Here is a 57,671-nt window from a genome sequence, read left to right on the forward strand (position 1 = left end):
TTAGGAATAACGAAAAATGCCAATAAATCAGTAGCTAAACCTAAGGCAGCCGCTCCAAAACCCGGTGAAAAAATAGTAAATACAAATGCGCAACAAATTGTAAAAAACAATGAATTTGTTGATGGTTTAATTGGGGTTTTGACCAGTGTTAAAAACATTCAAATGAATTACACGGAGAATAGCGGTACGATATTGCCAGGATATACGCCAAGTGTTGGATTCTTGGGTTCGTCCAGACCATCGTTAGGATTTATTTTTGGAAGTCAAGATGACGTGCGCTATGAAGCAGCTAAAAACGGTTGGCTTACTAACTATCCTAATTTTAATCAAAATTATTCTCAAGTAACTAATAAGTTATTTAAAGCTACTGCAAATGTTGATTTGTTTCCAGATTTAAAAATTGATTTGTCATTGGATAGATCTTATTCTAAGAATTTTTCAGAGCAATATGATATAACTGATGGGCAGTACAATGCACGATCTCCATATAGCTATGGTCTTTTCTCTATTTCTACAGTTCTTATAAAAACATCTTTCTCAACAAGTGATGAAAATTCATCTGCGGCCTTTGATGATTTTAGAAGTAATAGACTTACTGTTGCAAATCGATTAGCAACACAACGTGGAATAGATATTAGTAATCCAGTTAATCTTGATGCAGAAGGATATCCTTTAGGTTATGGTAAAAATAATCAAGCGGTTTTGCTGCCAGCTTTCTTAGCTGCCTATTCTGGATCTAATGCTTCGGGAGTTTCATTGGGAATTTTTAGAAGTTTTCCAATACCTAATTGGGCTGTTAAGTACAATGGTTTGATGCGTTATAATTTTTTCAAAAAGAATTTCAAACGCTTTTCGATGCAACATAGTTATAGAGCTTCTTACACAATTAGTGCATTTAGATCTAATTTCGAATATGATAAAACACCAAACGGTGTAGATGCAAGCGGTAATTTTTTCAATAGCACAATCATGTCGAATGTCAATTTAGTAGAGCAATTTAATCCGCTTATTAGAATGGATTTTGAATTGAAAAGCTCTTTAAAAGTACTTACCGAAATAAAGAAGGATAGAGCTTTGTCAATGAGTTTTGATAATAATTTATTGACAGAAGTAAAAGGAATAGAGTATGTTGTAGGACTTGGTTACCGATTTAAAGATGTTATTTTCTCCTCCAGATTAGCGGATAATCCAACAGGAATTATAAAAAGTGATATCAACTTGAAAGCAGATCTTTCTTATCGAAATAATCAAACTATTGTTCGGTATTTAGATTATGACAATAATCAATTGGCCGGAGGGCAAAATATATGGTCTCTAAAAATAACTGCGGATTATGCATTCAGTAAAAATTTGACCGCGATTTTCTATTATGATCATTCATTTTCGAAAGCAGTAATATCAACTTCTTTCCCATTGACAAATATCCGATCAGGTTTTACGATGCGCTATAATTTTGGGAATTAATTTTTTTAAAATCTAAACAAGATTTGAATTGAGATTGTTACATTTGTCGCATAAAATTCAATTATCAATTAATAATTATCAATTAGTATTTATATGAACATACCAGCAAATTTAAAGTACACTAAAGATCACGAATGGATTAGTATTGAAGGCGATATCGCAACAGTAGGAATTACTGATTTTGCACAAAAAGAATTAGGTGATATCGTATATGTTGAGGTAGAAACTTTAGACCAGACTTTAGAAAAAGATGAAGTTTTTGGAACTGTTGAAGCGGTTAAAACGGTTTCTGATTTGTTTCTTCCATTATCAGGTGAAATTGTCGAGTTTAATGACGCTTTGGAAAACACACCGGAAAGTGTAAATTCGGATCCTTATGGAGCTGGATGGATGATAAAAATAAAAATTGCAAACGAAGCTGAAATTGATTCATTGCTTTCAAGCGAATCTTACAAAGAACTTATTGGTGCCTAAACAATTCTATTTTTGGGCAGCTTTAACTTGGACAGGGTTAATTGTCTTTTTTTGTTTAATTAAATCAAGCGATATTCCTGCTATTCAAATTACGAATTTAGATAAAGTTGTTCATTCCTTTTTTCATTTGGTCTTTACATCGCTTTGGTTTTTCTTTTTTAAGAAGCAAATAAAAAGTTTGGATGTTTTTAAGCCTTTGGGACTATCATTTATATTTTCTATTCTTTTTGGAATAGCAATTGAAATAGCACAAGCATTATTTACTACAACCAGAAAAGGAGATTTGTTTGATGTTTTAGCAAATTTATCTGGAGCAACTCTTGCTGTTTGTATAATTTTGTTTTTCAACAAGTACACTAACTTAAATAAAGTTTGATACGAATTACAATCCCACTTCGGTGGGATTTTTTTATATTACAAATGTTTTTTATTTTTTAACGATCAGGAATTTATAAAATAAGATTACATCCTTACGAAGTAGATATTAATATTAAATAAATGTGAATTTAAAATGTATTTTTGCTAATTGGATAGTAATAGGTGTCATCAAGCTATAAGAAAAATGAATATTAAACAATATTTAGATTCTACTTATTTAAAAACGGCAACACAGGCAGGACTTAGTGAAGCTGATAATGTCGTTATTGTTAAAAAAAATATTCAGGAAGCCATTGATGAGTATTTTAAGCTTATTATGATTCGCCCAAATATGGTTGCTATCGCCCAAGAAATGATTGTTGATGCCAATTCAAATTTACAAATAGGTACGGTGATTGATTTTCCTGAAGGAAAATCGAGTGTGGAGGATAAACTTTCTGAAGCGATTCAGGCGATTGAAGATGGAGCTGATGATTTGGATTTCGTTTGTAATTACGAAGCGTTTAAAAATGGCAGTATTGATTTGGTTAAAGATGAAGTTCTAAAATGCACGTTATTGGGACTGGAAAATAATAAGGTTGTGAAATGGATTATAGAAGTGGCTGCACTAAATGATAAACAGATTATACAATTGTCTGCTTTGATTAAAAATGTAGTTATTTCAAATTTTAAAGAGGGATTGTACCAGTCGGTTTTTGTTAAATCATCAACAGGATTTTATAAAACGGAAGGTAATTTGCCAAATGGAGCTACAATTCCATCCATTATTATGATGTTGGAAAATGCTTCGCCACTTCCAGTAAAAGCAGCAGGCGGTGTAAGAACTTATGAAGAGGCTGTTGAAATGATACAACTGGGTGTAAAACGAATAGGAACGTCTGGGGCAAAAGCAATTGCCAATGGGCAAGATTTACAAATTGATTACTAAATTCACAAAGAAAACCAATATGAAAAAGGGGTTGTCAACGTTACTTTTATCATTTTATTCATTTTTTATTTATTCGCAAGACATAAATAATAATGCAACTCAATCGGGACTTTCACCTGAACGATTTCCTGTTTTTTTGAATTGTGAGAACTTGCAATCTAAGGAATTGGAAAAATGTTTTTACTATCAGGTGCAAAATTTTGTGTTTCAAAATTTTCAAGTCTCTGAGAATCTTAAGCAAAATAATTTCAAAGGTAACTTAGAAGTGCTTTTTGAAGTTGATGCTAATGGCGTTTTCAAAGTAATTTATGTAAATGCTACTGATGAGGATTTGATAAAAGAAACTAAAAGAGTTTTTGGGATATTCCCAAAGATTAAACCATCAACCTATAATGGAAAACTAACATATTCGAGATACACAATTACAATTGCGATTCCATTAAAAAGTCCTGAGCAGTTAGCTTCAGAAGTGCTCGCTCGCGCAGAAATTTTACCAAATGAAACAAAACAACTTACCGAATTAGACAGTATTGTTTATAAAAAATTCAATAATCCACAGTTCGAAAGTCATTTGAATATTCCTTTTTCCCATAGTTATTATTCTCAGTTTGATGCTTCTTTAAATCAAGTTGGTAGCAATAATCATACTGCATCTAAACCGTATACTTATGTGGAGGTATCAAAATATTATGATTTTAAAGCGGTAAATGATAAACTAAAGAAAAATGTTTCCGGTTGGTGGGCCAGAAAATTATGGAATGAAAGTATGGTTGAAATTCAAGGAGAGGGCTACTGGTTTACTTTGAATCCTATTTTAGATTTACAAGTTGGTAAGGCGTCTCAAACTAAAGCGAATTACACTTATGTAAATACTCGTGGAATCAATTTCCGAGGAGGATTAGGGAAGCAAATTAATTTCACTGCTACAGTTTTTGAAAGTCAGGGGCGTTTTGCGGATTACTACAATCGTTATGCAGAATCTATAAAACCAGCAGGTGGGAATCCTGCAATTATTCCAGGTATGGGAATTGCTAAAGATTTTAAAACGGATGCGTATGATTTTCCTTTGGCGGAAGCCAATATAACTTTTGCGCCTAGTAAATATTTTGACTTGCAATTGGGTTATGGAAGGAACTTTATAGGAGATGGATATCGTTCTTTATTAGAAAGTGACGGTGCGAGCCCGTATCCGTATTTCAAAATAAATACTAATTTTTGGAAAATAAAATACACCAATACCTATATGTGGCTTAAAGATGTTCGTCCAGAGGTTACTCTCGAAAAAACGTACGCTACTAAATTTATGGCAAATCATTATTTGAGTTGGAATGTGTCGAATAAATTGAATCTTGGTTTCTTTGAATCAGTAATTTGGACTGATACGAATAACAGGGGATTTGATGTAAATTTTGTAAACCCAATTATATTTTACCGTTCAGTTGAATTTGCTTCTTCGGCCAGAAGTGGTAATGCGCTTTTAGGGTTGACTTATAAATACAAATTGAATAATCAAATCAATACATACGGACAGTTTCTTCTTGATGAATTTTCTCTTGGAGATGTTAAAAAAGGAGACAATAGCTGGAAAAATAAATTTGGATATCAATTAGGGGTTAAATATTATAATGCTTTTCACGTTGATAATTTAGTATTGCAGTTAGAATATAATCATGTGCGCCCTTATGTGTATTCCCATAGTAATCCCATTACAAATTATGGGCATAACAATCAAAGTATAGGGCATCAATGGGGCGGAAATTTTAAAGAATTTTTAGTTATCGCCCGTTATCATAAAGACAGGTATTTTGCTGATGCAAAAATAACGATGGGTACCCGAGGATTGGATTTTGATACAGCCGAAGATGGTTATAATTACGGAGGGAATATCTATAAAGATTATGACGAAAACAGAGCTTTAGATAGTGGTGTAAAAGTAGGACAGGGGAATAAAACGGCTGTTTTTATAACAGATGTTCAAGCTGGATATCTGATAAATCCAGCAACCAACTTGAAACTTTTTGGAAGCTATATTTATAGAAGTTTTGATCCGACAAAGAATACGGCAACGACTTTTAATGAAAGTACTAATTGGTTTACTTTAGGAATACGTTCGGATGTTTTTAACTGGTATTTTGATTATTAGCTTTAATAATATTTCTAAAAAAGCTTTTTTATGAATTGTTTTTTGTCAAATCCCTTTTGATAAACTACTTTTGCAAAAGTTTTTACAAAGCAAATAAATAGTAGCATTGAACGCAACACAAAATACCCTTTCCTTAAAGTCTGTCTATATTGATTTCCGCGAGATAACTAAAGCACGTCTCGCTGTTAGCGTAGTGTTTTCGTCTATTGCAGGATTTATGCTTGGGATTACTGATATCCATTCTTTCAGTTGGATCGTATTGTTAAAACTTGCCATTGGCGGGTATTGTATGGTAGGAGCTTCTAATGCTTTTAATCAGGTCATTGAAAAAGATTTGGATGCTTTGATGGATCGGACAAAAAATCGTCCCGTTCCGGCAGGTAGAATGTCTTCTAATACGGCTTTGATTATTGCAAGTCTTCTTACTGTTATTGGAATTGTATTGTTGTATACAATCAATTCTAAAACGGCCATGTTTGGTGCAATTTCTATATTTCTTTATACGAGTGTCTACACGCCTTTGAAAACTATGACATCATTGTCAGTTTTTGTAGGAGCGTTTCCTGGTGCAATTCCCTTTATGTTGGGATGGGTCGCGGCAACAGGAGAATTTGGGATAGAAGCAGGGACTTTGTTTTTAATTCAGTTTTTCTGGCAGTTCCCTCATTTTTGGGCTATTGGATGGTTTTTGTATGAAGATTATGAAAAAGCAGGTTTTTTTATGCTTCCTACAGGAAAAAAAGATAAATCAACTGCTTTACAGATTATTTTATACACAGTTTGGCTTATTATAGCTTCACTTTTGCCAGTTTTGGGTTATACTGGGCAGTTGTTTATTACGCCTGTCGCCGCTATTATTGTATTTTTACTAGGACTTTGGATGCTTTATTATGGAGTGCAATTATACAAATTAAGAACAGCAAAGGCAGCGAGAACATTGATGCTGGTAAGCGTTTCTTATATTACATTGTTACAATTAGTTTATATATTTGATAAATTTTTAAGATAGTTATGGAGATTACAATGACAACAGACGAACATAAATCGAGAACAGCCCGATCATATAAATTGATATTGCTGTTTGCTATGGTTAGCATGACCATGATGTTTGCAGGGCTTACAAGTGCTTTTGTGGTAAGTAAATCTAGGGCCGATTGGTTGAAAGATTTTCAATTGCCTACGGCATTTTATTTTAGTACAGTTGCAATTATCGGATGCAGTATTACTTTTCATTTGGCAAAAAAAGCGATTCAAAAAGACAAACAAAGTGCAACTACTGCATTTCTTTTGTCTACTTTAGCATTGGGAATATTATTTGTTATTTTACAATTTGTAGGTTTTGGTCAGATAGTAGCTAATGGATATTATTTTACCGGAAGTGAAAGTTCTATAACGACTACTTTTCTATATATTGTAACGGTTGTGCACCTGATTCACCTTGCTGGTGGGTTAATTTCACTTCTAATTATAATTTATAATCATTTTAAACAAAAATACAATTCAACTCAAACTCTTGGAATTGAACTAGGTGCGATGTACTGGCACTTTCTTGATTTCTTATGGGTTTATTTATTTTTATTTTTATATTTCTTTAAATAATAAAAAAACGTAAATTTGGGAACTTTTTAACGAATAACTTATATGGAAGCGACAGTTACTACTGCAAATAGTGAAGAAAAAACTTGGGGAGGCGGCACAGAGCCAATGGGAGCAAGTTATGGCAAATTAATGATGTGGTTTTTTATCGTATCAGATGCCTTAACATTCTCTGGATTTCTAGCGGCTTATGGTTTTTCTAGATTTAAATTTATTGAAACTTGGCCTTTAGCCGATGAAGTGTTTACTCACTTCCCATTCATGCACGGTGTTTCGGCTCCGATGTATTATGTGGCATTTATGACGTTTATTTTGATTTTTTCATCTGTAACGATGGTTTTAGCAGTTGATGCTGGACATCAGATGAAAAAAGACAAAGTGACAATATATTTGTTTTTAACAATCATCGGAGGTATTATTTTCGTTGGTTCACAAGCTTGGGAATGGAAAAACTTTATTAAAGGTGAGTATGGTGCTATTGAAACAAAAGGAGGTAGCTTACTTCAGTTTGTTGATAAAGAAGGTCACCGTGTAGCTCTTGCTGATTTTGCTGCAACTTTGCCGGAAGATAGAGAGCAATTGACAAGAAATAAAGGAAAATGGTTTATGGATGAAGCAGCTATTTCGACTTATTCTGTAGCTGAAGTTCAAGCTGGTTTCAAAGCGCATCCAGATCTTTTGATTAGAACAGAAACTATAACTGCTGAAAAGAAGAAAACTATTCTTTCAAGAAAAGATTCTGAATTGAGACTGACTCAGGCTAGTTTAGTTATTGAAGGAGCAAATTTAACTCACAACGAATACGGAAGTAAATTATTTGCTGATTTCTTTTTCTTTATAACAGGATTTCACGGTTTTCACGTATTTTCTGGGATAATCATTAACATCATTATCTTTTTCAATGTTCTAGTAGGAACTTATGAAAAAAGAGGAAGTTATGAAATGGTTGAAAAAGTGGGGTTATACTGGCACTTTGTTGATTTAGTTTGGGTATTTGTATTTACGTTTTTCTACTTAGTTTAATTTTAGATTTATCATTATGTCACACGAACATGTTTCTAATACAAAAAGAATTTGGACGGTTTTCGGTCTTTTGTCTGTAATAACTATTGTTGAAGTAATTTTTGGTATTATTAAGCCAGAAGCTCTTCACATGAATAGTTTCATGGCGATGAGTTTATTAAACTGGTTATTCATAATCTTAACACTTGTAAAAGCATATTTTATTGTATGGGCCTTCATGCACATGGAAGGAGAGAAAAGTACTCTAAGAAATGCAGTTGTTTTACCAGTAATTTTTTTAATATTATATTTGCTTTTCATTCTTTTGACTGAAGGGAATTATATTTATGAGGTTTTTAAGAATTCTACGATTAAATGGAATTTTTAACAAGATATTAATTCAAAAAAAGGGTACGCATTGCGTGCCTTTTTTTATTTTTGTACTTTAAATTTTATCATTGCAATGAAAAAAAATATTGTTCTTTTTGTTCTTTTTATTTTGCCTATTGTAGCTTATCTTTTTTTTGCATCAGGTATAAATAGTTTTACTAAGTTGCCTATTATTACTCCTAAGGTTGCTGATTTTGGAAACTGGGAATCATTAAAAGGGGAAAATGTTAGTTTGAATAATAAAATAACCATTTTAGGTTTTTCTGGTACAGAGATTCTAAAAAACAGAGGTAATTTTTTTAATCTAAATGAAAAAATATACCAGCAATACCATACTTTCAAAGATTTACAATTTGTTGTAATTTGTCCTTTAGGAACTGAAAAAGATGCAAAAAAAGTGGTGGATGCATTAGGCGCTTTTACAGATGTTAGTCAATGGCATTTTGTATTTACTTCACCTCAAGAAATCAATAGCTATTACGATCAACTTAAACTGGTTGGGAAACTAGATAAAAATTTAGGGACTCCAAATGTTTATATTATAGATAAAGTAAGGAATCTTAGGGGAAGAAAGAAAAATAAAGAATACAAAGAAGGGTATGATACATTTCATCCAGCTGATTTGAGCAACGAGATGCTTGATGACTTCAAAGTTATTTTATATGAATACCGTGCGGCTCTTAAGAAAAATCATAACGCTACAAAAGAACTTTAATTCTTAGAAATAATGCTTAAAAACAAATCTTACATTGGAATCTCCTTTATTATTTTACTTTTTGGGATTTATGCAGTACCAAAAATAATTGATAGAATACAAAATAATGATGTTGTAAAAGGAGATCGTTTGGACAAAGTTGGTTTAACTACTAAAAACGATGATAAATTAGTTAAAATCGGTCCTGCTCCAAAATTCGAATTAATCAATCAGGATAATATAAAAATTACTAATGAGACCTATAAAGGTAAAGTTTATGTCTTAGAATTTTTCTTTACAACTTGTCCTTCTATTTGTCCAAAGATGAATTTGAGTATGTTAGCCATAGAAAATAGTTTTTTTGGAAACCCTAATTTTGGAATTGTTTCCATTACTATCGATCCGGCCCATGATACTCCGGCTATTTTGAAAGCTCATGCTAAATTATTAGGAGTAAAATCGTCTAATTGGAATTTCCTGACGGGAGATAAAGATTATATTTTTGGTATTGCCAATAAAGGTTTTAATCTGTATGTTGGAGAAAACAGTAAAGTAAATGGTGGTTTTGAGCATTCAGGATTGTTTGCCTTAATTGATAAAAATGGTACTATCCGTTGTAGAAAAGATGATTTTGGAAATCCAATTTTATATTACGATGGATTAGATAAAAAAGGAGTTAGAGATATTCAACAAGATATTAATATTTTATTAAAAGATTAAAGATGGAAGATAATTCACTTGAACAAAAATTTAGCAAATTTATTATAATTGTTTCAATTGTAATTCCTGTAGTTGTAGCTATTCTCTTTGGGGTGAAACTAAAAGATTTTGGTTATAATGTAGAACCGCTTTCTTTTTTACCAGCTATTTATGCAACTACAAATGGATTAACGGCTATTATTTTAGTAGCTGCTGTAATAGCAATCAAAAATGGCAAAAGAAAACTTCACGAGCAGTTAATGACAAGTGCAATAGCGCTGTCAGTAGCCTTCTTAGTTATGTATGTAGCCTATCATATGACTGCTGATTCTACTAAATTTGGTGGAGAAGGAGCTATTAGATACGTATATTTCTTCCTTTTGATAACACACATTATCTTATCGATTGCGATTATTCCTCTTGTTATGATTACTTATGTGAGAGCTTTGGCTGCTAAATTTGATAAACATAAAAAAATTGCTAAAATTACATTTCCTATCTGGTTGTATGTTGCAGTTACTGGAGTAGTTGTTTATTTAATGATTTCCCCATATTATGTTCAATAGAGAAAACATGAAAAAGTTTGTAGCGATACGGTTTTCAAGATTTGTAAAGACGGGTTTTTTTCTTCTAGTGTCTTTCTTTTTATACTTACCTGCAAATGCTCAATGTGCGATGTGTCGTGCCGCATTATCTGGTGAAGGGAATAAAGTTAAAGCAGCAGCAGTAAATGATGGAATTGTTTATTTAATGGTCATTCCTTATCTTCTTGTTGGAGCTATTGGTTATGCCGTTTATCGTATGAGAAAGAATAAATCATAATAGGTTTTCAAGATTATTTTAAACCATCAACTGATACATTTACCGTTCCTTTTACTTTTATAAAAGCAATGATGGCCTGATTGGTTAGTTCGATTTTTTGGAATTCAATATCTTCCATTTTTCCATTTACAAAAACACCCGGCATTGGCGAATAATTTTTCAAATAATTCATCATGCTCTGTTTGCCTTCATCTAAATTTGGTTTTATGGAATAGCGACAGCTTTGTTGGATTTTTCTTAAAACTAATCCCTGAGCAAGCCAGTTAGCTGTGCGCATTAATTTATTTTTTGTATCCAAGGCATAATCTAATTTATCAAAAAATACTTCTTTTGTTTTGTCATTATATTGTGGAAAACCTGCTAAATAAATAGTTCCATTTACAGATCCCAATACATCTAAAGCAATTATCATTTTGCCGTTTTTGTGCCAAATTGCTACGTTTTGAACTTTGACTTTCTTGCTTCCTGAGCCAAATTCCTGTCCGAAGAAATTCTTAGTCATTATTTTTGAAGCTTCTTCATAAGTAGAAACTGCAATAATATTAGCCGTAATATCTTCGGGAATTTTGATGACGGGTTTCAAAGCAATTTTGTTTTTGTCAAATTTAGATTCGGGTTTCTTGCCTATCAATGTTTCCATAGTACATTTCATGCCCATGTCTAATAAAAAGGTGTCGTTTTTTAGTTTGGCTGTAGTAGAATAGATTTGAATAGGAATAATACGAAGCCAGCTTTCATATTCCTCATTCATTTGAAAAGGTGTGCAAATTTTCTCTAATGCTGATAGAACATTGGGTTTGAAATCCATAGATTTTGCTATAGCATCATCTATCTTTTTTTCAATTTTAGATTTGAAAAGTTTGATTCCGGGATTAATCAAGTAAGTTACAGGAACATTTTTTCCAAAAACGGTCATTGTTGGACTTTCGTTCCAGTCTAATGATTTTAGTTCTGTTTTAGTATTTAGTTTCCAATTAATCAGACCAGTATCACTTATTAAAGTCACCACACCATCAAGGTTAAATTCACGTGTGTCATAAAATTCAACCCCCAGTTTTTTTGTCCCTATTCTATATTTTACAATTGCCTTAAGCGGTAAAATAGTTTTTATTTTTTCTCCAGAAACTCCTTTGTTATTTGTAATCGTAATTGGCGCTTGTTTCCAAACTTTCATTTCTATGTCATCATCTTCAATATTGTTGTCCTCATAGATTAATCCGTTTAAGATTGAATTCGTTTGGTTTTCAATATCTTTTAGTTTGATGCTAATTGGCAAATTAATAAAAGAGGGAATATTTTCGTAAACTAATGGAACAGCATCATCAGGTTCAGGTTTTAAAGTAGCTATTTTTTGAGAAGTAGAACAACCGGAAATCAATAAGATAAGCACTATAGAGAGTAAGAATGAAAAGAATTTTAGCATTTTATTTTAGTTTAAAAAAGCAAAATTAACAAAACAAATATATTTTTAGCATTTTTTGTAACAAATGCTAATTTTCAAAGTCTAATTGTTTTTATAACGGATTCTGGTATGAATTATTTTATAATATTTCCAAGTTCTTTAATAGAAAAAGTTAAATTTGTTTAGCAGTGACACTGCACTTTTATTCGAAATATATGGGAAAAAGAAGTTTTCTTAGTTTAATTCTAATGTTAGTTTTTAGCATTACTATTCAGGCACAATCTAAAAAGTGGACTTTAGAAGAATGTGTAAAATATGCTATACAAAACAATATTTCAATCAAGCAAACCGAATTAGATTCTAAAACGGCGGCAATTGATAAAAAAGGCGCAATAGGAAATTTTCTTCCTTCTTTAAATGCTAATGCGTCCCACTCTTGGAATATTGGTTTGAATCAGGATATTACAACAGGGCTTTTACAAAATAAAACAACTCAATTTACCTCTGCAGGAGCAAATATTGGAATTGATATTTATAAAGGTTTACAAAACCAAAATACACTTCGTAAAGCCAATCTTTCGATAGTAGCAGCGAAATATCAATTGCAAAAAATGCAGGAAGATGTTGCGCTAAATGTTGCCAATGCTTTTTTACAGATTCTTTTTAATAAAGAGAATTTAAAAGTGCAACAGGAACAATTAGGAATCAATCAAAAACAATATTCTCGTTCAGAAGAATTAGTTAATGCGGGGTCGATTCCTCGTGGTGATTTGTTAGATATTAAAGCAACTGTAGCTTCTAATAATCAAAATGTTATTGCAGCTGAGAATGCTTTGTTAATTTCAAAATTGAGTTTAGCTCAGTTATTACAATTAAAAGAATTTGAGAGTTTTGATATTATTGATGATACTAACGCTAAAGATGAAAACAATATTTTAGCCCAAACTCCAGCAGCAATCTATGATAAAGCAAAAGAAAATAAAATCGAATTGAAAATTGCCAAAACCAATTTGGAGATAGCAGAAAAAAATGTTGCGATTGCAAAAGGTGCTTTTCAACCGACTCTTCAAGGATTCTATAGTTTTAGTTCTAGGGTTGCTTATAGTGACAGAGTTGTAGGTGTTCAACCTAATACGTCAAATCCTACATCTATAGTTGGGTATGTACAAGGGACAAATCAAAATGTTTTACAAAATAATTTTTCTCCTGTATTAGGAAATGCATTGCCATTTTGGGATCAATTTAGCAATAATAAAGGACAATCTTTTGGAGCACAATTATCTGTTCCAATTTTTAATGGTTTTTCAGCAAGAAATAATGTAGAACGTTCAAAGGTAAGTTTAGAGAAATCAAAAATCGCATTAGAACAACAGGATTTAGATTTGCAAAGAAATGTTTTTACTGCGTTTACAGATGCAAAAGGCGCTTTAAATGCACATGAATCTTCCATTGTAGCATTAGAATCAAGACAAGAAGCCTATAATTATGCCAAAGAAAAATATGCTGTAGGTTTGATGAATTCTTTTGATTTTAATCAATCACAAACGTTGCTTACTAATGCACAATCTGAGGTTCTTAGAACGAAATACGATTACATTTTTAAAATTAAAATTTTAGAATTCTATTTTGGAATTCCAATCATTAAAAACTAGATTATTATGTCAAAAAAAACAATTTATATCTTAATTGGTAGTGCTGTGGTTATTATTGCATTATTAGTAGTGCTTTCAAAAAAAGGAATTATTGGAAACAAAGATAAAGGTAAAGAAGTAGAAACAGCCCAAGTTGATGCTACTACAATAGTTGAAACAGTTTCAGCTACAGGAAAAATTCAGCCTGAAATTGAAGTAAAAATATCCTCAATGGTTTCTGGAGAAATTATTTCTTTGCCAATAAAAGAAGGACAAGTAGTCAAAAAAGGAGATTTGTTAGTAAAGATAAATCCTGATTTATATACTTCTGGATTAAACAGAACAGTTGCTAATTTATCAGGAACTAAAGCAGGTTTGAGTCAGGCAGATGCTTCATTTAAAGAAGCCAAAGCAAGTTATGACAGAAACAAAACGTTATTCGATAAAGGAATTATTTCCAAATCAGATTGGGATAAATCAGTTGCGTCATTTGAGGTTGCAAAAGCAGCGAAGCAAACCGCTTACTTTAATGTTAGAAGCGCTTCTGCTTCGGTAAATGAAGCTCAAGATAATCTTGGCCGAACAATTATTTATGCTCCTGCCGATGGGACAGTTTCGGTACTTAATGTAGAGCTTGGCGAACGCGTCTTGGGAACGCAACAAATGGCTGGAACAGAATTGTTGAGAGTTGCTAACTTAAATAACATGGAGGTTGAAGTTGATGTAAATGAAAATGACATTGTAAAAATAAAAGTGGGTGACGAAGCAAAAGTTGAAGTTGACGCTTATTTGAAAAAACAGTTTAAAGGAATTGTTACCAGTATTTCTAACTCGGCAAGTTCTTCTTTGACCGCTGATCAAGTAACTAATTTTAAAGTAAAAGTAAGAATACTTAAAGAATCGTATCAGGATTTATTAGAAGGAAGACCGGCGGCATATTCTCCTTTTAGACCGGGAATGACCGCAACAGTAGATATTATTACTAAAACAAAAAAGAATGTATTGTCTGTGCCAATTAGTTCCGTTGTGGTAAAATCAGATACAGCTGCTGTTAAGGAAATAAAAATTGAGGATCCTAAATCCGACGAGAAAAAAGTAGCACCTAAAAGTGATAAGAAATTTGAATGTGTTTTTGTAAAAGTAGGCGATAAAGCTAAAATAAGAATCATTAAAACTGGAATTCAGGATGATACAAATATTGAAGTTTTAACTGGACTTAAAAAAGGCGATGTAGTTATTACAGGTCCTTACACTACAGTTTCTAAAGAGCTTAATTCTGGAGATAAAGTGACATTAAAAACAGAAAAAGATAAGGAAGAAAGCAAGAAATAATACATAAAGTGCATATATTTGAAAATCACAATTATAAATTTTATTTTATGGTTGTGATTTTCACGTTAAAAATAAAAATGGATTACATACTTAACATTGAAACCGCTACAAAAAACTGTTCTGTTGCTCTTGCAAAAGAAGGAAAAACAATTCTATGTAAAGAAATTGCAGAAGAAGGGTATTCTCACGCCGAACGGTTACATGTTTTTATTGAAGAAATTATACAAGAAGCAGGAATTACTTTTAATGATTTAGTTGCTGTTGCGGTAAGTCAAGGTCCTGGATCTTATACGGGATTGCGAATAGGAGTTTCTGCCGCAAAAGGGCTGTGTTTTGCTTTAAATATACCTTTGATTGCTATTGATACCTTGAAAACTTTAGCTTCTCAGGTGATAGTTTCAAGTGGCTTGATTATTCCTATGATTGATGCCAGAAGAATGGAAGTGTACAGTGCCATTTTTACTCCTGATTTTGAGAATAAGAGAGGAACTTTAGCTGAAATTATAACTGAAAATTCATTTGAAGATTTTCAGGAAACGCTTTATTTTGTGGGAGACTGTGCCGAAAAGTGTAAAGCAGTTTTAATCAAAGATAATTTTGTTTTCTTGGAGGCTATTAAATATCCGTCCGCCAAAGAAATGAGTTTGTTAAGTTTTGAGAAATTCAAAACAAACGACACGGTAGATGTCGCTTATTTTGAACCTTTTTATTTGAAAGATTTTATGATTACTACTTCAAAGAAATAACAAATCATATTAAGAATCTGTCCTGGATAACCCTTTTGCAAAAGGCTGAATAACGATTCCGGCAGCATCAAATGCTATCTTGCAGCTTTCTAAAGTTTGAGAGAAAACGGCACCAAAATCCTCATTATTTGCCCATGGCCTAACGGCAAGTTGGATGGCATTATCAGTCAAATTCTTGACTGAAACTTCAGCTACGGGAGTTTTAAGTATTTTGGGGTTACTGTTTAAAACAGCAGTAATAATATCTTTTGCCTTTTTTATATCAGTGTCATAGGAAATAGCAATAGTCAAATCGGCTCTTCTAAATCCTTGTAAAGAATAATTGATGATAGTACCGTTAGATAATGATCCATTTGGAATAAAAATAGTTTGATTGTTCCCGTTGATTAATTTGGTCACAAATATTTGGATTTCGCTAACTGTTCCAATGTTGCCCTGCGCTTCAATAGTATGTCCTACTTTAAATGGTTTGAACATAATAATTAGCATTCCACCTGCAAAATTAGATAAAGAACCTTGAAGCGACAAACCTACTGCAAGTCCCATTGCTCCTAATATGGCTACAAAAGAAGAGGTTTCTATCCCTAAATTTGAAATAAAAGTGACAAACAGTAATACTCTTAAGACCCAGAGTAAAATATCGGCAAGAAACTTAGTTAAAGTAGGATCTAAATCTCTCTTTACCATTATTTTTCTGATTAATCTATTGATAAGTCGAATGGCGTAAAGGCCTACAAACAAAACAATAACAGCAGAAATTAATTTGGGGGAATAATCGATTAATAGTTGAATAAAAGTACTGGCGTAATCAGTAATTTGATTAGGATTTAAGGTCATTTTTTAAATAATAAAAAACCCTCTCAAAAGAGAAGGTTAAGTTTTGAAGTGCAAAAATACAAATAAATTATTTTTATATAAATTAATCAGCGTCTTCTTCTATTCTATTTATGTTTTCTTTAGCAGTTTGAGTAGCTTCAGAATCAGCATCACTTATAAAAGCACTAGTTTTTTCGGAAACAGTTTCAACGGCTTCTGATGCAATGGTTTTAGTTTCACTTGTTGTATCCGCAATTTTATCAGTAGCTACAGCAGCTTTTTCTTTTACAGTTTCTACTACTTTTCCTAAAACATCACCTGCTTTTTCAGAATAGCCACTTACGGCTTCTTTGGCCTGTTCAGCATATACTTCTGCTTTGTCTATAATTGGAGCTGCAGCCTCTTTTACTTTGTCTATTGTATCGGTTGCAAAAGTCTCTACTTTGTCTAAAATTGGAGTAGCAGCTTCTTTTGCTTTGTCTAAAGTTTCTTCTGCAAATGTTTCCGCCTTATCAATATAAGGTGCTGCTGTTTCTTTTGCTTGTTCAAAAGTTGTTTCAGCTTTGTCTGCTAATTCACCAGCGGTTTCTTTGGCTGAGCCAAATAAATTTTTAAAAAATGAAGATAGTCCCATGATATTTATATTTGATTAGTCTTACAATATTAAGCAATTTTTTCTAAGAACGCTTTATTAAATAATTAATAATTTACTGAAAATCAGCGTTTGAGATTAAATGTGTTTGATTTTAGCAAACATGAAATGGCATTTCATTAGTTTTATATTGTGAAGCTAAAAAAGAAAAGATTGAAACGGATAACGGGAAATAGCTCATGAAAATAAATTATAAAAAAAGCGTCTCTGATGAAACGCTTAAATTAATTGGGTCAAATTAAGCTATTCGAGTTCGAAAGTTAATTTTAAATTTACTCTGTATTCAGTAATTTCTCCTCCACTTACTGCTGCACTATGTTCTTTAATGTATACAGAGCGTATGTGTTTTACTGATTTAGCCGCCTTTGCGACTCCTTTTCGTGCTGCGTCTTCCCAACTTATATCTGAACTGGAAAGTACTTCAATTACTTTTAATACTGACATAATTTCTATTTGTTAAGTTAAAGATTAAATGTACCTATTTTATTTAAAATCAAAGGCTATTTTAATATAACTATAACATTATCAGATTTTTATGTATTTTAATTATGCTAAGCGTTTACTGCTTCCACTTTAATTCCTTCATCATTTAACATGCTTTTTAACATGTTTTCAATGCCGCTTTTTAAGGTGAATGTAGAGGAAGGACAGCCACTGCAAGCGCCTTGAAGGATTACTTTTACGGTTTTGTCACTTTCGTTATAAGAGTCAAATGCAATATTACCTCCGTCAGCTTGTACGGCAGGTTTTACATATTCCTCTAATATGTTGATGATTTGTTGCGAAGTGACATCTAGATTATCAAAACTTTGCGCTTTAGTGTTTTCCTCTGCGGTTGCTGCTTGGATAAAATTTTCATCTAAAACGGTTCCTCCGTTTTCGATATATTGCTTGATGAAACTTCTTATTTCTAAGGTAATTTCCTGCCATTCATTGATTTCATATTTGGTTACAGATATGTAGTTTTCGTCAATGAAGACTTCTTTTACATAAGGAAATTTGAAAAGTTCTTTAGCCAATGGCGATGAACCTGTTTGATCAATGTTTTTATATTCAACAGCATTTTTGGTCAACATTCGGCTTACTACAAACTTTAAAGCGGATGGGTTAGGAGTAGTTTCTCCGTAAACGGTTATAGGCTGTTTTTTTGTTTTGTTTTCGTCTGGTGTAATGATTATTCCGCCATTGTTTACAAATGTTTCTATTTGCTCTGACACCGCATCTTTTACATCTTCCCATTCTACAATACTGTATTTTTCAATTGCGATGAAGTTTCCAGAGATGTAAACTGTTTTTACGAATGGGAGGTAAAACAATTGTTGCGCTAATGGTGAAGATTTTGCCTCGTCTATATTTTTGAATTCAAAACTTTCATTTTGTGTAATGAAATCCTGAAATTCAAATTTTAATATGGTTGGGTTTTGAGTTTCTTTTATGGTAACTTTTATCATGATCTTTGTAAATTTTTACAAATTTAGTAAAGTTATTTTCCACGAATAGCTATATTTGAATTTTAATAAAATAAATTAACAATAATTTAGTTATCTAAAGAGTTTTTATTGCATTTTATTGGCTAACGAATCATTTTATATATTAGTTTTTCTATGTATAACAAAATTAAATTATTAGCAGTCTTCTTTTTTATGTATCAATATTCTTTTTCACAAGAGGGTATTGCGGTGTATTCTGATTATTTATCAGATAATTATTATTTGATTCATCCTTCTATGGCAGGAGCAGCAAATTGTGCAAAAATTAGGCTTACTGCTCGTAAACAATGGTTTAGTCAGCAGGATGCGCCTGAGCTACAAACACTAAGTTTTAATGGTAGAGTGGGAGAAAAAGCTGGAGCTGGAATTATTTTGTTTAACGATAAAAATGGGTATCATTCTCAAAAAGGAGTTAAGCTTACGTATGCGTATCATCTTATGTTTTCTAGAGATGAAATTGATTTAAACCAACTATCTTTTGGGATTAGTGCAGGTTTGATTCAAAGCCAATTAGATGAAACCAGTTTTTTACAATCAGGTGATTTTGATCCTATTATTGATGGAACTGTTGTGCAAAAAGATTCCTATTTCAATTTTGATATTGGAGCATCCTATAATTATTTAGATTTTTATGTGCACGGTACAGTAAAGAATGCCGTTGAAACCAGACGAGATATTTACACCGAATATGAAAGTGATAATTTAAGAAAATATTTGTTGAGTGCCGGTTATGTTTTTGGGGATAAAGATAGAGTATTGTGGGAACCATCATTTTTATTTCAACTGGTGGATAAGACCAAAGAAAAATCAATTGACTTCAATATTAAAGCCTACAAAAATATGGATTTCGGAATGCTTTGGGGAGGTTTGTCCTACCGTAGAAGCTTAGACGGAGCTGAATATACTAATGGTTCAGGAGTTTCTAAACAAAAACTTCAATATATTACTCCTATCGTTGGAGTTAATTTTAATAATTTCATGTTTGCTTATACCTACTCACATGTATCAGGTCCAGTGAAATTTGATAATGGTGGTTTTCACCAAATCACTTTGGGAATCAACTTATTTTGTAAGCCTGAAAAATATGAATGTAACTGTCCTGCAATTAATTAATTTACTTTATCCATGTTAATCAAATCTGTTAACGGAAAAACACCCTTAATACCTGAGGATTGTTATGTCGCCGAGAATGCTACTATTGTTGGTGATGTTAGTTTTGGTTCTTCTTGTAGTGTTTGGTTTAATGCCGTTATAAGAGGGGATGTTAATTTTATTAAAATTGGTGATAAAGTTAATATTCAGGATGGTGCGATTATTCATTGTACGTATAAAAAACATCCAACAATTATAGGGAATAATGTTTCTATTGGTCATAATGCTATTGTACATGGTTGTAGGGTTCATGACAATGTATTGATTGGAATGGGAGCAATTGTAATGGATAATTGTGTGATTGAAAGTAATTCTATTGTTGCAGCTGGTGCTGTCATTACCCAAAATACAGTTGTTAGTTCAGGTTCGATTTGGGCCGGAGTTCCTGCCAAAAAGGTAAAAGATATTGACCAATCTGATTTTGCAGGTGAAATCGAACGTATTTCTAATAATTACGTAATGTATTCCAGTTGGTTTAAAGAGGAATAAGCATCATTTTTCTTTCAATAATTAAAGCATGGGCAAAAGAAAAGATAAAGCTTCGCATATATTAAACACTTCGTCAACATTACTTGGTATTTGTTTTATCGTACTTACTTCCATAAAAATTAATAATACCAGTGAGACCACTATTATTGATCAACTCATCGCTGTTTCCATTGTTATGTTCATGACAAGCAGTATTCTTTCATTTTTATCCATGCGAAAGACTAAAAAGCCCAGCGAACGACTAGAAAAAATAGCAGATATAGTTTTTCTGATAGGACTTTTCTCCTTGTTCATTATAACCATGTTGGTTACGTTGAATATCATTAAATAATTTATTTATAATAAATTATAAATTGATTTTTTCAAAGAATGAGTTTTTGTAGCTTTCACTAATCGGGATTCTTTTTTCGGCAATTATAACTTTGTTTTTCTGGATTGATTTCACGTGTTTTATATTGATGATATACGACCTGTGAATTCTTGCAAATCCTTTGGATGAAAGTAGATTTTCCAGTTTTATAAGACTAATTAATGTTAGTGTGTACTTATTGTCAGTGGTGTATATTTTGACATAATCTTTCAATCCTTCGATAAATAAAATATCTGAAAAATTCAATTTTACATTTTCATATTCAGCTCTTACAAACATAAAATCCTGTTCGATTTCAGGAGTGGAAATCAAGTTGTTACTTACAGGTAGATTTTGTGGATTGAAAATTTGTTGTGCCCGTAAAACGGATTTTAAAAACCGATGAAACGGAATGGGTTTTACCAAATAATCGACCGCGCCAAGATTAAATCCTTCAACAGCATAATTAGAATAAGCAGTTGTAAATATGATTAACGGTTTTTTCTCTATGGCATTAATAAAGTCAATTCCTGAAAAATGAGGCATTTCTATATCCAAAAAAATCAAATCAACATTGGACTGATTGATTATTGAAATCGCATCAATGGCATTAGTGAATGTGTTTACCAATTCAAGAGAATCTACTTTGCTGACAAATTCTTTGAGCAAATCAACCGCTAATGGTTCGTCATCTATAATTACACATTTCATCTTTTTTTGTTTTTTATTTAAAATTTGGAACAATTAAAATCTGCATCAGGGTTTTAATTAAAAGAAGTTTGAATCTGGTCTAGTTTTAAATTTAAATGAACACTATAATTACTGTCGGTTTCAATAATAGTAAGTTGGTGTGCATTGGGATAAAGGAGATTCAGGCGGTTTTCAATATTGGTCATTCCTATCCCTGAATTTTCCGGATCTTTTCTGTGATTTTCAATTTTATTTTCTACCCAAAAATCTAAAATATTCTCTTCAATTGTTATTTTTATTTTTACAAAAGCCGCTCCTTTGTAATCGGTTCCATATTTAAAAGCATTTTCGATAAATGAAATCAAAAGCAACGGCTCAATGTATTTGTTTTTTGTCTCGCCATGAATATTAATGTTGATGTTTTCAATATTATTTAATCGCAGTTTTTGTAACTCAAGATAGTTTTTAATGTAATTGATTTCTTTTTCCAAAAAAACAGATTTATTATCGGTTTCATACAACATATACCGCATCATTTCTGACAAAGTTACAATTGCATCTGGAACTAAATCAGATTTTTTATAGGCTAATGAATAAATGCTATTTAGGGAATTAAATAAAAAATGAGGATTAGTCTGTTTTCTTAGATAGTTTAATTCTGTTGAAGCCCGATGTGTTTCAGCAATTAATTTATTTTGCTGATTGTTATATAATTCAGACAAGGTTTTTATAATTGTACCAATTGTAATGATTAATATATAGAAAAAAGAAGGAACAGCTTTAAAAAAAAACGGTTGCTTTCTTTTCAAATTGGCGTTTACTAAAATCTCTTTGCCAGATGAATTAATCATTCTGAGAGGTCTCATATTCTTAAATTCGGGCATAAAAAAATTATACCTAATAATCATAAAGAGGATTATTATAGAAATTAAAATAGTAAAATATTCCCAATATTTTTTTTGCAAAAGCAATAAAGGAACTAAGTATAAATAATTCAGATAGAATAGTAATATTCCCGTAACCCACTGGGCATAGAAATCAGGATTGATACTAAAAGGACTTTCGTAAAACTGAATTAATGAGGTAACAATGAAGAAACACCAAATCATACTATGAAAAAGTATTTGGTTTAAATTGTTGTTTTTAATTCCTTCTATGTTCATCTAGATTTTTACAGCTGATAAAAATAAATCTTTTTTTGTTACCGTAGGCGATAAATCGTCTTTCAATTTTTGTAGCACTAAGTGTCCCACCTTCAGCGCTTCTTCTTCGGTTTTGAAACTTTTATTTTCGCTAATAACGGGAATTACAGTTTGTTTTATTATAATTTTTTTATTGTTAGTTATAAAATAACCCCAACCTGTAGGCGTTTTTAAAGATTTTACGTTTAAATTTTCATTTTTGTTACAAGAAATAAATAGGAATAAGCCCAATAGTAGGAATACATTATTTCTTGCAATTAGGAATGATAAATTCTTCTGGATTGCTGTCCAGAAGAATCTATTTGTTGAATTAATTGTCATCATCATTTTGTTCTTCTAAAGGTTTAAATTCCCATGAATCATCAAAATAGGATGTTCCGGTTCTTCCTAGCATAATAAATCCTCTTTGGTTAATTGAAAAACCTGTAGCATCTGTTCTTGCTGAACCTTCAAGCGGTGTTCTTTCTAACCAAATATCAGTTGATGGATTGTATTCCCAAATCGATTTTGAACTTTCGCCACAAGCGACATATCCTAATCCGTTCATAGAAAAACTGGATGCATTAGAACGAACAATTACATAATCATCATTGTAATCATAATCATCTTCGGTGTCTTGATCAATGTCGCGTTTCCTTGTCCATACATCAGTTGCTGGATCAAACATCCAGAAATCAACTTGGTATACTCCGCTATTTACTCCTGTTCCAAAATAGGCTTTATCATCAATTACAAAAACAGTTGCATTTCTTCTTTTGTTTCCACTAAATCCATTTGCCAATGTCCAAGAATCAGTAGTTGGGTTGTACTGATAAAAATCTTTTAAATAGTTTCCATCATAACCAGTTCCAAAATACGCTTTACCGCCCACTTGAAATCCTACAGCTGAATAACGCGCAGTTCCTCCAAAATCTGCCTTTTGCGTCCAAGTGTTACTGGTAGGGTCATATTGATAGAAATCTTTCAATTTATTAGTGCCGTCATAACCAAGACCCACATAGCCTTTCTCGTTTAATTCAAATCCTGAAGCAGAACTTCTTGCGGTTCCTATAAAATCAGCTTTTTGTTCCCAATAATCGCCCGTTGAATTGTAAGCCCAAAGATCTTTTAGATATTCGTCTCCTGTATATCCAGTAGTTACAAAGGCGTAAGTGCCAATTACGAAACTCGTTGCACTTGATCTCGCAGGTCCGTCAAATGAGGATTTTTTAATCCAGTTTCCCATTAAATCTTCGGAATCATCATCATTGCTGCAGCCTACAAATACTAAACTTGCAAAAAGTGTAGTGAACAATATTCCTTTTTTTAAACTATTCATAATTTATTGTATTTATTAATGTTTGTATTTTATTCCAATGTTAAAAATGTAGCCGTCAGTATTATTAAAATCAAATTTTGATTCTCCACTGTTGTTCGTCAGATTGTATTTTTTGTTAAACTGATAACCTCCTTTAAGGTTTACAAACCAGTTTGAATCCATGTTTCTCTCATATTCTAATGCCGAAGTCATTTGTGAAAAACTAAATCTTGTTGCGGTGTTTAAATCATCAAGAACTCTTGGTCTATCTAAGTTGTAAAAATTCCCATCGAAACTATTTGTAACATTGAATGTATTTCGATTGCTATTCGAATAAGAAATAGTTGAGTTTGGAAAACCAATATTTACAAATGCATTCTTATTTATTTGATGATAAAAAGAAAAAGTTGGCAATATTTCCGGTTTGCCAAACGGTGCCATTCTTTTTATACCAATGCTAATGGTATTTCTAGAATTAAAAGAATGGTTCACTTCTAAACCACCCAGAATCGACACATCAGAAATTCCAGGATTACGCTCGAAACTAACCGTTGGATTAATTTCTAAATTCAATTTTGTTTTCCCTGTTAGTTGATGAGAAAATTCAAAATCATTTTCGAAACTAGTAAACTGATTAAGGCTGTTTTGTAAATCATAATTTTCTAATGAATAATTGATTCCAATATTTTTGTACTTAACAGTGTTGGTTATTTTGTTTTTCGAATCAATATTCTTAAAAAAGGTTAATCCAATTCCGGTTTCATTTACTGTAATTTTCTCAGTTGGTTGTGTTTTTACATTCAACTCTAAGGAATATCCGCTTTGGGCCGATGCATTAAGAATTGGAATCATAAATAACAGGTTTACTAAAGTCTTTATTCTCATTATTTTTTTATTGTTTCAAAAGTAGATACGTTATTCAATTAAAAAAAAGAAGATATATATACCGCCCAATTTCATAGACAAACAAGGCATTTGTCTGGTCGAATGAATAATTAGTGTCGGTGTCTTAATTGTAGATTAGAATTGGCTTTTTATAGACAGAAAGCTTCGAACGGTATATGTTATTATGCGGTATAAAGTGGTCTCTTATATATTTGTTCAAAAAACATTTATGTATAAGGTATTGTTGTTGCTGTTTTTTGGACTTATGATGAACTCGTGTAACTCTGATTCTGACACTGGTGAGTTTGTCGTTGGCTCTGACTATTTATCGGTTAATAATAAAGTCATATTGATTGATACTTTAACGGTTGATGTCGCTACTATTAATTTTGATTCATTAGTAACATCCAGTCAAAGTAGGATTCTGGTTGGGAATTATGACGATCCTATTTTTGGAAAAGTAAAATCAGACAGTTATTTTCAAATGTCAGCTGCAAGTTACAGTCTGTATAATGAGAGCTCCGATACAGATGCCCCAAATTATGTGTTCGATTCCATTAAATTGGTTTTAAAAGAGGATAAGTATTTCTATGGGGACACAACAAAAGTACAATCCCTTAGTATTCATAAGTTGACACAAAAGGTCAAGCCTAATCTAGATGACAATAATTTTTATAATAATTCCAGTTTAAATTATGATGCTGAAAGTTTAGGCAGTATTTCATTTAAACCAAAACCTAATAGTAAGGACTCAGTAGTTGTTAAACTAAATAATGAATTTGGAAATGCTCTTTTTCTAAAATTGAAAAAACATGAAATATCAACTTTTGATGAGTTTACTGAATATCTCAAAGGATTTGTTATCAAGTCAACATCGGGTAATTCTTCCAGCATTATAGGTTTCAATATGTCCAGTGCGCTTCGGTTGTATTATTCAAAATACCTAGGTGATTCAGAAACATCTTTAATTAAAAACTTCTCTGTTTTGGATGTATCCAAGCAATTTAATAACGTCACTTTGGATAGGACAGGAACACAAATTCAGGATTTGCCTATTTCATCAAGTAGACTGTCCAGTTTGCAAACAGGGAATAAAGCCTTTATTCAATCAGGAACAGGAATTGCATGCCGAGTAGATTTTCCTAACATAAAACAATTGAAATATCTCTCAGAAAATGGAGCAATTGTAGATGCGGAATTAATTATAAAGCCAGTAAATAATACCTATTCAGACACGTATCCTTTAGTAGATTCATTACGGGTTTTTGTTGGAGATAAATTAAATAGAATTAAGGGAACACTTAATACTATAGCTGGAAAACCTGTTTATGCAATCTTGAATAAGACAAGTGATGAATTCAATGAGAATATTGGATATTCAATTTCGATAGGATCTTTTTTGCAGAGTGAAATGCTAAAAGAATCAGATTCTAAATCTTCATTGATTCTCACATTGCCCAGTATTTCAAAAGCGGTTGACAGACTAGTTTTAGGCGACCAGAAAAATGGCAACAATAAAATTCAATTGAAAATTTATTATATTTCTTATTAGATGAAAAATAAAATAGCATTCGTAGGTTTGTTTCTTTTTATAACAACAGCTTCGTTTTCACAAAGTATTTCCAGTTCTCCCTATTCGCTTTATGGTTTAGGAACCTTGTATGATTCTGATTTTGGCTCAATTCCTTCTATTGGCTCTTCAGGAATTGCATTACCATCGAATCGATTTATCAATAATTTAAATCCCGCCTCTTTGGGGTTTATGTATCAAAATCATTTTTTATTTGATGTAGGAGGAAAGGCTATTTTGTCGAGTTATGAAAATAATCTAAAAAAAGAAAATCGGAATAATGTCCAGTTTTCCCATATCGCTTTTGCTTTTCCGGTGACATCAAAATCAGCTTTTAGTTTAGCGCTAAAACCTTATTCGAGTTCCACATTCAAAATATCTAATTTATCATTGCCAATTCAAGATAGTCAGGAAAGCTATACTTTGAATGCTACAGGAACTGGCGGATTGAATAATTTTGATGTTTCGTATGGGTATAGAATAGGTAAAAAACTGGCTTTAGGAATTTCAACGTCTTTACTTTTTGGAAACACTACTGATGATAGGAATTATACTATTTCTAATTCTGTAACTAACATTTATAAAAAAACGAATTACAATGGAGTCAGGGCATCTCTGGGAGCTCAGTTCAAAGTCGATTCTACATTTACTTTAGGAATGAATTTAAAATCGCCTACAAAAATAAATGCTACCAAAATACAATCCGTAGCCATAGTCAATAATTCTGGTACTACAACAATTGAATCGGAACTTGCATCTGATACCGATGATTATTATATGCCATTGGAAATAGGAGTTGGTTTAAGTAAAGTTTTTAAAAACAACTTGAATCTGACACTTGATTATGGAAAAGGGTTGTGGAATGGTACGAATCAATCTGATTTGTATGGTAATTTTATTAATCAGGATAAACTTGCTTTGGGATTTTCATATAGTAAATCAAAAAATATAAGAAGCTATTTTGATAGAATTCAGTACTCGACAGGATTGAATTATGACACAGGTTATTTGGAGGTTGATAATAAAAAAATTAATTCTATGTCTATTTCATTAGGAGTTTCACTTCCTATCGAAAACACTTTTTCAGCGTTGAATATTTCGTATTCCTATGGACAAAAAGGAAGAATCAGTGATGGACTTATCAAAGAAAATTACCATAAATTGTCACTTAATTTATGTTTAGATGGAATTTGGTTTGTCAAAAGGAAATTTGAATAGATTAAAAATCTATTTCTTCGACAGTATATTTGTTTTCTAAAATTTCAGTTAAAACTCTAGGGTTACTATTGACATAGAAAATAGGTTCGCTTTTTTCAGTTGAAGAAAAACCTATTTTTTCTCGTAATATTTTTTGAGTCTGTTTCGCTACAGCTTCACCAGAATCGATGATGTGAATGTGTTCTGGAAGTATCTTTTTTATTTGAGGAATCAAATACGGATAATGACTGCAGCCCAATACTAAATAATCGATGTTAGCCTCAATCATAGGAGTGAGATAGGAGTAAAGTAGTTTTGTCATTTCCGGTGAATTGATATCGCCATTCTCAATTAGTTGCACTAATCCATGACCTACTTGTTCAATTATTTTGGTGTCTTGATACATTTCAGCAGTCTTGTTAAAAAGCTCACTGTTTAATGTGCCTTGTGTGGCAAGGATTCCTATAATTTGAGTCTTAGAATGTGTTGCTGCCGGTTTTATGGCCGGTTCAATACCAATGAAAGGAACATCATATTTTTCTCGTAATTCTCGAATAGCATTAGTAGTTGCGGTATTACAAGCTACTACAATCAATTTACAGTTCATTTTAAGCAATAAATCAGTATTTTTCATGCTTAAAGCAACAATCTCTTCTTTCGATTTTTGACCATAAGGGGCATTCTTACTATCGGCTAAATAGATTGTTTTTTCGTTAGGTAGTAAATCATGAATTGCGCTCCAAATTGAAGTACCTCCAATACCTGAGTCAAAAATTCCTATTGGTTGATCATTGTTCATAGAAACAAAGTTAAGTGCTACCATTTAAATATCCTAAAATTTATTTTAACAAAAAAAACTGCTCAATCCTATATTTTAGGGTGAGCAGTCTTTAAACTATTTTTGTGTTGTTTTTAGAAACCTAAATCTTTTTTCACATCAGCTGTCAAATTTGGACCGTCAGCTAATAAAAGTGTAGAACCATCTAACACATATTGAAACCCTTTTGCTTTACCTACTTTTTGGATAGAAGCTCTTACTTTTTCCATTAAAGGTTTTACGATATCAGATTCTTTTTGTTGTAATTCTTTTTGAGCATTATCTCTAAAATCAACAATTCTTTTTTGCATATCTTGAACTTCTTTAGAACGTTCTCCATTTACAACTTCAGTAACTGTTGCAGATTCTGCTTCGTATTTTTTTAATTTTGCTTGGTATTCTTCAACCATTTTTTTGTAATCTGCATCGTATGTACCACTTAATTTTTCAAGTTGTTTTTGTGCTTCTAACATAGCTGGCATTTTTGCCATAATTTCACTCACATCAACATGAGCAGTTTTTGCTTGTGCGTTAATAGTTTGGTTTGCACCAAATAAAAGTATTGCAGCAATTAGTAAAGTTTTGATTTGTTTCATCGTTTTTAAAATATTTAGTATTAATTTTTGTTAGTATTTTTTTTAATTTTTTTCTTTAGCTTTTTTAAGAGCTTCTCTTTCTTCCAATATTTTTTTTCTTTTTTCTTCTAAAGCTTTTTTGCGATCTTCTAATACCTTTTTACGGTCTTCTAAAATTTTCGCTTTTTGTTCTATTTGTTTCTCTTTAGCTTCTTCTGCAGCTTTTTTTGAATCGACTTTAGTAGAATCACTGATAACTGTTTTAGCCTTTATATCTTCTGTTTTAGAAGAGGCAGAAATCGTGCCAGTTTTTTTTGCTTCTCTTTCTTCGAGTATTAGTTGTCTTTTTTCTTCAACTGCTTTTTTACGATCTTCCAACGTTTTTTGTCTCAAATCCATTTGCTTTTGTCTTGCCTCGGCAGCAGCAGTTTTAGACGCTTCAATTTGTTGGGCTTTATCAGTTGTTGTTGCTGTTTTATCGCTATCAGTTACAACTCCTGTTTTTTTAGCTTCTCTTTCAGATAGAAGTTGTTTTCTTCTTTCGTCAAATTCCTTTTTCTTCTCTTCTTGAAGTGATTTTCTGTCAGCTATAATTTTGTCTCTGGCTGCTTTTTTTTCATCTAATGCTTTTTGTCTATCAGCTAAAACTGGATTTTCATCCAGAGCATCTTCTTTATTTTCTTTCGCCTCTTCTTCCTTAAGTTGTTTTTTACTTAACTGTTCTCTCTTTTCTGCTCGATTTATTACTCGTAAAACCTGATCACTTACATCAAATCTTTTTGCTGAAAAAAGCATCGTTAAATCAGAAGATTTATCAAAGATAAAATCGTATTTTTTTGCTTCAGCAATATCTTGAACAGCAGTAAAAACTTGATCTTGTATTGGTTTTGCTAACATTGATTTTTGTTGAATCAAATCGCCATTAGCCCCAAATCTTTTTTGTTGATAATCTAAAGATTCATTTTCAAGGAACTTAATTTCTGTTTCTCGTTCATTAATAAGTTCTTTTGTCAGTAAAGCTTGTTCTGCTTTTAATGCATTTTTTAACTTATCTATTTCGTTTTTTTTAACTTCAATCTCTTGTTTCCATTTTTGGGCTTTTTGCTCTAATTGGATTTTAGCTTCCGTATAATCGGGTACGTTTTGAAGGATATACTCCATGTCAATATACCCTATTTTGGTTCCCCTAGTTTGCGCATGAGAGGTAGTTACTACAACTAGCGCTAAAAATATAAATAAAAATTGTTTTCTCATAACTTTAATGTATTAGAAAAATTTTTAACTAATTTTTTTAAAATTGTTGTCCAATGATAAAATGGGTTTCCCATCCGTTTGGTTTAGTTGTTCCTGGTAAGGCATCAAAACCATATCCAAAATCAATTCCTAATAATCCAAATGCAGGCATGAAGACACGTAAACCAGCTCCAGCGGAACGACTTAATGCAAACGGATTATAGCTTTTGAAATTCGCATAAGACGAACCTGCTTCTAAAAACGTTAATGCATAAATAGATGCCGATGATTTTAATGTTATAGGATAACGCATTTCCAATGAAAATTTATTATAAACTGTTGCTCCAATTTGTTCTCCAGCAGCGTTTACCGGTGTTAAAGAGTTGTTTGGATATCCTCTCAATTGTATGGTTTCTCTACCATCCATAGAGTAATTTGCTAATCCGTCACCACCTACATAGAATCTTTCAAAAGGAACAACACCTCTATCTTGATTGTATGCTCCAAGGAATCCAAATTCAGTTAAAGTTCGTAGTACTAATTTACCATAAATTTTTGTGTACCAGTCAGCTTTGAACTTAATTTTATAATATTCTAACCAATTAAATTTCTGTTGATCTACTTTTGCAGGGTCAGCAGCTGCATCTTGATAGTTAGAAACTTTGTTTGGAGTTGGGTTTGTTGTACTAGGAATAACTTCTACATAATCTCCTTCATTTACTTGTATTCCATTTGAACCGGTATAAGTAGTACCTTTATATTTGTATTTGTATTCTTCTTTATCGCCTAATGTTGCATAATCAGTTCCATTTATCAATGAGTATGGAGGAGTTAATTTTGCTGAAATGCTAAACTCTGAACCATACGTTGGGAAGATTGGATTTACTCCTTTATTACTTCGGGTTAATCCTATTGTGTAAGCTAAGTTTCTAGAAGTTCCATTTCCAAATGTAAATAATCCTGTGTTGTAATTATGTAAATCATAATGTTGGTAACTTATCGATTGTGACAATACAAAGAAATCATCTGGCACAGTTAATCTTTTAGCTAAACCAACAGACAAAGTAAGGATATTAAAACTCTTAGTTTTATCTACTCTTTGTGTTACATAATTATTTAAAAACTGTTTACTATAGGATAATGAGGTACTAAATTGTACTGGTTTTTTTCCGCCAAACCATGGTTCAGAAAACGACATACTATAGGTTTGAAAGTAAGTACTTCCCTGTAATCTCAAAGAAACTTTTTGACCGTCTCCCATTGGTAAAGGTTTGTAGGCTTCTTTGTTTAAAAGATTTTTTGCTGAGAAATTATTGAAAGATAATCCCAAAGTACCTATAAAACCTCCTCCACCATAACCACCTTGCAGTTCTATTTGACTAGATCCTTTTTCAACAAGATTGTATTCTATGTCAACAGTTCCAGCCCCAGAATCAACATTTTTAAATTTTGGATCAATCGCTTCAGGATCAAAAAAACCTAACTGTCCAATCTCTCTAATAGTTCTTACCAGTTCTTCTTTGCTGTATTTTTCTCCGGGTTTAGTTCTTAATTCTCGGTAAATTACATGATCATTAGTTTTGTCATTTCCTACAACTGTAATTTTATTGAAATAAGCCAAAGGGCCTTCAGTAACTCTTATCTCAAAATCGATAGTATCGTTAGCGGTCTTTACCTCTACGGCATTTATATTTGAAAATAAGTAACCATTATTTTGATATAAATTGGTAATGTCTTCTCCGTCTGGTTTTGATTTATCAGCAATTCGTTTCTCAAGAAGTACACCATTATAAGTTTCTCCTTTTTTTACACCTAATATTCTACTCAACAATTGATCTGAATATACAGTATTTCCTAAAAACTTAATATTTCCAAAATAGTATTTATTTCCCTCTTCTACATTTATTTTAATTGACAATGCATTCTTGTCTTTGTTGTAAGTAACAGAATCAGAAAGTATTCTGGCATCTCTATATCCTTTTTCTTTATAAGCAGCAATTACTTTTTCTAAATCAGTTTTGTATTTTGCTTGTATGAATTTAGATGCTTTTAAAAGTCGGATAGGGTTTTTTTGTTTTGTGTCTTTCATTGCGCCACGCAATGTTTTGTCAGAAATTTTTTCATTTCCTGCAAAATCAATATTTTGAATCTTTATTTTGTCACCTTTGTCGATATTCACAAGCATGTTTACTTGGTTAACTGTTGTAGTATCCTTGGTGGTATTTATGGTTACTTTTGTATTGTAATAACCGTCTTTTTTGTATTTATTTTCAATGTAATTTTTAGTCGTAGTGATTAAATTTTCGTTTACAATCTTGTTTTTGGTAAGGCTATTATCTTTTATTAAAGCCTCCGTTTTATTTTTCTTAATACCTACAAATCTCACCTGATTTAACTTGGGTAATTCTGCAATATTTAAGTCTAGATAAATGCTGTCATTTTGAATTCGATTAACATAAAAAGAGATTTCATCAAAAAGCCCTAATTTACCAAGTTTTTTTATGGCGCTGCTTATTTCTTCTCCGGGAATAGTTATTTCCTGTCCTTTTTGAAGTCCTGCAAAAGTTACTACGGTCTGAGAATTGAAACTTATTTTTCCAACAACTGCTACATCGGCTAGAATGTATTTTTTTCCTTGATCAAAAGGAACTCTTTCTTGAGCCTTAATTTGAGTAAAACTTCCCAAAATCAAAATGGTAAGGACTGTTTTTATGCTTTTATGTAACACTAAAAAATTATTTAATTTGTTCACTTGTTTTTCCAAATCTACGTTCTCTTTTTTGATAACTAATAATAGCCTCATATAAATCTTGTTCTTTAAAGTCTGGCCACAATATATCAGTAAAATATAATTCTGCATAGGCGATTTGCCACAACAAAAAATTACTTATTCTATGTTCTCCACTTGTTCGTATTAATAAATCTACGTCCGGTAAATTTTGCGTGTAAAGATGCTCATTTATAATTGAATCGTCAATAGTGTCTATTGAAATTATATTATTTTTAACTTTACTACAAATGTTTTTAATCGCAGAGACTAATTCTTCTCTAGAACCATAGCTTAATGCCAGTGTTAATGTCATTTGCGTGTTGTCCTTTGTTTTATTTATTACATCGAGAAGTTCTTTTTGTGCTGATTTTGGTAATTTTTCAAGATTTCCAATAGCATTCAGTTTGATGTTGTTTTTTTGGAGTGTTATAAGCTCCTTTTTTAAGGAATTTATTAAGACTCTCATTAAAGTTTCTACTTCCAGTTTTGGTCTGTTCCAGTTTTCAGTAGAGAAGGCATATAAAGTGAGATATTCTATTCCTAATTTAGCACTGGCTTCAATTATTTTTTTTACTGATTTTGTTCCGCTTTCATGTCCAAAAGCTCTTAAAAGCCCTTTTTGTTTTGCCCAGCGTCCGTTACCATCCATGATAATGGCTAAGTGTTTTGGTAAATTAGTTGTGTCTATCGTATTTAGTAAATCCATTTCTTTATTCTGCACAGTAACAAGGTTTGTTTCCAAAGGTATAGGTTAGGGTTAATCCCGAAAACACATACCAGTCATTATTATTTAAATTTCCAAATCGTAACGTTTCTAAATTATCATTTTTCGGATTGCTTCCGTCTAGATTATCCGTTAGTGTGTATCTTGCTCCAACTTCTACAGCTAATATAAAATTAGGCGTAATGTTAGATTTTATTCCTAAATTCATTGGAATTGCAAAAGAACCCGCACTCTTATCTTTTCGTGTTACGCCGGATAAAATATATAATTCATCATATCTAAAATAACTTATTCCAGAATATACATAAGGCGTGATTTTATTCTTCATTTCATGAAGGTTGAAATCAAAAAAATTGAATTCAAGGCCTAAAGATACTTCTTTTATGCTATTTTCAAAATGATATCCTCTTTGGTTTCTACCAGCCTCTTCAGAATCCAAATCGTTTGAAGTTATTTTTGATTGTGTATAGGAAAATCTGTAGGCATGTCTTGGGCTTTTATTCCATTTGTAAAGGATTCCCAAAGCAGGTTCATTTGGAGAAATATAGGTTGTAGATCCAACATCTCCAATGTAGTTACTGCCACCTACAAAAATACCAATTTCATGAATTTGAGCATGAACCACCAAAAGGGGAAACAGGCATAAAAATAAATTAAAAACTTTGTTCATTTAGTTAAAATTGCGTGCAAATATAATAATTATCAATACGATTCAATACCTATTGTATTAATTGTGTCCTCTTTTGAGTAATTCACAATAAATTGGTGTTAGATAAATCCAAACGTGAAAAATAGATAGAATCGTATAGTGTTTAACTAAAATGGATTAATTCCTTCTGTCTTCTCCCCAAAGTAGTTTGGTACGCAATGTTTTTAGAAAGGTCTCTTCTGGGATTTCCACCATGTTTATTTGAAAAGGAGTTTTCTTAATGGTTAGGATTGATTCGTTTTTTACAGATGCAATTCTGGAATCTAAGGATACTAAATATTGATTTTCTCTACCGGAAACTTTTAATCTTATTTCTGTTTCATCAGGAACTACAAGCGGTCTGGCATTTAAATTGTGCGGTGCGATAGGAGTTATTACTAAGCTTTTTACATCTGGGGTTAAAATAGGACCTCCGCAACTTAAATTATATCCTGTTGATCCTGTAGGAGTGGCAATAATTAAACCGTCTGCCCAATAGGAATTTAAAAACTCATCATTCAAGTACGTTTCTACGGTAATCATCGAGGTGGAATCTTTTCGGCTAACTGAAATTTCATTCATAGCAAAATTGATGTCTAATAGCGATTCGTTTTCGGGAGTACAGCACAAACTTAATAGTGTTCTTTTTGAAATGGTGTATTTTTTATCAATGACAAACTGCATAAATGCAGCAATATTCTCTTTTTGAACAGTAGCCAAAAAGCCTAATCGGCCTGCATTTATTCCTAGTATTGGAACGCCAGAATTCCGGACTAATGTAACGGCTCTTAAGATAGTTCCGTCACCACCAATACTGATTAGCATATCAAAACTTTTGTCTAATTCTGTATGTGATGAAAAAGTATTGTATTCTTTTTGTATTATTTTCTTTTCATAAAGCATTTTAAGAAATTCTGCTTCAATAACCATTTCAACATTGTTTTTATTAAAAAAAACAAAAATATCTTTTATGATTGGTTCTGTGCTTACAAGATAGTATTGTCCGTATATAGCTACTTTCATCTGTTGTTTAATCGTTATTTAGTTAAATCGGTTAATTTGTTGAAGTAAATAAACAAATTAACGAGTAAACTATATATTAAGGTATTTGTCTAAATAATCAGAACGTTCCTTTAAGTTATTAATGTAATTATCTTCTTGATGCTCTGATATGATTTCATAATTATACCTCCTGAAAGTTTGGATAATTTCATTCATGGCTCCTAAACTTATTTTCATAGTTATTTGGACACTTTCAACATCAGCATCAGATATAAATAAACCCAAAAGCTTTCCGTTATTGCTTTCAACAATTTGGGTAATCTGACTCATTGAGTAATCCAAAATCGGTTTTTTGACAACAATAATTCCACCTGGTTCTTTTAAAAAAGGAGTTTCATGGAAAAATTTCATGATGTCCTCTATTTCATAATAGCCAACATATTTATTGTTTTCATCTAAAACAGGTACTAAATTAGTGTGGTTTTTTGCGAAAATTTCCAAAACATCCAGCCAAATAGTATTGGTTCTGGTAAAAAATCCTTCAAGAGTAAATCGATAATCAGCTACTTCCTTATCGGTATCAAAAGTTTCTATATCGTCGGATGCAATACTGCCAATATAAATTCCCTCTTCAATCACTGGAAAGTGTGAAAAGTGCAATTCATCAAAAAACTCTTGAACAACCGCAATTGTATCATGGCTGTCAATCGCTTTGAAATCGTTGGTAATATATTCTGTTATTTCTGTCATAAATCAATCGGCAATATTTCATGCAAAATAATCAAAAATAAGCAAAAACTCCTAAGTTTTACTTTGTATTTTTGCTCCAATAAATAGTATTATCACAATCAAAAAGTGTTCCAATGACAAAGTTAAGTGTAAACATCAATAAAATAGCTACTTTACGAAATGCTCGTGGTGGAAATGTCCCTGATTTATTAAAAGTCGCAACCGACATTCAAAAGTTTGGAGCAGAAGGAATCACCATACATCCACGTCCGGATGAGCGTCACATTCGCTATCAAGACGCCCGCGATTTGAAATCCATTGTTTATACCGAATATAATATTGAAGGAAATCCTGAGAAAACATTTATCGATCTTGTTCTCGAAATAAAACCGACCCAAGTTACTTTAGTTCCTGATGCTGTCGATGCTATAACTTCAAATGCAGGTTGGAATACGATAAAACATGCCGATTATCTCAAAGAGATTGTTCAAGAATTTCAGAGCAATGGAATCAGAACGTCTATTTTTGTTGATCCGGTTCTAGAAATGATTGAAGGCGCGAAAAAAATTGGAACCGAAAGAATCGAACTATACACCGAAGCCTTCGCACACGAATACAGTTTGGGTAACGAAAGAGGAATACAGCCCTATATGGAATCAGCGATTTTAGCCAATCAAATCGGATTAGGAATCAACGCAGGCCATGATTTAAGTTTGGATAACATCAAGTTTTTCAAAGATAATATACCGGGATTACTCGAAGTTTCTATAGGTCATGCTTTAATTTCCGAAGCCATTTATCTAGGATTGGATAATGTGATCAATATGTATTTGCAAAAATTAAAATAGTTTGTCTTTTAGTTTAATCTTAAAACAGGCATAAAAATCAAAAATATTGATTTTTATGCCTGTTTTATTTGCGAAATATATTAGGGATTTAAAATAAGTAAATAAAATAACAAGCCCAATTTTATTAAGTTACAATTGTTTATCTTAGCATTTTTCTTGTTAAAATTATAGCTTTGAGATCAATTATTTTATTTTGTTTATTCTGTTTTTCTAATTTATTTGCGCAATCAAAGGCAACAATCTTTGGAAATGTAAAGTCTGCTGAAAACTTGAATTTAATTGGAGCTAGCATTGGTTTTAATGTAGATGGTCAAAAAAAATATTCAGCAACTGACTCTCTGGGAGCATTTTCTGCAAACCTTAAATCAGGATTAGTTATAGTAACGATTAGTTATTTGGGTTGTTTAGAAAAAGAGTTGAATTTTGATTTGAAGAAGGATACCATACTTTCTATAGTATTAGAAAAAGATATTTCGTTTTTGAAGGAGGTTGTAGTTTCTAATAACAAGAAAAAAAATATAACAACTCTTTCTGGAGGTAAATTATCTTTTAATCTTAAAGAATTATCTTCAGTACCCACTGTTCTTGGAACAACAGATATAATTAAGCTTTTACAATTAACACCCGGTGTACAGAATTCAGGTGATGCAAATGGATATTTGTATGTTAGAGGTGGTGATCCTGGCCACAATGCAATAGTATATGGTGGAACCCCAATATATGGGATGTCTCATTTATTAGGTGTTTTTCCTTTTTATAATACCGACCATATACAAGAAGTAGAATTTGATAAATCAAGTTCTAATGCAAAATATGGAGGGCGTTTAAGTTCTACTACTTTATTGATTCCTAATAAAAAAGTCCCTCAGCAAGTAACAATTCAGGGAAATATTGGATTATTAGCATCTCAGTTGACTTTGGCGATTCCTATTACTGAAAAATCAGGACTTTTTATCTCAGGTAGAAAAACATATATTGATGAGGTTATAGCTCCAATATTAAATTCAGGATCAAAAAATAAAGATGTTCAAAATATGAAATATGGTTTTTTGGATAGTAATTTGACATTTATTATTGAAATTTCTAAAAATAGCTTGTTGACGGTTGATGCTTTTATAAGTTCTGATAAATTGAAAATTAAAGATTCTAATTTGACTTTACAATCCAGTTTGAAATGGGATAATTTTGCAGTGTCTCCTACATTGATTTCTAAATTATCTCCTAAAACGAGCATGTCAAATGGCATTTACTTTACTCAATATACTAATGAGTTATATATGGAACAATCTACAATTCAAATGGGAGTTTCATCCTATGTTCAGGATTTTGGATTTACAAATTCAGTTCGCTTTTTTATTAAAGAAATACCTTTCGAATCTGGTTTACAATACATTTTTCACAATTTACAACCACAAAAAATTCGAATAGAGAATCTAGACGCGGATAAGAATACAGAGCAGAATAACTTAATTAAAGCAAACGAACTTGCTGTTTTTGCAACTGCAAAACCTAAATTGTATGATAATTTAATTGCAGAATTAGGTTTAAGAGTTAGCTATTATAGTTCAGGATTAAAGTCTAATTCATTCTTGCATTTACAACCTCGTATTGTGTTAAATTATTATCCACATAAAAATTTCTCGGTTTATACTTCATATAATAGACAAAATCAATATTTAAATCTAATAACTACTTCAAGTGTAGGGATTCCAACGGATTTTTGGATTGCAAGCTCAGACGGAATTCCATCGCAATCTTCAAATGAATTTTCCATTGGTTCTAACCAAACTATTTCAAGAAATATTACATCTTTATTTGGAGGCTTTTATCGTTCAATGAAAAATTTGTTAGAATATCCTTATGGAGTCACTCAGTTTAATGAAATGGCAACATTGAAAAAGGATTTGCTTGTTGGAAGAGGAAAAGCATATGGTTTAGAAATGATGCTGAGAAAGAATAATGGAAAGTTCAAGGGATGGTTGAGTTATACTTTGAGTTGGTCCAATAGAAATTTTGATGAACTCAATAATGGAAATACTTATTTTGCTAAATATGACAGACGTCATAATTTGTCACTGGTAGGAATGTATGATTTAAATTCCAAATGGAATTTTGGAGTCACACAAATTTTCAGTTCGGGGAATCGTTTTACAATGCCAACATCATGGTATTTTATAAATAATAACCCTGTCAAAGAGTATTCAGAGTATAATAACGCTCAAATGCCAAATTACATTCGGACAGATATTTCGGTTAATTATTTTTTTATTAAAACGGCAAAAAAGGAAAGTGCGTTAAATTTTTCGGTTTATAATACTTTCAATATAGAAAATCCTATTTATGTCGTTTTGAATGTTACGGTTAATGAAAATAAAGACAGTGTCATTGTAAAGCCTGAAAATAAGGTCTTGTATAGGATACTTCCTTCAATAAGTTGGAGATTTAAATTTTAAATAATGAAAAAATATTATTTATTCTTTTTAACAATAGTATTCAGTTGTAATAACGATACTATTGGTAATGAAATTGATCTTGAGTCAAAGATAGTTGTTGAAGGTTGGATAGAAGAAGGAGATGTTCCTCAAGTTATATTGTCTAGTAGTATTCCTATAAGTGATGTTATTGATTCAACTAATGTTTTAGATCATGTTATACGTTCTGCAAAGGTGACTGTTTCTGATGGTCAAACAATAGAGGTTTTACGAGTTAAAAATGATAAAGAAAGAGTTCCTCCGTTTGTCTATTTTGGAACAGAAATAAAAGGAATAGCGGGCAAGACATATACATTAAAAATAGAATATTTGAACCAAATAATAACAGCAAGTACAATTATACCTAAAACTGTAGCTCTTACCAGTGCAGAATATGTAAAAAAGAATACCACGGATTCAACTGGATATGTTTTTGTAAAATTTGACGATCCTTTAAATGAAAAAAATTACTATCAAGTTGCAACAAGATTAGATAGACAAGAGCCTATTTTTGTTCCCGCTTTTTATGGTAATCTAGATGATAAAAATTTTGATTCGTCAAAAATTTCTCTGCAAGTAAATAGAGGTGTGTTGCTTTTTCCTAAAACTAAATTCAAGCCTTATTTTACCGACGGTGATTTGATTTTTGTGAAATTAAGAACTATGAATAAGAATGCATTTGATTTTTGGAATAGCTGGCAAAACGAAATTGTCAACAGCAAGAATCCTATTTATCCTTCTAATACTAGTTTAAAATCAAATATTAAAGGAGCTGTTGGTATTTGGGCAGGTTACGGACAAAGCACTATATTGATTAAAACACCGCTAAAAAAATAAGGCCGAACTAAGTAATTTTCAGTTCGGCCTTAAGTCAAAAGTTTAAATTATTTATCTTTCAAAAGATTTCAAGAAATCCTCAAATTTAGTTTCAAGATCATCAAATCCTGTGGAAAAGTATGAGCTCATAGCAACTTCAGTCCCATCGCCAAACTTCAAGTAAAGAACTTCATCATAATATTGCATAGTAATTATCTCACCATTACCATTATATGACCAATATCCTCCAGCGGTAGAATTATCTTTAACCCATACTGGTAATTCAGTATCATAGCTATATCCTTTTTCTGAACGGTAAACGACGTCAGCGATCTCAGTTCCTTCTTTTTTAGATACTAAAATTAGTTTCGCGTTTTTATTGGAATTAATCACATTGCCTTCAGAATACTTTTTATTGTATGTGTTTTCAGCTGTGTAGTAGGCTTTGTAGTCTGTTTTAGGACTTTGATAATCAGGATAATCAGGATAAACTAAGCTTTTGTCTAAAGCTTCCTCATCTTTAGTTTGTGTAGTGATATCCATATCGGCTACGATGATAAAGTTATCCATGATTTGAATTAAACCATTTGCTTTACCTTGGTATTGAATAAGATTATCATCTTTTATTAAAGCATCAATATCAGCAGTGCTTCCAGAGGTAAACGAAACTAAATTTTTCCCGTTATAGGTAAAAGAAGATTTTGCAGTGTTTTGAGTTGCTTTCTTACTCCCACTGATTTCATATGTATATCCATCGTTCAAAACCATTTTAAAACTAGATTCGTCTGGCGTTTCTACTGTACCATTATATTTTGCGTTCGTTGCAAAAGTAGCGGCTTGTACATTATCAATAGTTAAAGTTGCATCAACTGAAGTAGGTAAATAAAACTCGTCATTTATAGATGGAGTTTGAATGTAATCATCAGTTTTTGGATCATATACCCAGTTTCCGTAAGTGTCTTCAAGCTTTACTTTTATGTTTGAAGAATTACTTTTAGAGGATAATGATGCGTTGTTAACAGTTTGAATTTTCTTTGCAGGGAAAACAAATTTTAATTCAGTAGTTGATGTGGTTTTAATCCAAATTTGTTTCGAATTATTCCATGTGTAAATCCCATATACACCAGAAACATTTAGAATGTCTGCTATTTCGTTATCGTTTTTACCATCAAAAATATCAACAGAACTGATACTTATTAAATCACCTAAATTTTGTATAGCCTCAATCGCTCCGGATGTTTTTGATTTGTCCATTTGAACTAACATATCATTGGCTTCTGCTTCTAATTTTACTTTTTGTTGAGATGGAGTTAATTTGGAATATGGTTGTGTAGTAATGTTTGCAATTTGCTCGCTTAGGCTTTCTTCAGGAAGATTGGCAGGTTCGTCATTATTACTACAAGAGATTGTAAGTTGTGAAATAATCACTGAAAAGAAAATGATTTTTTTAATCATGGGGTAAATTTGAAGTTAGAAATAAATGGAATCAAACCGTTATAGTTTGATTTTATGATAGATTGTAAATTAAAGAATTTATTAAAAAATAACCTACAATTTTAATCTACGGCAAAATTAAAATAATTAGAATATTCTTACAATACCCACTTTTAGTGATATTCACTAAAAAACCTAATTATAATATACCCATCAGATGAAATTAGATTTTTATCTTTGTAAGATGTTTCGGTTGTAAAAAATAAATCTTAAATCAATATGCTTTACTCAAAAATAGAAGGCGCTGGCCAACCACTTTTAATTCTCCACGGATTTCTAGGAATGTCTGACAATTGGAAAACGCTTGGAATACAATTTGCAGCTGATTTTCAAGTTCACATCCTCGATTTACGCAACCATGGTCGAAGCTTGCATTCCGAAGAATTCAGTTATGAAATAATGGTTCGGGATGTTTTTGAATATTGTCAAGCACATAATTTGGAAAACATCAATATCATAGGACATTCAATGGGCGGGAAAGTAGCTATGCTTTTGGCAACAACACATCCCGAATTAGTGGATAAATTGATTATCGCTGATATTGGACCAAAATTTTATCCACAACACCATCAGGATATTTTGGCAGGATTAAATGCCGTTGATTTTTCAATAAAACCAAGCCGAAACGAAGTCGAGGAAATCATGACAAACTACATTCCTGATTTTGGAACACGACAATTCCTGATGAAAAATTTGTATTGGCAAGAGCCAGGACAACTCGCTTTCCGATTTAATTTGGGCGTTTTTAATACTAAAATGGACGAAATAGGAGTTCCTTTGCCGGAAAATTTAATTTTTGAGAAACCAACATTGTTCATTCGTGGTGGGAATTCTAATTATATTTTGGACAGCGATTTCGAAAATATAAAACACCATTTTCCAACGGCAACAGTTGAAACAATTCCTAATGCAGGACATTGGCTCCATGCTGAAAATCCTGTTGTTTTTTATGAAACGGTTATCTCATTTCTAAAATAAAATAATCGAATTTAAATTTTTCTTACATTTATTGAAATTTTAAAACAAAAACCATGAATTTATTGATCAGAATTCTTGTTACTTCAGGATTAGTGTTGCTTATTTCCCATTTTATGCCGGGTGTTCATGTAGCCGGATTTACTACAGCATTAATTGTAGCAGTTGTTTTGGGTTTACTTAATATATTTATCAAACCAATATTGGTGATATTAACATTACCAGTTACCATTCTTACATTGGGGTTGTTTTTATTAGTTATCAATGCCTTGATTATTTTATTGTGTACCAATATTGTAGGTGGATTTAGCGTTGATTCGTTTTGGACCGCCTTTATTTTTAGTATCATATTGTCTCTTTCACAATCTATCATGAACGGGATATTGGGAGAAGGAAAATAATCAATTATTTAACAGCTATTTGTGAGTGAATAAATTCACAATTATTGTTGATTTGATACCTTTGTTTTATAAATCGCTTGATCAATGTCAAAAAAGTTTTATATAATGCTTCTTGTTATGTTTGGTTTCTTTATGATGCCAAGCATAGCTTTTGCATGTGGAACTAAATCTGAGAAAGCGTGTTGCAAAAAAGAGGTTTCTTCAAAAACGGAAAAGGCCGACTGTTGTAGCAAAAAACATTCTTCTAAAAATAAATCACATGAAGGTTGTAATGGAGCTTGCAAGAATATTTCTTGCAGTAGTTCGACAGTTTATTTGGGTTTAAGTTCATTATTTTACACCGATTTAAACAATAAAAACGTTAGTTTTTCTTCAGAAAAACAAAATTACTATTATTCAGAAATCTTCATTTCTTCTGATTTCCGATCCGTTTGGCTTCCACCCAAAATAAGCTAAATTCCTTTTTAGACAGCCATAAGTCTGTTTAATTCAAAGCATTTATGCTTTAAAATCATTAAATTTATAGTCAAATTCAATTTTCAGCAATATAAACTATTGCTTCAATATTGTTTGTGGCAAACTCACATCAAATTATTTAAAACAATGAACTCAATAAAAAAAATAGTGATGGCAATTATAGTATTGCTTTCAGTAACAATCGTAAATGCACAAATTAAAAATGCCAAAACCGAAACGGTAAAAATTTATGGTAATTGCGGAATGTGTAAAACAACGATAGAGAAAGCCGGAAACTTGAAAAAAGTAGCTCAGGTAGATTGGAATAAAGATACCAAAATGGCTATCCTGACTTATGATTCACAAAAAACAAATCAAGAAGAAATCTTAAAACGCATTGCTTTGGCGGGTTATGACAGCAACAGTTTTCTGGCTCCAGAAGCCGCTTATAATAATCTTCCCGGATGTTGTCAATACGACAGAGAAGCCAAAGTAGCTGTTTCTGAAACTAAAATTGACCCAAGTAATAGCGAACAGGTAAAGCAAATAGGAGCTATGGAAAATCATGAAGATCACAATGAAAATTCAGCTACTCTAAATCAAGGGCAAACAACGAATAATCAATTGAAACCAGTTTTTGACGCTTACTTTTTGTTGAAAGATGCCTTGGTAAAAACGGACGGTAAAGTGGTTTCTTCAACAGCGAAAGATTTATTAGCGTCCTTAAATGGCGTAAAAATGGATGAACTGGCGATGGATGTTCACATGGTTTGGATGAAAGTTATGAAGGATTTGATAGCTGGAGCCAAAAACATTTCTGAAACACAAGACATTAAAAAACAAAGAGCGCTGTTTATGTCTTTGTCCAAAAACATGCACGATTTGATAAAAGTCGCTAAGTATGAAACTCCTGTTTTTTACCAGTTTTGCCCAATGGCAAATGATGGAAAAGGCGCTAATTGGTTGAGCAAAGAGGACACCATTAAAAACCCTTATTATGGTTCTCAAATGTTGAGTTGTGGTAAAACAGTTGAAACAATTAAGTAATTTGCAGGATTCAATTATAACGGTAACTTTAAAATAAAACTAAAAATCAGTAAACATAAATTATGAAAAATATAATCCTTTCTTCTATTGCATGCGCATTCCTATTTACAGCTTGTAACCAAAAAAATAAGCAAGCCGAAGCAACAAATACTGAAACAGCTAAGAGCTCTTCAGAATTATATGCCTGTTCCATGCATCCTGAAATTACAGGAAAAAAAGGAGAAGCATGTTCTAAGTGCGGAATGGAATTGACACTACCTGTTGCTAAAATTCCGAAAACTGAAATAAAAACGACCACTATCGTTACATCTGAATCTGAAGTGAAACCAGTTGTTTCCTCTTCGTTTGCTATTGATGGAATTGTGAGTAGCTATTTGAAGCTTAAAAATGCATTAATAAAAGACGATTCTAAAACTGCGGCCAATGCAAGTAAATCAATAGTCGTAACTTTAAATGAGGCTAGCACAAATCCATTGGATGCAAACCTAAAGAAGAAATACAATGATATTGCGGCTGACGCAAAAGAACATGCAGAACATATTGGGAATAGCGCTGGGAAAATTGATCATCAAAGGGAGCATTTTGCAATACTGAGTAAAGATGTAAATGATTTGATAAAAACCTTTGGAACAAAACAAAAATTGTATCAGGATTATTGTCCAATGTATGATGAAGGGAAAAGCGGCTATTGGATAAGTGAAACCAAAGAAATTAGAAATCCGTATTATGGTTCCGAAATGTTAAGCTGTGGCAGAATAGAAAAAACGATTCAATAATTATGAAGATCTATATCAAAAATATGGTATGTGATCGCTGTAAAATGGTAGTGAAATCAGAACTCGAAAAAATTGAAATTTTCCCTATTTCAGTTGAATTGGGAGAAGTTGAATTTTTAGGCGATTTCAAAGACAATCAGAAGCAAGATTTAGAAATAAAATTGCAATCACTTGGATTTGAATTGTTAGAGGATAAAACGACGATACTTATTGAGAAAATTAAATGCCTGATTGTTAATTTGGTTCATCATCAAAATAATGAATTAAAAACTAATTTGTCAAACTATTTGTCAGAGCAATTAGGGCAAGATTATAACACATTGAGTAATTTGTTTTCTGAAGTTCAAGGCACGACTATTGAGCATTATTTTATTGCTCAAAAGATTGAAAAAGTGAAGGAATTATTAATGTATAAAGAATTAACACTAAGTGAAATTGCAATTAAATTGAATTACAGTGATGTAGCGCATTTGAGTAATCAGTTTAAAAAAATTACGGGCGTTACGCCAACTCATTTTAAACAATTAAAAGAAAATAACAGATTACAAATTGATGGATTGTAAAATTTACAAATCATTTCCAAAATTCTACAACGAGTCAAAATAATAGGTCTTGTACCTTTGAGTAGTAGAAATGAATCTTTAGTTTAATATTTTAATAATAGAAAAAATGAAAAAATTAATTATCGTACTAAGCGTATTCTTAGCAGTGAATTCAATGGCGTCAGCTCAAGAAGCTGTAAAATCTTCCAAAAAGGAAATGCATAAAGAAATGTATGCGTGTCCAATGCATCCCGACGAAATGAGTAGTAAAGAAGGAGAGTGCAGTAAGTGTGGAATGAAATTGGTGAAAACATTAAAACACGATACCTCGGGGAAAGGAAAAAAAACAGCAGTAGTTTCAACATACGTTTGCAAAATGGATGGAACTACTTCTGATAAACCTGGGAAATGTTCTAAATGTGGAATGAAAATGACTCCTGAAAAAGTTCAAAAATCGGGATATTCCTGTCCAATGCATCCGAAAGAAATGAGTGATAAATCTGGAAAATGTCCTAAATGTGGAATGCAAATGACTCCAAAAGAAAGTGATAAAATAGAAGAGAATCATCAACATTAAAGTTTTTTTCAAATCGGTTCTATAAATTTTTATAGAACCGATTTTTTTTTTTAATTCAACATTATGAAACATACGTATACAGTCACTGGAATGTCTTGCGACGGTTGTCGCTCCAAAGTCGAAAAAACATTGAATGCTATCGATGGAATTCAAGCAACAGTTACTTTGCATCCGCCAATGGCTACAATAACAATGGATAAACACATTCCCACTGCTCAATTGCAAGAAGCGTTAACAGCCGCCGGAAACTATACAATAGCAATGAATAACGGAGTTGATTCTCATGAAATAACTGAGAAATCATGTTGCAGTTCGAATAAACCACAAGAGAAATCAATAGTAATTTTGCCCACAAATGCGCAAGGAAAATATTATTGTCCGATGCATTGTGAAGGCGAAAAAGTCTATGATAAGCCAGGAAGTTGCCCAGTGTGCGGAATGGATTTGGTCAAAGAAGCAGCGTTGACAACCAAAACGTTGTACACTTGTCCTATGCATCCCGAAGTAATCAAAGACGCTCCCGGTTCTTGTCCCATTTGCGGAATGGATTTAGTGCAAATGGAACCCACCGATTCTGAAGAAAATAAGGTGTATAATGACTTGGTGCGTAAAATGAAAATCGCAGTGGTTTTTACGGTTCCAGTGTTCTTAATTGCCATGTCAGAAATGATTCCGAATAATCCATTAATGAAAATTATGGATGTTTCAAAATGGAATTGGGTACAACTAATTTTATCGCTGCCAGTAGTTTTTTATGCATGTTGGATGTTTTTTGAGCGCGCTTGGAAATCCATTATTACTTGGAATCTCAATATGTTCACGCTAATCGGAATTGGTACGGGAGTGGCGTTTTTATTTAGTTTAGTCGGAATGTTTTTTCCGGATATTTTTCCAAATGAATTTAAAACCCATAACGGAACGGTTTCGCTCTACTTTGAAGCGACAACAGTTATATTGACTTTGGTTTTATTAGGTCAATTGTTAGAAGCCAGAGCACACAGTCGAACCAGTGGTGCGATAAAAGAATTGTTGAAATTGGCACCAACCGAAGCCACTTTGGTTAGCGATGGAGCGGATAAAGTAATCTCAATTCATGACATCAAAAAAGGAGATTTATTGCGTGTGAAACCCGGAGATAAAATTCCGGTCGATGGAAAAATCACCGATGGCGAAAGTACAATTGACGAATCGATGATTACAGGAGAGCCTATTCCCGTTGATAAAAAAATAGGAGATAGCATTAGTTCAGGAACAATAAACGGAAATAAATCCTTTGTGATGATTGCTGAAAAAGTTGGTTCGGAAACCTTGCTTTCGCAAATTGTACAAATGGTTAATAGTGCCAGTCGTTCGAAAGCACCAATTCAGAAACTAGCGGATAAAATCGCTAAATATTTTGTACCAATTGTGGTCTTTGTTTCGGTAATTACCTTTTTTGTTTGGGCAAAATTCGGACCGGAACCTGCACTGGTTTATGGATTTATTAATGCTATTGCCGTATTGATAATTGCGTGTCCATGTGCTTTGGGATTAGCCACGCCTATGTCGGTGATGGTTGGTGTTGGGAAAGGAGCACAATCGGGAGTTTTGATAAAAAATGCCGAAGCGTTAGAAAATATGAACAAAGTAAATGTTCTGATTACTGATAAAACGGGAACAATTACGGAGGGGAAACCTTCTGTTGAAAAAGTATTCGCTATAAATAATGATGAAGATTCTTTATTGCAAAGTATTGCTTCCTTAAATCAATACAGCGAACATCCTTTGGCGCAAGCCGTAGTCAATTTTGCGAAAACGAAAGGAGTTTCATTAATTGAAGTAAAGGATTTTGAAGCTATTTCTGGAAAAGGAGTCATTGGGACGGTAACCAATAAAAAAGTGGCGCTCGGAAATAAAAAATTAATGGAGCAAGTGAAAGCCACGGTTTCGGATGAATTAGAAAATAAAATCACTGCCGAACAAAAACTGGGGAAAACGGTTTCTTATATTTCAGTTGACGGAATAGCTGTGGGATTTGTGTCTATCACTGATGCCATAAAAGCAACAAGCGTCGAGGCCATAAAAGAATTAATTCGCCAAGGGGTTGAGGTTATTATGCTAACTGGCGATAATGAAAATACGGCAAAAGCAGTGGCAACAGAATTGGGTTTAAGTTCTTATAAAGCGGGTTGTTTGCCCGAAGACAAGCTTAAGGAAATTAAACGACTGCAAGCCGAAGGAAAAATTGTAGCGATGGCAGGTGACGGAATCAACGATGCACCGGCTTTGGCGCAAGCCGACATCGGGATTGCGATGGGAACCGGAACGGACGTGGCGATAGAAAGTGCCAAAATAACTTTGGTAAAAGGAGATTTACAAGGAATCGTAAAAGCCAAAAACTTAAGTCATGCCGTGATGCGAAATATTAAGCAAAACTTATTTTTCGCTTTTTTCTATAATGTACTGGGAATCCCAATTGCAGCGGGCGTTTTATATCCGTTTTTTGGAGTTTTGCTTTCACCAATGATAGCCGCTTTGGCAATGAGCTTCAGTTCGGTTTCAGTAATTGTAAATGCGTTGCGATTAAGGAGTTTAAAGCTTTAAATTAAAAATTAAATAACAGAATATCAAAAATGAAATTATCAAATAACATAGACAAATTAGGAACAATCGGTCTCTTTACTACAGCACTATTTTCACCTTGTTGTTTTCCGCTTTTTGCATTCACTGCTTCTGCTTTTGGCTTGGGGAGTTTTGAGCTTTTTGGTAATTCTACAATGTGGGTTTTTCAAGGAATGGTTGCCATTTCTATCATTGGACTTTTTGTTTCCTATCGAAAACATAAGTGTTTGTATCCTTTATTGATAGCAATTCCAAGCGGTTTTCTAATCTTTTACGGTTATCATTTCAACCAAAGTAATAACTGGACCTATTTTCTTTATGCAGGTATGTTTGGACTTCTTGTTGCAACGGCTGTAAATTATTATCGAAACAAACTTCACGGCGAATGCAATACTTGTACTATATACAACGGTAAGTCAGTGGAATTAAAATCAACCTTGACTTGCCCAAATTGCAGATATGAAAAAGACGAAATAATGCCTACCGATGCTTGTCAATTCTTTTATGAATGCGAGAATTGTAAAACTATATTAAAACCAAAACAGGGCGATTGCTGTGTTTATTGTAGTTACGGAACTGTAAAATGTCCGCCAATTCAGGCAGGAGACAAATGCTGTTAAAAATTGAAAAAAAATAAAGATGAAAATTTATTCAATAATTATACTATTACTTTTTGCAATGATCGCAACCGCTCAAAAAGTAGTTCGTTATGATTTGTATGTAAAAGATACCATCGTAAATTTTACAGGAAAACCCAAAAGAGCGATTGCTGTAAACGGACAAATTCCGATGCCGACACTCACTTTTACCGAAGGAGATATTGCCGAAATTTATGTGCATAATGAATTGGATGAAGATACTTCGTTGCATTGGCATGGTTTGTTTTTACCGAATCAATATGATGGTGTTCCTAATTTGACGCAAATGCCAATCAAACCGCATACGACCCATAAATATACGTTTCCAATTATCCAAAATGGAACGCATTGGTATCACAGTCATACGGATTTGCAGGAACAGATCGGGATGTACGGTTTGTTTATTATGAATAAAAAAGCAGATGATTCGACTTTTAGAAAAGGAATAGATGATTTGCCAACGGTTCCAATTATTTTGAGTGAATGGACGGATATGAAGCCTGAAAATGTGCATCGAATGCTACACAATGCTTCTGATTGGTTTGCGATTCAAAAAGGAACAACGCAAAGTTATTCGGAAGCCGTAAAAACGGGACATTTCAAAACAAAAGTCACTAACGAATGGAAACGAATGAATGCCATGGATGTTAGTGATGTCTATTACAATAAATTTCTAATTAACGGGAAAAATGAAAGCCAACTTTCACAGTTAAAAGGGGGTGATAGAGTTCGATTGCGAATTGCGAATGGTGGTGCATCAACGTATTTTTGGTTGACTTATGCCGGTGGTAAAATAACTGTTGTGGCAAATGATGGAAATGATGTGGAGCCTGTAGAAGTCGACAGACTAATTGTACCAGTTGCTGAAACGTATGACGTAATTGTAACCATTCCTGCCGATAAAACGGCGTATGAATTTTTAGTAACCTCTGAAGATAGAACCAAATCAGCTTCGTTGTATTTAGGTAATGGAATCAAGCAATTAACTTCTCCTTTGCCCAAATTAAAATATTTTGAAGGGATGAAGATGATGAACGGCATGATGAAAATGAATGGCGATTTAGATGATATGGGAATGCAAATGTCACTCAATAAAATGGACATGAATGTGGTGATGTATCCTGAAATTACCGGGAACAGTCAAAAGTCGAAAGTCGAAAGTCAGAAGAATGATGAACATGCCAATCACAATCAGTATGACTCCAACGCACTTTCTGACATCACGACCTTGAATTATGCGATGCTGAAATCACCCACTAAAACAACGCTTCCAACTCCCCCTTCGGGGACTGGGGGAATAAAAGAATTAAAGTTTGAACTGACGGGAAATATGAACCGTTATGTTTGGAGTTTAGATAATAAAGTAGTTTCGGAAACCGATAAAATCTTGATTAAAAAAGGAGAAATCATCCGCATGGTAATTCACAATAATTCGATGATGCGACACCCGATGCATTTGCACGGACATGATTTTAGGGTAATTAACGGGCAAGGAGAATATTCACCATTGAAAAATACGATTGATATTATGCCAATGGAAATAGACACATTGGAATTTTCCGCTACTGAAAGTGGTGATTGGTTTTTTCATTGTCATATTTTGTATCACATGATGAGCGGAATGGGCAGAATTTTCTCTTATGAAAATTCTCCTGTTAATCCCGAAATACCAAATCCGAAATTAGCGCAACGTAAATTATTTGGTGATGATCGGGCTTTTCATTTGATGGCCGAAAATGATTTTGCCACCAATGGAAATGATGGAATGGCAATGTTAGGAAATACGCGTTGGAGTATTGGTACAGAATGGCGTTTGGGTTACAGCGATATGCACGGTTACGAAACCGAAACACATATTGGAAGATACATTGGAAAAATGCAATGGCTGATGCCGTTCATCGGTTTTGATTGGAGGTATCGAAAAATGGAAATGGGAGCAATGGAAGAGAATCTTTTTGGTCAAACGAATACCAAAGATAATCGCGCCGTTTTCAGTGCCGGAGTCGAATATACCTTGCCCATGCTCATCAAAGCTCAAGTAGAAGTATTTACCGATGGAAATTTCAGGTTGCAATTTGAACGAATGGATATTCCTGTTTCCAAAAGATTGCGCATGAATTTAATGTGGAATACCGATAGAGAATACATGGCAGGATTGCGCTATATCGTTAAGAGAAATTTTGGAATTACCACGCATTACGACAGCGATATGGGATTTGGTTTTGGATTAAATTTGAATTATTAGAGAATTGAAAATGTAGTCCTTCAGTTCGAGGGCAATGTTATTACATTAAGGATTCGTCAGTTCGAGTTGAGTAGCAATTTGCAATCGAAAATTGCTACGAAGTATCGAGAACTCTTTTATTATAAAGGCTTCTTGATACAATTTTGAACAGTAAATCCGACGCATTACTGTTCAAAATTACTCGAAGTGACGGTCCGATTTAACTTAATAACCATTGATTACTTGTGACTCCTTCGTCTGAATGGTATTTTTTTTAGGTAAACTTCAAACAGATTAATAATTGCTCAACGAATGTTTTACTGTTGTGCAACATATTTATGAGCAATCAAATCAATCTTTTTTATGTTGTTCCGTGTGGTTTTGATTTCCGTTAAGCGTATGATCTCCCACGTTCATTCCGTTTGACATTCCGATCATAAAGGCGGTAATAATTAGCATAATTTTCCTTTTTGCCCAAAGAATAGGGTGTTTAGATTGCTCTAAACGTGTTTTATTGTTGTGTTTATACATTTTGTAAATGATAAATGATTAGACATTTGGTATCATCTTTATGCATGGAATTGCATAAATGCTTAGAAAAGAAATTTTCTAGGCTGTGTATAAACTTTTATAGGAGTTTCTGGAAGTAATCATCTCATTTATAAAAATGTATTGAGATGCAAATGAACTTACTTTGTGATAAAGCAGCGTTTGTAATTTTAGAAAAACCGGAATTTGAAGAGTATAACTATCTTGAAATTGGAGATAAATTAAGTGAAATAGGAATGAGGTTTTCTCAGACGGATTTGCCTGATGGAACACATATAATTTCGAACCCTTATAGTTTAATTCTCTTCTGAGAATTACGTTCGAGAATTGATAATAATCTACTGAATTTGACTGAGAATTTAAAGCACCATCATTAACCATCAAGCCAAAAGCCAGAAAGAGGGAAAGGAGATATTTTAAATACTTTGTCAATCTATTTAATTTTAATTATTAGTGTGTTGCAATGTGTACCTGATTTTTGTTAGGATTTTATGGCTAAAATACCATTTATTTTTCGGATTAGGACTATTATATAAATTTGTGCTATCGAGTTGTAAATCCGAATTCATGGTTTTTATGCTGTGCAAAGTCTCCCGACTTTGTGTCAAATACTATCTGTCGTTAGCACTTTATATTCACGTTATTATTTGCTCGTTATTGTGGTCGCAAAGAGACGATTGCGCAGCTTGTTTATTGAAAATGTGTGAATTATACAATTATTGCCAAAAATTGTATTACATTTTTGCAAATGTATAGGGTTATTTTTGCTTCTTAGGAACAAATTATTTAAACCATCATTTAAAATTATTTACATGAATAACCCCTCAGCACCAAAGAAAATTACCTGGATTATAGGATTGATTTGCGGTATACTTGGAATCATTGGACATTTCATGCATGTTCAAATTTTAACAGAACATAATTATACACTACTGCTTATTGGTTTTGTTGTTTTGGCAGTAGGAACAACTGTAAAAGGAGTTTAAATAATTAGAAATTATGCTAGGATGAGAAACCAACAATTAAATGGTTTATAGAGCATTGCTTAAAGTGGAAATTAATCTGTCTTCTCAGGGCAGGCTTTTTAGAATTAAATACAAGTATTAATATAATAAATATATAATAATGTCAGAAAAAAACAAAAAACAATTTGGTGTTTGGATGGATTCACATCATGCAACTATTGTAGGAAGAGAAAATGTAGATTCAGGTGAGTTCGTAATATTAGGTCACGAAAAAGTTGACGGACAAGGTCGTAATTCAAGCGAAAACGCAGCAAACAATGCTGAAAGAGATTTACTTCATAAACTATTCAAAAATATTACTGCTCATATGCAAAATGTTGATGAATTGCATGTGACAGGAACTGGTACTGCACAAGAACAATTTATTAAATATTTGAGTGAGACTCCACAGTATAAAAATGTTGAGACTAAAGAAAGTACTTCTAATAAAATGGATGATGAAAGTTTAATTGAATATGTGGCTGCACAATTCAACTAACCGCTTTGAAAAAAAGCTGTTTTTTATTGGTTAAAATAAACTGCCTCCAAAAAAGTCAAACGCTATTTGGAGGCATTTTTATGGAGAGAAAAGTCGTACGGTGGTGTGAGAGGCGCACTCCGTCAGTTTTTGGCGGAGCCATCTACTCGATTAGCTGCCGCTTTTTTTCTCGGTTATTTTGATTTTTAATTCTTTCGTAACCCGTTTTACAAATTTGTCCTTGTCTTTCTTGGCTTCCCTGATTGTCGCTTTTAGGTCGGTTGGCATTTCATAATATTTGTCCGACCAAATATAAACTTCCATAATTATAGGCAATAAGTCAATCCCTTTTGGTGTCAGTCTGTATAAAATTTTTGCTTTGCTGTCGGGGTGTGCTGATTTTTCAATTATGCCATTTTCTTCAAGTCCTTTCAGTCTTGATGCTAAAATATTGGTGGCAATACCTTCTTCCGATTTTAAAAAGTCATTATAAGTACATTTATTTCCGAACATCAAGTCTCGGATAATGAGTAATGACCACTTGTCGCCAAATACGTCTAGCGAACAACTCAATGGGCAATCTGATCTTTTTTTATTTGTTTTCATAAAATATTTTTAAAAACAACTTGTATTTTGAAAGTTGTTTATATATTTGCACTTGCAATTTGAAAGCAAATTTACAAATTAAATTTTAAATCAAGTAATCATGAGTAAAACAATTTTAGTAACAGGGGCTTCATCAGGGTTTGGGCTTCTAATTGCGAACAAGCTTCACAAAAGTGGATATAATGTAATCGGTACAAGTCGCAACCCCGAAAAGTATGCGTCAAAATTACCCTTCAAAATGATAGCTTTAGATCTTGATTCAGAACAATCGATAAACACTTTTTCAGAAAGAATTTTCAAGGAAATAGGTCAGTTGGATATTCTTATCAATAATGCTGGCTTTTTAGTGTCAGGTATTGCAGAAGAAACGCCAATTGAGTTAGGTAGGCAACAATTGGAAACTAACTTTTGGGGAACCATCAAGGTAACTAATGCAGTATTGCCCTATTTTAGAAAACAAAAATTCGGAAAAATAATAACTGTGGGTTCAATTGTTGGGCTTGTGTCATTTCCCAATGCCGCTTATTATGCCGCTTCCAAACACGCATTGGAAGGTTATTTTAAAGCATTACGTTATGAATTAAATGAGTTTAACATCAGTGTTTCTATGATTGAACCCGCTGCTTTTAAAACAAGTATTTTAGATAATTCATCAACGACCTTAAATAAAATTGAAGATTACAATTCGTTAAGAGGTAAGATTGAAAAATTTACAAATAATTTGGTAGAACAAGCCGAAGACCCTGCCATGGTTGCAGAAAAAGTACTAAAAGTAGTTCAAACAGATAAACCAAAATTTAGAAATATTGTGGGTAAAGGTACTTCTGTCTTGATAAACTTGCAGCATTTTGCTTATGGGGTTTTAGAAAAAAATGTTCTTAAACAATTAAACAAATTTTAAAATTAAGATGAAAGCATTCATAGTAAAAAGCTACGGCAAAAAAGAAAAATTGCATTTAACTGATTGGGCTGAACCCACTTTAAAAGAAAATGATGTATTGGTACAAGTCAATTCTGCAGGTGTCAATTTGTTGGATTCACTCATTAGAAATGGCGATTTCAAATTGTTTCTTCCTTACAAGCCACCATTTATTAATGGACACGATGTGGCTGGTGTTGTTACCAAAGTAGGTTCAAAAGTTAGCAGGTTCAAAATTGGCGATGAAGTATATTCTCGACCATCAGATTATAGAGTTGGTACCTTTGCCGAATTCATTTCTATTGATGAAAATGACGTGGCTTTAAAACCAAAAAATATTTCAATGGAAGAAGCAGGCTCAATTCCTTTGGCTGGTTTAACTGCCTGGCAAGCTCTTGTTGAAATAGGAAAAATTAAAAAAGGGCAAAAAGTTTTCATTCAAGCTGGTTCAGGTGGTGTCGGTACATTCGCCATTCAGTTAGCAAAACATTTAGGGGCTTTTGTTGCTACAACTACAAGTACAAAAAATATTGAATTAGTAAAAGGTCTTGGTGCTGATCTTATTATTGATTATAAAACAGAAGATTTTGAAACCAAATTAAAAGATTATGATTTGGTGTTACACAGTAATAGAGATACAAAAATACTTGAAAAATCACTACGTATTTTAAAGTCTGGTGGACAACTTATTTCGTTAGTCGGTCCACCAACGCCTGAATTTGCAGCTGCAATTGGTTTGCCGTGGTATTTAAAATTGATAATTAAACTTTTAAGTTTCGGTGCAAGAAATAAAGCAAAAAAAATGAATGTATCTTTTAAATTCTTGTTTATGAGAGCAGAAGGCAAACAATTAGGTCAAATAACAGAACTTATTGAGGCTGGTGTTATAAAGCCAATCATTGATAAAATATTTCCATTTGAACAAACAAATGAAGCACTGGCTTACGTTGAAACAGGTCGATCAAGAGGAAAAGTTGTTGTCAAAGTCAAGTAGTTTGTCTGTGTAGGGTGTTCGGTTAAGTCCCATTACTACAGCGGGTTTGGGACTAAATTAAGCTCCGCTGTGCAAAGTCTCCCGACTTTGTGCCAAATTCTATATGCCGTTACCACTTTACACTCACTTTATTATTTGCTCATTATTGTGGGCGCAAAGTCACAGACGTTTGCGCAGCTTACAGAACAAATTTATTTTTTGAAAGAACACTTTGCGGAACTGGGGGAAATTTGTTCTCTAACCTTTCCATTAGGACTGAAGTCAAATATATATAATTACCTTTAAATTTGGCCTTAAAACCCTAATTTCATGAAACCGCTGTTGTGCGATCGTGCATTATATAAATGGACGATGATGAATAACCAAGTCACTTTTTCCTTGCAAGATGTCTTTAAATGTTTTTTGAGCAAAATTTTCTGCTGACTTATGGAAAATTTCATTTTTGTTCACACTATCTTCAAAAATAGTTTTATCTTCTACTGGACCATGTCCATATAAATACCAAAATGGAAAATCTTCCAAGTCTTCTTCTTTAAATAATATTGAATGTAAACCTTCAATGTAACCGTCAATATAGGCTACATCGGGATAATTTTTTGCTTTGATTTTCAGCTTTCGTATTTCATTATAAGAATCAATAGAATTGAAAATTTTGTGCGGATAGAAAGACAAGCCACTATCTGCATGATACATTAAATAGCTTAATGCGTGAGATATTCCATCTTGATAAAGTGCGCAATAAATTGAATTTGCAGTTCTTTTTTCTGGAATTAAAGCAGAAGTTTCCTCGTGAATTTTATAGTGTTTTTGTTTTAAGTAATATATATTATCAATGTTCTCTTTTGGAAATAAGAGTTTTAAACCTTCCAAGTGTTTTCTAATTGCTGATATGAAATAAGCTCCATCGGTATTAATAATTGTCATATTTGGAGCCTTGAAATTTTTATCTATTTCAGGATTGACTGTGACAATATAGCAGTGTGGAAGAATTTCTTTAAGCTCTTTTTTTAAGTAATTATAAATTCTGATAAAGTCGTAATCTCTAAAAGAGTAACCGATAAATACGACAGTTTTTGTAGCTAAAATTGTTTTTAAGTAGCTACCAATTATACCACGATTAAGTTGTTTATAACATTTATCATAATCTTCTTTGGTTGCTATGATTGAGCCATAATTACTAATAGAACCATGGATTTTGTAAATTTTTCTACCTGGAAGGTTATGAAA

61 protein-coding genes and 1 pseudogene (2 of these 62 only partly in view) are annotated in these 57,671 nt (G+C 32.4%); 40 read left to right on the forward strand and 22 right to left on the reverse strand.

Annotation, left to right across the window (positions count from 1 at the left end; genetic code table 11):
• The 13 genes from sov to ACM55H_RS08040 all read left to right on the forward strand — a co-directional run.
• On the forward strand, positions 1-1,464 hold the 3' end of the coding sequence (gene sov, locus ACM55H_RS07980; protein ID WP_416836007.1) for a T9SS outer membrane translocon Sov/SprA. 5,697 nt of this gene lie to the left of the window's left edge; 1,464 of the gene's 7,161 nt are visible here — the last part of the coding sequence; its start codon lies off the left edge, out of view; the stop codon is at positions 1,462-1,464.
• A gap of 93 nt (positions 1,465-1,557) precedes the next feature.
• Positions 1,558-1,938, forward strand: a complete 381-nt coding sequence (gcvH, locus tag ACM55H_RS07985) for a glycine cleavage system protein GcvH (RefSeq protein ID WP_416836008.1) — start codon at positions 1,558-1,560, stop codon at positions 1,936-1,938.
• Entirely contained in the window at positions 1,931-2,314 is a 384-nt protein-coding gene (locus ACM55H_RS07990; protein ID WP_416836009.1) for a VanZ family protein, read from the forward strand. The genes gcvH and ACM55H_RS07990 overlap by 8 nt, the downstream gene beginning before the upstream one ends.
• A 186-nt stretch (positions 2,315-2,500) precedes the next feature.
• A complete protein-coding gene (gene deoC / locus ACM55H_RS07995) occupies positions 2,501-3,244 on the forward strand; it encodes a deoxyribose-phosphate aldolase (protein WP_416836010.1) in 744 nt (247 codons plus the stop codon).
• 19 nt (positions 3,245-3,263) lie between these two features.
• Positions 3,264-5,387: a gliding motility protein RemB gene (locus tag ACM55H_RS08000; protein WP_416836085.1), complete on the forward strand. Its 2,124-nt coding sequence runs from the start codon at positions 3,264-3,266 to the stop codon at positions 5,385-5,387.
• Between the two features lie 106 nt (positions 5,388-5,493).
• Positions 5,494-6,396, forward strand: a complete 903-nt coding sequence (gene cyoE / locus ACM55H_RS08005) for a heme o synthase (protein ID WP_416836011.1) — start codon at positions 5,494-5,496, stop codon at positions 6,394-6,396.
• 2 nt (positions 6,397-6,398) lie between these two features.
• A complete protein-coding gene (locus tag ACM55H_RS08010) occupies positions 6,399-6,986 on the forward strand; it encodes a cytochrome c oxidase subunit 3 (protein WP_039108795.1) in 588 nt (195 codons plus the stop codon).
• A gap of 42 nt (positions 6,987-7,028) precedes the next feature.
• Complete coding sequence (locus ACM55H_RS08015; protein WP_416836012.1) at positions 7,029-8,006, forward strand: cytochrome c oxidase subunit 3; 978 nt, start codon at positions 7,029-7,031, stop codon at positions 8,004-8,006.
• Positions 8,007-8,022: 16 nt separating this feature from the next.
• On the forward strand, positions 8,023-8,373 hold the full coding sequence (locus ACM55H_RS08020) for a cytochrome C oxidase subunit IV family protein (protein WP_416836013.1): 351 nt from the start codon (positions 8,023-8,025) through the stop codon (positions 8,371-8,373).
• Between the two features lie 75 nt (positions 8,374-8,448).
• Positions 8,449-9,090, forward strand: a complete 642-nt coding sequence (locus tag ACM55H_RS08025) for a hypothetical protein (RefSeq protein ID WP_416836014.1) — start codon at positions 8,449-8,451, stop codon at positions 9,088-9,090.
• 12 nt (positions 9,091-9,102) lie between these two features.
• The gene (locus ACM55H_RS08030; protein ID WP_416836015.1) at positions 9,103-9,789 is read left to right on the forward strand and encodes an SCO family protein; all 687 of its coding nucleotides are present in this window, start codon (positions 9,103-9,105) and stop codon (positions 9,787-9,789) included.
• A 2-nt stretch (positions 9,790-9,791) separates the two neighbouring features.
• On the forward strand, positions 9,792-10,334 hold the full coding sequence (locus tag ACM55H_RS08035) for a DUF420 domain-containing protein (RefSeq protein ID WP_416836016.1): 543 nt from the start codon (positions 9,792-9,794) through the stop codon (positions 10,332-10,334).
• A 7-nt stretch (positions 10,335-10,341) separates the two neighbouring features.
• The gene (locus tag ACM55H_RS08040; protein WP_416836017.1) at positions 10,342-10,590 is read left to right on the forward strand and encodes a hypothetical protein; all 249 of its coding nucleotides are present in this window, start codon (positions 10,342-10,344) and stop codon (positions 10,588-10,590) included.
• Positions 10,591-10,603: 13 nt separating this feature from the next.
• Here ACM55H_RS08040 and ACM55H_RS08045 read toward each other — a convergent pair whose 3' ends face one another.
• Entirely contained in the window at positions 10,604-12,013 is a 1,410-nt protein-coding gene (locus tag ACM55H_RS08045) for a DUF4403 family protein (RefSeq protein ID WP_416836018.1), read from the reverse strand.
• A gap of 194 nt (positions 12,014-12,207) precedes the next feature.
• Here ACM55H_RS08045 and ACM55H_RS08050 point away from each other — a divergent pair, with 194 nt between their 5' ends.
• The 3 genes from ACM55H_RS08050 to tsaB all read left to right on the forward strand — a co-directional run bounded on the left by ACM55H_RS08050 (position 12,208) and on the right by tsaB (position 15,701).
• The gene (locus ACM55H_RS08050; protein ID WP_039108807.1) at positions 12,208-13,644 is read left to right on the forward strand and encodes a TolC family protein; all 1,437 of its coding nucleotides are present in this window, start codon (positions 12,208-12,210) and stop codon (positions 13,642-13,644) included.
• Between the two features lie 6 nt (positions 13,645-13,650).
• Entirely contained in the window at positions 13,651-14,955 is a 1,305-nt protein-coding gene (locus ACM55H_RS08055; protein ID WP_416836019.1) for an efflux RND transporter periplasmic adaptor subunit, read from the forward strand.
• Positions 14,956-15,032: 77 nt separating this feature from the next.
• Positions 15,033-15,701: a tRNA (adenosine(37)-N6)-threonylcarbamoyltransferase complex dimerization subunit type 1 TsaB gene (tsaB, locus tag ACM55H_RS08060; RefSeq protein ID WP_416836021.1), complete on the forward strand. Its 669-nt coding sequence runs from the start codon at positions 15,033-15,035 to the stop codon at positions 15,699-15,701.
• 9 nt (positions 15,702-15,710) lie between these two features.
• Here tsaB and ACM55H_RS08065 read toward each other — a convergent pair whose 3' ends face one another.
• From ACM55H_RS08065 to ACM55H_RS08080, 4 genes are all read right to left on the reverse strand, one after another.
• A complete protein-coding gene (locus ACM55H_RS08065) occupies positions 15,711-16,538 on the reverse strand; it encodes a mechanosensitive ion channel family protein (RefSeq protein ID WP_416836022.1) in 828 nt (275 codons plus the stop codon).
• Between the two features lie 82 nt (positions 16,539-16,620).
• Positions 16,621-17,151 carry a YtxH domain-containing protein gene (locus tag ACM55H_RS08070; protein WP_416836023.1) on the reverse strand — a complete coding sequence of 177 codons (531 nt, stop codon included), beginning with the start codon at positions 17,149-17,151 and terminating at the stop codon, positions 16,621-16,623.
• Between the two features lie 261 nt (positions 17,152-17,412).
• A complete protein-coding gene (locus ACM55H_RS08075) occupies positions 17,413-17,613 on the reverse strand; it encodes a dodecin family protein (protein ID WP_416836024.1) in 201 nt (66 codons plus the stop codon).
• 107 nt (positions 17,614-17,720) lie between these two features.
• On the reverse strand, positions 17,721-18,620 hold the full coding sequence (locus ACM55H_RS08080; protein ID WP_035669874.1) for a NifU family protein: 900 nt from the start codon (positions 18,618-18,620) through the stop codon (positions 17,721-17,723).
• A 153-nt stretch (positions 18,621-18,773) separates the two neighbouring features.
• On the opposite strand from ACM55H_RS08080, the gene ACM55H_RS08085 reads away from it, so the two are divergent.
• The 3 genes from ACM55H_RS08085 to ACM55H_RS08095 are packed head-to-tail and all read left to right on the forward strand — an operon-like array spanning position 18,774 to position 20,631.
• Positions 18,774-19,772: a PorP/SprF family type IX secretion system membrane protein gene (locus ACM55H_RS08085; protein WP_416836025.1), complete on the forward strand. Its 999-nt coding sequence runs from the start codon at positions 18,774-18,776 to the stop codon at positions 19,770-19,772.
• A 12-nt stretch (positions 19,773-19,784) separates the two neighbouring features.
• The gene (locus ACM55H_RS08090; protein WP_416836027.1) at positions 19,785-20,300 is read left to right on the forward strand and encodes a gamma carbonic anhydrase family protein; all 516 of its coding nucleotides are present in this window, start codon (positions 19,785-19,787) and stop codon (positions 20,298-20,300) included.
• 28 nt (positions 20,301-20,328) lie between these two features.
• The gene (locus ACM55H_RS08095; protein WP_416836028.1) at positions 20,329-20,631 is read left to right on the forward strand and encodes a hypothetical protein; all 303 of its coding nucleotides are present in this window, start codon (positions 20,329-20,331) and stop codon (positions 20,629-20,631) included.
• Positions 20,632-20,646: 15 nt separating this feature from the next.
• Here ACM55H_RS08095 and ACM55H_RS08100 read toward each other — a convergent pair whose 3' ends face one another.
• From ACM55H_RS08100 to ACM55H_RS08120, 5 genes are read right to left on the reverse strand one after another with little or no spacing between them, the layout of a single operon-like run.
• A complete protein-coding gene (locus ACM55H_RS08100) occupies positions 20,647-21,360 on the reverse strand; it encodes a LytR/AlgR family response regulator transcription factor (protein ID WP_416836029.1) in 714 nt (237 codons plus the stop codon).
• Between the two features lie 53 nt (positions 21,361-21,413).
• Positions 21,414-22,502 (reverse strand): sensor histidine kinase, encoded by a 1,089-nt coding sequence (locus ACM55H_RS08105; RefSeq protein WP_416836030.1) that lies wholly within the window; start codon positions 22,500-22,502, stop codon positions 21,414-21,416.
• On the reverse strand, positions 22,503-22,862 hold the full coding sequence (locus ACM55H_RS08110) for a DUF4907 domain-containing protein (RefSeq protein ID WP_416836031.1): 360 nt from the start codon (positions 22,860-22,862) through the stop codon (positions 22,503-22,505). It abuts the gene before it with no gap.
• The gene (locus tag ACM55H_RS08115; protein ID WP_416836032.1) at positions 22,852-23,859 is read right to left on the reverse strand and encodes a Kelch repeat-containing protein; all 1,008 of its coding nucleotides are present in this window, start codon (positions 23,857-23,859) and stop codon (positions 22,852-22,854) included. The genes ACM55H_RS08110 and ACM55H_RS08115 overlap by 11 nt, the downstream gene beginning before the upstream one ends.
• Positions 23,860-23,874: 15 nt before the next feature.
• On the reverse strand, positions 23,875-24,690 hold the full coding sequence (locus ACM55H_RS08120) for a DUF6268 family outer membrane beta-barrel protein (protein ID WP_416836033.1): 816 nt from the start codon (positions 24,688-24,690) through the stop codon (positions 23,875-23,877).
• A 262-nt stretch (positions 24,691-24,952) separates the two neighbouring features.
• On the opposite strand from ACM55H_RS08120, the gene ACM55H_RS08125 reads away from it, so the two are divergent.
• Complete coding sequence (locus ACM55H_RS08125) at positions 24,953-26,275, forward strand: DUF4270 family protein (protein WP_416836034.1); 1,323 nt, start codon at positions 24,953-24,955, stop codon at positions 26,273-26,275.
• The gene (locus ACM55H_RS08130; RefSeq protein ID WP_416836035.1) at positions 26,276-27,511 is read left to right on the forward strand and encodes an aromatic hydrocarbon degradation protein; all 1,236 of its coding nucleotides are present in this window, start codon (positions 26,276-26,278) and stop codon (positions 27,509-27,511) included.
• Between the two features lies 1 nt (position 27,512).
• Here the strand turns inward: ACM55H_RS08130 and murI are convergent, their stop codons facing one another.
• From murI to ACM55H_RS08170, 8 genes are all read right to left on the reverse strand, one after another.
• The gene (gene murI, locus ACM55H_RS08135; protein ID WP_416836036.1) at positions 27,513-28,289 is read right to left on the reverse strand and encodes a glutamate racemase; all 777 of its coding nucleotides are present in this window, start codon (positions 28,287-28,289) and stop codon (positions 27,513-27,515) included.
• A gap of 113 nt (positions 28,290-28,402) precedes the next feature.
• Entirely contained in the window at positions 28,403-28,903 is a 501-nt protein-coding gene (locus tag ACM55H_RS08140; RefSeq protein ID WP_039108822.1) for an OmpH/Skp family outer membrane protein, read from the reverse strand.
• Between the two features lie 42 nt (positions 28,904-28,945).
• Positions 28,946-30,136, reverse strand: a complete 1,191-nt coding sequence (locus tag ACM55H_RS08145; protein WP_416836037.1) for an OmpH/Skp family outer membrane protein — start codon at positions 30,134-30,136, stop codon at positions 28,946-28,948.
• Positions 30,137-30,173: 37 nt separating this feature from the next.
• A complete protein-coding gene (locus tag ACM55H_RS08150; RefSeq protein ID WP_416836038.1) occupies positions 30,174-32,918 on the reverse strand; it encodes a BamA/OMP85 family outer membrane protein in 2,745 nt (914 codons plus the stop codon).
• Positions 32,851-33,591, reverse strand: coding sequence for an isoprenyl transferase (locus ACM55H_RS08155; RefSeq protein WP_416836086.1), 741 nt, complete (start codon positions 33,589-33,591; stop codon positions 32,851-32,853). Before ACM55H_RS08155 ends, ACM55H_RS08150 begins: the two co-directional genes overlap by 68 nt.
• A 4-nt stretch (positions 33,592-33,595) precedes the next feature.
• A complete protein-coding gene (gene porG / locus ACM55H_RS08160; RefSeq protein WP_416836039.1) occupies positions 33,596-34,279 on the reverse strand; it encodes a type IX secretion system protein PorG in 684 nt (227 codons plus the stop codon).
• 156 nt (positions 34,280-34,435) lie between these two features.
• The gene (locus tag ACM55H_RS08165) at positions 34,436-35,320 is read right to left on the reverse strand and encodes an NAD kinase (protein WP_416836040.1); all 885 of its coding nucleotides are present in this window, start codon (positions 35,318-35,320) and stop codon (positions 34,436-34,438) included.
• A 69-nt stretch (positions 35,321-35,389) separates the two neighbouring features.
• The gene (locus tag ACM55H_RS08170) at positions 35,390-36,049 is read right to left on the reverse strand and encodes a CBS domain-containing protein (protein ID WP_416836041.1); all 660 of its coding nucleotides are present in this window, start codon (positions 36,047-36,049) and stop codon (positions 35,390-35,392) included.
• A gap of 113 nt (positions 36,050-36,162) precedes the next feature.
• On the opposite strand from ACM55H_RS08170, the gene ACM55H_RS08175 reads away from it, so the two are divergent.
• The 3 genes from ACM55H_RS08175 to ACM55H_RS08185 all read left to right on the forward strand — a co-directional run bounded on the left by ACM55H_RS08175 (position 36,163) and on the right by ACM55H_RS08185 (position 40,184).
• A complete protein-coding gene (locus tag ACM55H_RS08175; RefSeq protein ID WP_416836042.1) occupies positions 36,163-36,876 on the forward strand; it encodes a pyridoxine 5'-phosphate synthase in 714 nt (237 codons plus the stop codon).
• A 173-nt stretch (positions 36,877-37,049) separates the two neighbouring features.
• Positions 37,050-39,329 (forward strand): TonB-dependent receptor plug domain-containing protein, encoded by a 2,280-nt coding sequence (locus ACM55H_RS08180; RefSeq protein WP_416836043.1) that lies wholly within the window; start codon positions 37,050-37,052, stop codon positions 39,327-39,329.
• A gap of 3 nt (positions 39,330-39,332) precedes the next feature.
• Positions 39,333-40,184: a DUF4249 domain-containing protein gene (locus tag ACM55H_RS08185; RefSeq protein ID WP_416836044.1), complete on the forward strand. Its 852-nt coding sequence runs from the start codon at positions 39,333-39,335 to the stop codon at positions 40,182-40,184.
• 51 nt (positions 40,185-40,235) lie between these two features.
• Here ACM55H_RS08185 and ACM55H_RS08190 read toward each other — a convergent pair whose 3' ends face one another.
• Positions 40,236-41,618 carry a hypothetical protein gene (locus ACM55H_RS08190; RefSeq protein ID WP_416836045.1) on the reverse strand — a complete coding sequence of 461 codons (1,383 nt, stop codon included), beginning with the start codon at positions 41,616-41,618 and terminating at the stop codon, positions 40,236-40,238.
• Between the two features lie 258 nt (positions 41,619-41,876).
• Here ACM55H_RS08190 and ACM55H_RS08195 point away from each other — a divergent pair, with 258 nt between their 5' ends.
• From ACM55H_RS08195 to ACM55H_RS08245, 11 genes and pseudogenes are all read left to right on the forward strand, one after another.
• Entirely contained in the window at positions 41,877-42,635 is a 759-nt protein-coding gene (locus ACM55H_RS08195) for an alpha/beta fold hydrolase (protein WP_416836046.1), read from the forward strand.
• 53 nt (positions 42,636-42,688) lie between these two features.
• The gene (locus tag ACM55H_RS08200; RefSeq protein ID WP_416836047.1) at positions 42,689-43,033 is read left to right on the forward strand and encodes a phage holin family protein; all 345 of its coding nucleotides are present in this window, start codon (positions 42,689-42,691) and stop codon (positions 43,031-43,033) included.
• Positions 43,034-43,117: 84 nt separating this feature from the next.
• Positions 43,118-43,489: a hypothetical protein gene (locus ACM55H_RS08205; RefSeq protein ID WP_416836048.1), complete on the forward strand. Its 372-nt coding sequence runs from the start codon at positions 43,118-43,120 to the stop codon at positions 43,487-43,489.
• Between the two features lie 147 nt (positions 43,490-43,636).
• Positions 43,637-44,536 carry a DUF3347 domain-containing protein gene (locus tag ACM55H_RS08210; protein WP_416836049.1) on the forward strand — a complete coding sequence of 300 codons (900 nt, stop codon included), beginning with the start codon at positions 43,637-43,639 and terminating at the stop codon, positions 44,534-44,536.
• 62 nt (positions 44,537-44,598) lie between these two features.
• Complete coding sequence (locus ACM55H_RS08215; protein WP_416836050.1) at positions 44,599-45,312, forward strand: DUF3347 domain-containing protein; 714 nt, start codon at positions 44,599-44,601, stop codon at positions 45,310-45,312.
• A gap of 2 nt (positions 45,313-45,314) precedes the next feature.
• On the forward strand, positions 45,315-45,875 hold the full coding sequence (locus ACM55H_RS08220) for a helix-turn-helix domain-containing protein (protein WP_416836051.1): 561 nt from the start codon (positions 45,315-45,317) through the stop codon (positions 45,873-45,875).
• Positions 45,876-45,981: 106 nt separating this feature from the next.
• Entirely contained in the window at positions 45,982-46,431 is a 450-nt protein-coding gene (locus ACM55H_RS08225) for a heavy metal-binding domain-containing protein (protein ID WP_416836052.1), read from the forward strand.
• Between the two features lie 63 nt (positions 46,432-46,494).
• Positions 46,495-49,014, forward strand: a complete 2,520-nt coding sequence (locus ACM55H_RS08230) for a heavy metal translocating P-type ATPase (RefSeq protein WP_416836053.1) — start codon at positions 46,495-46,497, stop codon at positions 49,012-49,014.
• A gap of 29 nt (positions 49,015-49,043) precedes the next feature.
• A pseudogene (locus ACM55H_RS08235) lies at positions 49,044-49,382 on the forward strand (MerC domain-containing protein); the annotation flags it as partial.
• Between the two features lie 69 nt (positions 49,383-49,451).
• On the forward strand, positions 49,452-49,652 hold the full coding sequence (locus ACM55H_RS08240; protein ID WP_416836087.1) for a GDCCVxC domain-containing (seleno)protein: 201 nt from the start codon (positions 49,452-49,454) through the stop codon (positions 49,650-49,652).
• Positions 49,653-49,671: 19 nt separating this feature from the next.
• Positions 49,672-51,915 (forward strand): multicopper oxidase domain-containing protein, encoded by a 2,244-nt coding sequence (locus ACM55H_RS08245; RefSeq protein ID WP_416836054.1) that lies wholly within the window; start codon positions 49,672-49,674, stop codon positions 51,913-51,915.
• Between the two features lie 330 nt (positions 51,916-52,245).
• On the opposite strand, the gene ACM55H_RS08250 is transcribed toward ACM55H_RS08245, so the two are convergent.
• Entirely contained in the window at positions 52,246-52,425 is a 180-nt protein-coding gene (locus ACM55H_RS08250) for a hypothetical protein (RefSeq protein ID WP_416836055.1), read from the reverse strand.
• A gap of 146 nt (positions 52,426-52,571) precedes the next feature.
• Here ACM55H_RS08250 and ACM55H_RS08255 point away from each other — a divergent pair, with 146 nt between their 5' ends.
• The 3 genes from ACM55H_RS08255 (at position 52,572) to ACM55H_RS08265 (ending at position 53,946) form a co-directional block, all read left to right on the forward strand.
• Positions 52,572-52,754: a hypothetical protein gene (locus tag ACM55H_RS08255; RefSeq protein ID WP_416836056.1), complete on the forward strand. Its 183-nt coding sequence runs from the start codon at positions 52,572-52,574 to the stop codon at positions 52,752-52,754.
• A gap of 501 nt (positions 52,755-53,255) precedes the next feature.
• Positions 53,256-53,429 carry a hypothetical protein gene (locus ACM55H_RS08260; RefSeq protein WP_416836057.1) on the forward strand — a complete coding sequence of 58 codons (174 nt, stop codon included), beginning with the start codon at positions 53,256-53,258 and terminating at the stop codon, positions 53,427-53,429.
• A gap of 139 nt (positions 53,430-53,568) precedes the next feature.
• A complete protein-coding gene (locus ACM55H_RS08265; protein ID WP_416836058.1) occupies positions 53,569-53,946 on the forward strand; it encodes a hypothetical protein in 378 nt (125 codons plus the stop codon).
• Positions 53,947-54,096: 150 nt separating this feature from the next.
• Here ACM55H_RS08265 and ACM55H_RS08270 read toward each other — a convergent pair whose 3' ends face one another.
• Positions 54,097-54,531, reverse strand: a complete 435-nt coding sequence (locus tag ACM55H_RS08270; protein WP_416836059.1) for a winged helix-turn-helix transcriptional regulator — start codon at positions 54,529-54,531, stop codon at positions 54,097-54,099.
• Between the two features lie 100 nt (positions 54,532-54,631).
• Between ACM55H_RS08270 and ACM55H_RS08275 the strand changes: the two genes are divergently transcribed.
• Entirely contained in the window at positions 54,632-55,432 is an 801-nt protein-coding gene (locus ACM55H_RS08275) for an SDR family oxidoreductase (protein WP_416836060.1), read from the forward strand.
• 7 nt (positions 55,433-55,439) lie between these two features.
• Complete coding sequence (locus ACM55H_RS08280; protein ID WP_416836061.1) at positions 55,440-56,444, forward strand: NADP-dependent oxidoreductase; 1,005 nt, start codon at positions 55,440-55,442, stop codon at positions 56,442-56,444.
• Between the two features lie 336 nt (positions 56,445-56,780).
• On the opposite strand, the gene ACM55H_RS08285 is transcribed toward ACM55H_RS08280, so the two are convergent.
• On the reverse strand, positions 56,781-57,671 hold the 3' portion of the coding sequence (locus ACM55H_RS08285) for an SIR2 family protein (protein WP_416836062.1). 453 nt of this gene lie beyond the right edge of the window; the window shows 891 of its 1,344 coding nt (coding positions 454-1,344); its start codon lies off the right edge, out of view; the stop codon is at positions 56,781-56,783.

The sequence above is a fragment of the Flavobacterium cryoconiti genome (genome assembly GCF_048158645.1).
Classification (GTDB): domain Bacteria; phylum Bacteroidota; class Bacteroidia; order Flavobacteriales; family Flavobacteriaceae; genus Flavobacterium; species Flavobacterium cryoconiti.

Bases quoted from the DNA above. Each gene is read 5' to 3' on its own strand.
- gcvH (WP_416836008.1), top strand. From the start codon at position 1,558: ATGAACATACCAGCAAATTTAAAGTACACTAAAGATCACGAATGGATT.
- deoC (WP_416836010.1), top strand. From the start codon at position 2,501: ATGAATATTAAACAATATTTAGATTCTACTTATTTAAAAACGGCAACA.
- ACM55H_RS08000 (WP_416836085.1), top strand. From the start codon at position 3,264: ATGAAAAAGGGGTTGTCAACGTTACTTTTATCATTTTATTCATTTTTT.
- ACM55H_RS08010 (WP_039108795.1), top strand. From the start codon at position 6,399: ATGGAGATTACAATGACAACAGACGAACATAAATCGAGAACAGCCCGA.
- ACM55H_RS08015 (WP_416836012.1), top strand. From the start codon at position 7,029: ATGGAAGCGACAGTTACTACTGCAAATAGTGAAGAAAAAACTTGGGGA.
- ACM55H_RS08020 (WP_416836013.1), top strand. From the start codon at position 8,023: ATGTCACACGAACATGTTTCTAATACAAAAAGAATTTGGACGGTTTTC.
- ACM55H_RS08025 (WP_416836014.1), top strand. From the start codon at position 8,449: ATGAAAAAAAATATTGTTCTTTTTGTTCTTTTTATTTTGCCTATTGTA.
- ACM55H_RS08030 (WP_416836015.1), top strand. From the start codon at position 9,103: ATGCTTAAAAACAAATCTTACATTGGAATCTCCTTTATTATTTTACTT.
- ACM55H_RS08035 (WP_416836016.1), top strand. From the start codon at position 9,792: ATGGAAGATAATTCACTTGAACAAAAATTTAGCAAATTTATTATAATT.
- ACM55H_RS08040 (WP_416836017.1), top strand. From the start codon at position 10,342: ATGAAAAAGTTTGTAGCGATACGGTTTTCAAGATTTGTAAAGACGGGT.
- ACM55H_RS08045 (WP_416836018.1), bottom strand. From the start codon at position 12,013: ATGCTAAAATTCTTTTCATTCTTACTCTCTATAGTGCTTATCTTATTG.
- ACM55H_RS08050 (WP_039108807.1), top strand. From the start codon at position 12,208: ATGGGAAAAAGAAGTTTTCTTAGTTTAATTCTAATGTTAGTTTTTAGC.
- ACM55H_RS08055 (WP_416836019.1), top strand. From the start codon at position 13,651: ATGTCAAAAAAAACAATTTATATCTTAATTGGTAGTGCTGTGGTTATT.
- tsaB (WP_416836021.1), top strand. From the start codon at position 15,033: ATGGATTACATACTTAACATTGAAACCGCTACAAAAAACTGTTCTGTT.
- ACM55H_RS08065 (WP_416836022.1), bottom strand. From the start codon at position 16,538: ATGACCTTAAATCCTAATCAAATTACTGATTACGCCAGTACTTTTATT.
- ACM55H_RS08070 (WP_416836023.1), bottom strand. From the start codon at position 17,151: ATGGGACTATCTTCATTTTTTAAAAATTTATTTGGCTCAGCCAAAGAA.
- ACM55H_RS08075 (WP_416836024.1), bottom strand. From the start codon at position 17,613: ATGTCAGTATTAAAAGTAATTGAAGTACTTTCCAGTTCAGATATAAGT.
- ACM55H_RS08080 (WP_035669874.1), bottom strand. From the start codon at position 18,620: ATGATAAAAGTTACCATAAAAGAAACTCAAAACCCAACCATATTAAAA.
- ACM55H_RS08085 (WP_416836025.1), top strand. From the start codon at position 18,774: ATGTATAACAAAATTAAATTATTAGCAGTCTTCTTTTTTATGTATCAA.
- ACM55H_RS08090 (WP_416836027.1), top strand. From the start codon at position 19,785: ATGTTAATCAAATCTGTTAACGGAAAAACACCCTTAATACCTGAGGAT.
- ACM55H_RS08095 (WP_416836028.1), top strand. From the start codon at position 20,329: ATGGGCAAAAGAAAAGATAAAGCTTCGCATATATTAAACACTTCGTCA.
- ACM55H_RS08100 (WP_416836029.1), bottom strand. From the start codon at position 21,360: ATGAAATGTGTAATTATAGATGACGAACCATTAGCGGTTGATTTGCTC.
- ACM55H_RS08105 (WP_416836030.1), bottom strand. From the start codon at position 22,502: ATGAACATAGAAGGAATTAAAAACAACAATTTAAACCAAATACTTTTT.
- ACM55H_RS08110 (WP_416836031.1), bottom strand. From the start codon at position 22,862: ATGACAATTAATTCAACAAATAGATTCTTCTGGACAGCAATCCAGAAG.
- ACM55H_RS08115 (WP_416836032.1), bottom strand. From the start codon at position 23,859: ATGAATAGTTTAAAAAAAGGAATATTGTTCACTACACTTTTTGCAAGT.
- ACM55H_RS08120 (WP_416836033.1), bottom strand. From the start codon at position 24,690: ATGATTCCAATTCTTAATGCATCGGCCCAAAGCGGATATTCCTTAGAG.
- ACM55H_RS08125 (WP_416836034.1), top strand. From the start codon at position 24,953: ATGTATAAGGTATTGTTGTTGCTGTTTTTTGGACTTATGATGAACTCG.
- ACM55H_RS08130 (WP_416836035.1), top strand. From the start codon at position 26,276: ATGAAAAATAAAATAGCATTCGTAGGTTTGTTTCTTTTTATAACAACA.
- murI (WP_416836036.1), bottom strand. From the start codon at position 28,289: ATGAACAATGATCAACCAATAGGAATTTTTGACTCAGGTATTGGAGGT.
- ACM55H_RS08140 (WP_039108822.1), bottom strand. From the start codon at position 28,903: ATGAAACAAATCAAAACTTTACTAATTGCTGCAATACTTTTATTTGGT.
- ACM55H_RS08145 (WP_416836037.1), bottom strand. From the start codon at position 30,136: ATGAGAAAACAATTTTTATTTATATTTTTAGCGCTAGTTGTAGTAACT.
- ACM55H_RS08150 (WP_416836038.1), bottom strand. From the start codon at position 32,918: ATGAGGCTATTATTAGTTATCAAAAAAGAGAACGTAGATTTGGAAAAA.
- ACM55H_RS08155 (WP_416836086.1), bottom strand. From the start codon at position 33,591: ATGGATTTACTAAATACGATAGACACAACTAATTTACCAAAACACTTA.
- porG (WP_416836039.1), bottom strand. From the start codon at position 34,279: ATGAACAAAGTTTTTAATTTATTTTTATGCCTGTTTCCCCTTTTGGTG.
- ACM55H_RS08165 (WP_416836040.1), bottom strand. From the start codon at position 35,320: ATGAAAGTAGCTATATACGGACAATACTATCTTGTAAGCACAGAACCA.
- ACM55H_RS08170 (WP_416836041.1), bottom strand. From the start codon at position 36,049: ATGACAGAAATAACAGAATATATTACCAACGATTTCAAAGCGATTGAC.
- ACM55H_RS08175 (WP_416836042.1), top strand. From the start codon at position 36,163: ATGACAAAGTTAAGTGTAAACATCAATAAAATAGCTACTTTACGAAAT.
- ACM55H_RS08185 (WP_416836044.1), top strand. From the start codon at position 39,333: ATGAAAAAATATTATTTATTCTTTTTAACAATAGTATTCAGTTGTAAT.
- ACM55H_RS08190 (WP_416836045.1), bottom strand. From the start codon at position 41,618: ATGATTAAAAAAATCATTTTCTTTTCAGTGATTATTTCACAACTTACA.
- ACM55H_RS08195 (WP_416836046.1), top strand. From the start codon at position 41,877: ATGCTTTACTCAAAAATAGAAGGCGCTGGCCAACCACTTTTAATTCTC.
- ACM55H_RS08200 (WP_416836047.1), top strand. From the start codon at position 42,689: ATGAATTTATTGATCAGAATTCTTGTTACTTCAGGATTAGTGTTGCTT.
- ACM55H_RS08205 (WP_416836048.1), top strand. From the start codon at position 43,118: ATGTCAAAAAAGTTTTATATAATGCTTCTTGTTATGTTTGGTTTCTTT.
- ACM55H_RS08210 (WP_416836049.1), top strand. From the start codon at position 43,637: ATGAACTCAATAAAAAAAATAGTGATGGCAATTATAGTATTGCTTTCA.
- ACM55H_RS08215 (WP_416836050.1), top strand. From the start codon at position 44,599: ATGAAAAATATAATCCTTTCTTCTATTGCATGCGCATTCCTATTTACA.
- ACM55H_RS08220 (WP_416836051.1), top strand. From the start codon at position 45,315: ATGAAGATCTATATCAAAAATATGGTATGTGATCGCTGTAAAATGGTA.
- ACM55H_RS08225 (WP_416836052.1), top strand. From the start codon at position 45,982: ATGAAAAAATTAATTATCGTACTAAGCGTATTCTTAGCAGTGAATTCA.
- ACM55H_RS08230 (WP_416836053.1), top strand. From the start codon at position 46,495: ATGAAACATACGTATACAGTCACTGGAATGTCTTGCGACGGTTGTCGC.
- ACM55H_RS08245 (WP_416836054.1), top strand. From the start codon at position 49,672: ATGAAAATTTATTCAATAATTATACTATTACTTTTTGCAATGATCGCA.
- ACM55H_RS08250 (WP_416836055.1), bottom strand. From the start codon at position 52,425: ATGTATAAACACAACAATAAAACACGTTTAGAGCAATCTAAACACCCT.
- ACM55H_RS08255 (WP_416836056.1), top strand. From the start codon at position 52,572: ATGCAAATGAACTTACTTTGTGATAAAGCAGCGTTTGTAATTTTAGAA.
- ACM55H_RS08260 (WP_416836057.1), top strand. From the start codon at position 53,256: ATGAATAACCCCTCAGCACCAAAGAAAATTACCTGGATTATAGGATTG.
- ACM55H_RS08265 (WP_416836058.1), top strand. From the start codon at position 53,569: ATGTCAGAAAAAAACAAAAAACAATTTGGTGTTTGGATGGATTCACAT.
- ACM55H_RS08270 (WP_416836059.1), bottom strand. From the start codon at position 54,531: ATGAAAACAAATAAAAAAAGATCAGATTGCCCATTGAGTTGTTCGCTA.
- ACM55H_RS08275 (WP_416836060.1), top strand. From the start codon at position 54,632: ATGAGTAAAACAATTTTAGTAACAGGGGCTTCATCAGGGTTTGGGCTT.
- ACM55H_RS08280 (WP_416836061.1), top strand. From the start codon at position 55,440: ATGAAAGCATTCATAGTAAAAAGCTACGGCAAAAAAGAAAAATTGCAT.